We start from the raw sequence: 54,162 nt of genomic DNA, 5'->3' as shown, positions 1-54,162 counted from the left end.
TGGCGGCCGCCAATGCGACCGGCACCAGCGGGCCGTAGGCCACGATGGTTGCATCCGTACCTTCACGAACAACGTGCGCTTTGAAGGGATCCTCGGAGAGACCGGCATTATCCACGTCCACTTCACCCTTGAGCCAGTATCGGCGCTTGGGTTCGAAGAAGATGACGGGGTCCTGGCACTCGATGGCCTTTTGGATCATCCAATAGGCGTCATGGGCGTTGGACGGCGAAATGATGCGCAGACCCGCAGTGTGGGCGAACAGCGCTTCAGGTGACTCGGAGTGATGCTCGATAGAGCCGATGCCGCCGCCGTACGGAATGCGGATGACCACCGGAACGGTCAACTTGCCGAGGCTGCGGGCATGGATCTTGGCCAGTTGGGTGGTGATCTGGTTGAAGGCCGGGTAAACGAAGCCGTCGAATTGGATCTCGCACACCGGCGAGTATCCGCGCAGCGCCAAGCCAATGGCTGTGCCGACGATGCCCGATTCAGCCAACGGGGTGTCAACGACGCGATCGTCGCCGAACTCTTTGATCAAGCCATCGGTGACACGGTAAACACCGCCCAGGTGTCCGATGTCCTCGCCCATCAGCAAGGACTTGGGGTTGTTCGTCAGCGATGCCCGGAGACCCTCATTGATGGCCTTCGCAATGGTCATTGTTGCCATCAGTTAGCTGCCTCCTGGTCGCTTTCGAAGCCGGCCGAGTATTCCTCGAACCACGCAAGTTCTTCCGCAATCAGCGGGTGTTGTTCGGCGTACACACTGGCGAAAGCGTCGCGGATATCCGGGACCTCGAGGCCATGTGTTGTGCTGCGGACGTACTTGGCGAGTTCATCGCCGTCGGCCTTCACTTGGTCGAAGAACGCCTCGTCCGCTAGGCCTTCGGTACGCAGGTACTTCTCCAAGCGGTCCAGCGGATCCTTTTCGCGCCAGGCAGCTTCTTCCGCGGATTCCCGGTACTTCGTGGGGTCATCGGCAGTGGTGTGTGCACCTACCCGGTAGGTGTAGGCCTCAATGAGCACAGGGCCCCGGCCCTCGCGGGCGTGTTCGAGTGCCCACTCCGTAACGGCGTGGACTGCTATGGCATCATTGCCGTCCACCCGGATACCCGGGAAACCGTAGCCCTTGGCACGGTTGGCCAACGGAACCTTGGTCTGGACCTCGGTGGGCACCGAAATGGCCCAGTGGTTGTTCTGGCAAAAGAACACAACCGGAGCGTTGTACGACGCAGCGAAGACCATGGACTCATGGACGTCACCTTCGGAGCTGGCACCGTCGCCGAAGTACGCGATCACCGCGGCCTTGGGGTCTGTGGAATCAGCGGCGGCGAGCTTCTGGTCCCTCTGGATACCCATGGCATAGCCAACGGCATGGAGAGTCTGGGCTGCGAGTACCAAGGTGTAAAGGTGGAAGTTGTTCTCCCGCGGGTCCCAGCCACCGTTGGAGACACCACGGAACTGCTTGAGCAGCTCGGCAAGGTCCACGTTGCGGACCAGAGCGACGCCGTGTTCGCGGTAGGTGGGGAAAATGTAGTCCTGGGACTGGCTGGCGTGGGCCGAACCGATCTGCGCGGCCTCCTGCCCGGTCAGTGGCACCCACAAGGCAAGCTCGCCTTGGCGTTGCAGTGCCGTGGCTTCCTGGTCAAAGCGCCGGATCCTGGCCATGTCGGTGTAGAAAACACGGAGCTTCTCCGGATCAATCCGCTTGGCGTAGTCCGAGAAGACAGGATCGGAACCCAGTGTCCCGTCAGGTCCGAGCAACTGCACCATTTCTACTGGTTCGCCTGGCGCGGCTGCTGCCGCGGTGGTTGCCGCGAGAGTTTCTTCCGTCCCGGGGGGCAGTTGTGTCGAGCCCATTCCGTCTCCTTGCTTGCCGTGGCGGGGCGCCGGGCAATGTCTGTCGCTGGGATATATGCCTGTTCCGGAATGCATTCCGGAACAGGCATATATTTTGGCTTTCGTCCCTTACTTTATCGGCAGTAAGTTGCGTTGGCGCATTTGTTAACCGCTAGGAACCTTGCGGAGCCTTTGTATAACCTGCACAGAGATCCAGGAACCGGGTGTTGGCTTCCACCTCGCCGATACTTACCCGGACACCCTCGTTTCCAAAGGCACGGACTGACAAGGCCTGTTCTGCCGCCAAGGCAGCAAACTCCGCGCTGTGCTCCCCGAGATTCAACCAAACGAAGTTGCCTTGAGCCTCCGGAACAAACCAGCCCAACGCTCTCAGGCCGGCCGTCACGCGGTCCCGTTCATCGACCAAGCTTTGTACCCTTTCCACAACCTGATCGAAATTCTCGATGGAGGTGACCGCAGCACGTTCCGCAATTTGGGAAACGGCAAAGGGAGTGGCCGTCACGCGGAGGTGCCGGGTCAGCAAGGGACCGGAGACACTGTAGCCAACGCGCAGACCAGCCAGGCCGTGCGCTTTGGAGAAGGTCCTCAGCACTACCACGTTGGGGTATTTGCGGTAGAGCTTGATGCCATCCACAGCGTCGGCGTCCCGAACGAACTCCTGGTACGCCTCATCGATGACCACCACTACGTTGGGCGGCACTGCTTGGATGAAGCGTTCCGTTTCCTCGGCCGTGAGGATCGGTCCGGTGGGGTTGTTCGGCGTGCACAGGAGGATCACCTTGGTGCGCACGGTGACTGCAGCAGCCATAGTTTCGAGATCGTGACGCCCATCGTGCAGCAAAGGGATTTGCACACTGGCTGCCCCAGCGAGTCCCACGCAGATGGGGTACGCCTCGAAGGAACGCCAGGCGTAGATCACCTCGTCCTGCTTGCCGTCATCATTCTGCCCGGCGAACGTCGCCAGGATCTGGTTCAGCGCCCCAAGGCTCCCGGCTCCGGTGACGACATCGTCAGCAGGAACATCCAGGAAGCCAGCCAACGCGTTGCGAAGTTTTGTAGCCAATGGGTCCGGGTACCGATTGATGTCGGACTGGTCTGCGATTGCCTGCAACACTGCGGGAATCGGAGGCAAGGGGTTTTCGTTGGACGACAATTTGTAGCTTGTGAGGCCCTCAATCGCGGCCGGGGGTTTACCGGCCGCATATTTGGGGAGCCTGTCCACGACCGGACGGGGGATGACGCCCTCCGGTACGTTGTCAGTAGTAGTCATGGTTTCAAGCCTACTTGCCCATCCGCGGCTGACACCGAGCTCTTTAACAGGCGTGTGTGAAAGCATGGGCCCATGGGTTCATTCATCATTCGTGTCCTTATCAACGGGCTTGCCCTGTGGGTTGCAACCTGGCTGCTGCACGGCATGGATATTTCCACCAGCGCCACCCAGTCAGCCGCAGCCAACGCCGGACTCACCCAGGGCGCGGACACCGCCGGCATTATTCTGGCGTACCTGTTCATCGGCCTGATCTTCGGAGTGGTCAATGCCTTCGTCCGTCCCTTGGTTAGGCTGTTGTCCCTTCCTGTGACCATCCTGACGCTTGGCCTGTTCACCATAGTGATCAACGCAGCCATGCTGTACCTGACTGCATGGCTGAGCACGTTCACACCTGTGCACCTCACTATTGATTCCTTCTTCTGGACAGCAATCCTGGCCTCGATCATCATCAGCATCATTTCCATGGTGGCGGGCCTGATTCCAGGTGCCCGCAAGCGGTAGCAGTCACCTTGCGCCGGCCGACGACCTGGACTCCGGAAGATTTGGAATCCGAAGCGTTTCCCGACGGTCCGGCAACGGATCACGCTTCAGTTTGAACCTGGTCACTTTGGCCGCGCCGCCAGCACCTACTATTCCTGTAAATGCCATTGTCGAAGCCGCCAGAGATGGATCGCGGCTCGCAACGACCAGCTCGGCTCCTCTCGCATAGTTCTCCTGACCGTGTCCTGGCCCGATACCGGGGTCTTCCCCTTCTGGAGTTTTGACTTCATCGGTCAGCGTGACGGTGACCCTGTCTTTTGTATCCGGGTTCATCCGGCCGTCCGTGCCAGGGACCCAGTCCTGAACGTGTTCCAGATGGAGTGAGCTGATGCCGGGCTCAGGAGTGATGTCTCCAACAGGGGCTCCCGCTGTCAGCACATACTTGAGGTCGAATTCACTGAGAAAAGCTTTGTTCCGGCTCAGGTTCATGGCGTGAATACCGCCTTGGCTGTGTCCCACAGCCACCACTTGGTCACCCGCTTCGGCACCCGCCTCACGGAGTGCTTGGCCAACGGCCGGCACAACTTCTTCGGAGTCGTAGCCCACAGCCTCGCCAATTCCTTGGACGTCTAAGGGATTGGTACCGGGTGAATCAAGCTGGGTTCCCGGGATGAGCACCATCCATGAAGCGGAGCCGTTGGTTTCAAAGCCAATGACCTCAATCTCGCCGTCGTTAAGGGAGTGAAGCTTCTCGAGGCGCCGGAGACTTTCTGCCATAGTCGGCTGCAAATCCTCGGCGCTTTCATCCATCTTTTCGATGCTCACCGGGCGGGGCTGATAGACGGCCACTGGTGGCGAATCAAGAAGGTGGTGCACCACGTCTCCCACCCCATAGCCGTCGGGGATGCTGCGGTTGTAGTTCTCCTCCGTAAGGTCCCGCCCCAGCGCGAAAATGCCATGTGCGCCGGAGAGCACATATTGATCGAGGCCCAATGCGTGCGGTCTGGAATTCCTGGCCTCGGCTTCCACATAATCTCTGTGGCTGGCTCGCACGCCGGAGCTGACCCCCACCAATTCCTGGCGCACCCGGCCCACTTCCTTCCGACCCTCGGCAACAGCGTTGAGGGCGCTGCAGCCTGTGTCATAGGAGTCGTAGAGGAACGGCTCCAAGGCGTCCTGAATGCGACGGGTCTCTTCCTCTATGCCAAGAAGTTGCCGGACCAAATCATCAAGCTGACCGGCACCTCGAAGCAGTTCTTCGAGCTGAAAGGAGATCCCTCCCACGCCGCCCCGGATGGATAGGGATCCGTCCTGAGCCGGGGGCAGCGGCAGAGGTGCTGCCCCGGCTCCCACTGGAGCTGAATCAGCCATCATGGACCTCTCTCGCCCGAAACGGAGACGTTCTGGGAGTGACGGAGCACCAAAGCAACGGCGGCTTCCACGACCTCACGCGCACGCATCAGCGCTGAAGCGTGCAGGGCAAGGGTTGTCCGGTAGGCGCGCCCCGCGGGAGAAAGCCAATCCTCCACCTGCGCTCTCCGTAGGGACGCAAGGATAGCGTCCACTTGGTCCACGCACGATTGCATTCGCCACGCCAGCCTCTGGACTTCGTGACTTCGGGAAGCACACTCCAGTGGATCAAAAGTGGGCGGGTTGGGTGCAGGCATCAAGCCGACGCTCATTGTCTGTGTTCTCCATTGGTTGTTCTGCTGATGGGTAGGCTAGACGCTACGGAGCAGAAGAACCCAAAGGAAGCGCGGCCGTCGGCTATGTGGATAACCCGTTAGCCCGTCCACATAGCCTCGTCATCGACTCCATGGGCCCGCGCGGAACATGAAAGAATAGACCTCATGGCTGAATCCCTCCGCGTGTCCCTCGCTTCCGAACCCCTCGCCCTTGGCCCCCTTGACGGCCGCTACCGTGCCGCCGTCGCGCCCCTCGTGGACTACCTGTCCGAGGCCGCACTTAACCGCGATCGCGTTCACGTTGAAGTTGAGTGGCTCATCCACCTGACCAGCCAGTCCGTTTTGCCAGGAGCGGGCCCGCTGTCCGACGAACAGGTGGCCCAGCTGCGCGCCATCGTTACCGAATTCGATGCCGCGTCCGTTAGCGAACTAGCCGAAATCGAAGCCGTCACCGTCCACGACGTCAAAGCTGTTGAGTACTACATCGGCCGCCGGCTGCCTGCCATCGGCATTGAGAACCTCACGGCTCTGGTCCACTTCGGTTGCACGTCCGAGGACATCAACAACCTCTCCTACGCCGTGGGTATCAAGGGCGCAGTGGAAGATGTGTGGCTGCCCAACGCCGCCGCCCTCGTGAAGCAGATCGAAGCCATGGCCGCAGCAAACCGCTCCGTGCCCATGCTGTCCCGTACGCACGGCCAGCCCGCTACGCCCACCACACTGGGCAAGGAACTAGCTGTTATCGCGCACCGCTTGAACCGCCAGTTGGCGCGCATCGCCAAGACTGAATACCTCGGCAAGATCAACGGTGCCACCGGAACGTACGCAGCCCACGTGGCTTCAGTCCCGAGTGCCGACTGGGAAGCAGTCGCCAAGACCTTCGTGGAAGGCCTGGGTCTCACGTGGAACCCGCTCACCACGCAGATCGAGAGCCACGACTGGCAGGCCGAGCTGTACGCGGACATCGCACGCTTCAACCGCATCCTGCACAACGTCTGCACTGACATCTGGAGCTACATCTCCATCGGTTACTTCCGCCAGATTCCGGTTGCCGGGGCCACGGGTTCCTCCACCATGCCGCACAAGGTCAACCCGATCCGCTTCGAGAACGCCGAGGCCAACCTGGAGATCTCCAACGGCCTCCTGGACACGCTGGGTGCCACCTTGGTCACCTCCCGCTGGCAGCGCGACCTCACGGACTCCTCCTCCCAGCGAAACATCGGGGTCGCCTTCGGCCACTCGCTGCTCGCTATCTCCAACGTAGCCAAGGGATTGAAAGCCCTCGACGTCGCGGAGGAAGTCCTCGCGGGCGACCTCAACACCAACTGGGAAGTCCTTGGCGAAGCCATACAGATGGTCATGCGTGCCGAGGCAATTGCCGGTGTCGAAGGCATGGAAAACCCCTACGAGCGACTCAAGGACCTCACCCGCGGCCAGCGCGTGGACGGCGCCCGCATGCAGGAATTCGTACAGGGCCTTGGCCTCTCCGCAGACGCCGAAGCCCGCCTGCTCGCACTGACCCCGGGCAAGTACACGGGTATCGCGGACAAACTGGTGGACCACCTGCAGTAGGGATCACCTGCAGTACTACTGAACGCTCAACGACGGCGGGCCAGGGCTGGGTGCCCCGGTCCGCCGTCGGGGTTAATCCGTAGTCGGCGTTTAGGCTGGTGAACAGAAGCGCGTTCCTTCCCGGTTGCTATTGCCAGCAGGTCAACGGGGCCCGTGAGACACGGCGTACCGGGCTGTTCCGGTGCTGAGTCGGCTGGTTGGCTGGGAGTAACCGGGCAGGAGCGCGGCAGGCCAGTAAGACCGAAACGGTTACGACGTTAGGAGCGGAGCACTCATGAAGCTCCTGTTGATTAGGCACGGACAGACGCCCGGCAATGTGGCTGGCCAGTTGGACACCGCGTTCCCGGGCCCGGGACTGACTGAACTCGGTGAACGCCAGGCGGCCGCCCTTCCGGAGGCGTTGGCCGACGAGGCAATCGAAGCCCTGTACACCTCAACCCTGCTGCGCACCCATCGGACCGTAGCTCCTCTGGCGCGGGCCACAGGATTGGAGCCGACAATCCTTGAGGGTGTCCATGAGATCGAGGCCGGTGCACTGGAGAAGAAAACTGACCATGAATCCCACCGCCGCTACATGGGCACGGTCTTCGCTTGGACAGACGGAGACTTGGATGTGCGCATGCCGGGAGCGTTCAGCGGGCACGACTTCTTCGCCAGGTTCGATGCTTCCGTTGACAAAGTCGCAGCAGCGGGTCATTCGACGGCGGCAATCGTCAGCCATGGTGCCGCGATCCGCTGCTGGGCCGGGCGCAGGGCAACGGACATCGATACCGTGTTCGCCGAAACGCATCAACTCCCGAACACCGGGATCGTGGCACTGGAAGGGGACCCCGAAGGCGGATGGCGGGTGCTGCACTGGGACCAGATCCCTGTCGGAGGCATGGCGTTGGCAGACCGAACCGCCGAGGACCCCACGGGCGAGGCACTCCAACCCTGATCCCCGCGAGCCTGCTTCGGCACGTCGCGAGGCCGGGCCCGCAATTCTCCCGACGCTTACGCGCAGGAAACACCACGGTAACCACAGCTCCCTAGGCTTAAGACGCATAGACACCTCCGACGAAACCCGGCGAATTGAGGCACAAATGCAGACGAACCCACGGCTCAACATTCGGCAGGTCACGTGGGCCAACCCCGTGGGCGCAGACCTCCGCGCCGCACAGCAGGCAGAACTGGATTCACGCTTCGGAAGCACGGACCATGAGCCCGGCCCTCCACCGTCGGAAGCCGACACTGCGGTCTTCGTGGTGGCTTACGAGAAATGCTCAGGACAGCCGCTGGGATGTGGCGGGCTCCGCATGCTGGATGAGAACACGGCCGAAATCAAAAGGCTGTACGTGGTCCCCTATGCCCGGGGATCGGGAGTGGCGAGCTCCATCCTGGCAGCGCTCGAGGCCCAGGCTCATTCCCACGGGTTCACTGTGATTGCAGCGGAGGCCGGATCGGCACAGTCAGATGGCCGGAGCTTCTACGAAAGTGCCGGTTTTGCTCCCGTGCCGAACTTCGGCCCGTACATAGGTATCAACGAATCGTATTGCTACTCCAAGCGGCTCGATTCACACAGTGCTTCGCACACGGCAATGGCCTAGCGGAGGGGACTGGTCTGGCGCGGCGCCGCAACATCAAGCGAAGGTTGCCCCAGTTCGATAATCTCGGATTATGGAAAAAGCAGACATCACCTTTCGCACCCGTAAATGGGTGCGGCCCGAGGACCTTAACGCCAACGGCACACTCTTTGGTGGAAGCCTGCTGAAGTGGATCGATGAAGAGGCCGCGATCTACGCCATCCTCCAATTGGGCAACGGCCGCGCCGTGACCAAGTACATTTCCGAGATCAACTTTGTGAGCTCCGCAGTCCAGGGCGACTTGGTGGAGATGGGGCTTACCGCGAAGCGCTTCGGTCGCACGTCCCTGACCATGCGCGCCGAGGTCCGCAATATGATCACACGGGAGGCGATCCTGACCATCGAGGAAATCGTCTTCGTGAACCTCGGGCCCGATGGCCGCCCGCAACCGCACGGCTACACGGAGATCACGTATGACCGCGACCGCATCCCCACGCACCACCTAACCGAAACGCTCGACGAAGACTGAACCACCCGGCGTCGGGCGCTTTATCACTGCAGGTACCGGAACACAGTCCATGTGCGGGAATTCAGGCGGCAGTCGGGGGTGTGCCGCGCACTGAATGTCGCCTTCCGGCCGGCCCCTGCCGAGCGAAACATTGCCTTGCCCCCACATGCCAGGCAGACCAACTGCTGCCGCCGTGGCTCCTGCCAGTATTCGTCGTGGTTATCAAAGTCCTCGGCATCCCAGTCTTTCCGGTCGGCGAGGCACAGTGCCCTTCTCATCGGCTGTGGCTTTCGAGTAGTAAACAGCACTTATACGGGTGCTGGCGGCCGCGATCAACGCGGCCGCCAGCCTATATATCCGGTGACGGGAGTGTGTGTCACCGGAACTTTTGGGGCGCCTGAACCGAAGGCGTTAGCGCCGGTCGAACGTCAGCCCACCGGGCACTTGGAACGTCGGCATAAGTTCGAGCATGCCCACATTCACGTGCCGCGGCGTTTCGATGGCGTAGTCCAAGGCGTTGACGATGTCGTCCGTGGTCAGCGACTCGTAGCCCTCGTAGTAGGTCTGCCAGGCCTCTTGCATGGCCTCGGGCGTGCCGCCCATGTTGCGGCCGAAGATCTCGGTTTCCACACGGCCCGGGCAGATCTCGGTGACGCGGATGCGCTTGCCCACGGTGTCGTTGCGGAGCTGGCGGGAGATCTGGTGCACGGCGGCCTTGGTGGCGTGGTAGACCGTGTGGCCGTAGAAGTTGTAGGTGCCGGCGATCGAGCTGATGTTGATGACGTGGCCGAGGTCGCGTTCCACCATGCCTGGCAGCACCAGGCGCGTGAGCTGCAGCAGGCCGCGAAGGTTTACGTCCACCAGTTCGTCGATGTCGGCTTCGGAGGAATCCAGGATGTTGCCCGGGCGGGAGACGCCGGCGCAGTTCACCAGAACGTCCACCTGGAGGTCATTTACGACGGCGGCCAGCGCGGCCGTGTCCGTCAGGTCCACTACGTGCGGGATGGCTCCGGTGCGGTCGGCCAGCTCGGCGAGGCGTTCCTCGTTGCGGGCCACGGCGTGAACCGTCAGTCCGCGCTTGGAGAGGCGCTCGGCGATGGCTGCACCCATGCCGGTTGATGCTCCGGTGACGAGGGCGGTGGTGTAATCGGAAAAGGTCATTGGGTCCTCCAAAAGGTGGGGATCGGTGGGGCTCAGTGCGCCGGACCCGGAAGCCCGGCGCACTGGCCGCAGGTATGCCGCAGTGGGTGGGGGTTAGGCGTCGCGCAGTGGTTCGTGCGCGCGGTCCTTGACCGTGCTGACAGCGATCAGTGTGCCGAGGGCGGTGACCACTGCGTAGAACGCGGGCATGTAGATGTTGCCGGTGCTGCCGATCAGCCAGGTCATGAGCAGCGGTGCGGTGCCGCCGAACAGGGCCGAGGAGATGTTGTAGCCGAGGCCGTATGCGGAGTAGCGGACGCGGGTGGGGAACAGTTCGACGATCAGGATGTGGATGACCGCTGTGTGGCCGGCGAAGACGATTGCCATGATGCAGGCGCCGAGGATGGCCAGGCCCATTTCGCCGGTGGCGATGAGGGCGTAGGACGGGATGCCTAGGACTGCCATGGCGATCGCGGAACCGGCAATGACCTTCTTGCGGCCAACACGGTCGGACAGGGCGCCCATGAACGGGATGGCGATGCAGATGACAACCAGGCTGCAGGCCGTCACCAGGAGGGCTTCGCCGATGGTGAAGTTCAGCTGCTTGCCCTTAAGGAACGTGGGCATGTAGGAGAAGAGGACGTAGTAGCCGGAGCCATTCATCAGCGGGATGAAGAGAGCCAGGAGCATGGCGCGGCGGTGTTCCTTGGACTGGAAGGCTTCCTTGAGCGGGTTCTTGGAGAGACCGCCCTCTTCCTTCAGCTTCTCGAAGTTGGGGGTGTCGCTGATGGCCTTGCGGATGTACCAACCGATGATGCCCATGGGGATGGCCACCAGGAACGGGATACGCCATGCGAAGGAGCCGAAGCCGCCGCCGTCGATAGCTGCTTGGGTGAGCCAGGGCGACATGGAGAAGGCTACCAAGGTACCCGTGAGCAGTGCTGCGAAGGAGGCGATCTGCGCGTAGGAGGTGATGATGCCGCGCTTGCCTTCCGGGGCGTGCTCAGCAAGGAAGGTCATGGCGCCGGCAGCCTCGCCGCCAACGGAGAAGCCCTGGAGGAGCCGCATGAGGACCAGGAGGATCGGAGCCGCGATGCCGATGGCTGCATAAGGGGGCAGCAGACCGATACCGGCGGTGGCAACACTGATCAGGAGGATGACGAAGACCAGGAGCTTTTGCCTGCCGATCCGGTCCCCGAGGTAGCCACAAACCACCGCACCGAGCGGGCGGACAAAAAACGAAACCGCGTATCCGGCGAACACGAAGAGCAAGGCGTTGTCCGGATTGCCCGGGGCCAGGAAGACGAGAGCCAGCGTTCCCGCCATGAAGGCGAAAATGCCGTTGTCGTACAGTTCCACGAAGATGCCAACACAACCTGCGGTGACAACCTTGCGGGTTTGGCGGCTCGTGAGCCGCTCATGCTGCACTGGTGCAGCGTTGGTGCTTGCGGTCATGACTTTTCCTTACTGAGATGAGCGTAGCAACGCCTACTGGTATGACGACAGGGTTTTAGCTGCATGCCGCAACTGGTAGGTCCTGCCACTGGGGACGGCATCCGATACCAAGGAGTCCGAAGACGGCGTTGACGGATTCGCGGAGGGTCTCAAGTTGGGCCCGCGACCGCCTATGGGCGGCAGTTGCTTCTGCCACTGTGGTTTTCCGAAAACGGACCTTGTCCCCTGGCCTTGCTTGGGCCAGGACATCCAGTCCGGTGCTGGTGACCACTGCAAGGACCGGGTACCCGGCCGTGACGCCGCGTCCCCGGTGCAGTACCAGCAGTTCTTCCCTTGAGGGAACCTCGACGGCGCCCACTGGCACGCCGCGGGAAAGGACCTCATCGCTTGAGGTTCTTTCCGGAAGTTCTCCGCCGAGCCGCAGGCCAATGTGGTTGCTACGGCCGCTTACGACATACTCCGAGGTGAAGAGCAATTCACCGGATTCGCCAAACTCTGCGACGTCCGGGCCGTCGGTCACATCGACCGAAAGGTCTGATCCCATGCTTGGGCGTTCAAGGCCCAGCCGGAAGAGGGGAAGGTCGAAGTACGGCTGGCGTACAGGACTTACGCTGCGCCGGCTAAGGAGCGTGGTTCCTTCCTGAAGCTGAAGTCCGAAGCCCACCACGGTGTCCGGGGCTGCACTGCCAAGCAGTGTCCCTGCCTCGATGGAGCCGTGGATGGCCAGGTAGGCACGGAGCCCACGGTGGATTCCCCGGATGGACACGGATTCGCCTGCCCTGACAGATACGGGTTCCCACTGGCTGCAGGGGCGTCCACCGACTGTCAGCGTGAGCGGAGCACCAGTAACGGCGATCAGGACGTCGCTGTTCGCTTTCATCCGGAAGTCGAGGGCCGTGATCTCCAGGAGGGGATGGTTGTCCAGATTTCCGGCCAAAATGTTTGCAGCGCGGGCCGAGTATTGGTCCAGGGCACCGTTGACTGGAAGTCCAAAGCGGGGTCCGCGGAACCTGCCGAGGTCCGTGACAACCGAGTTGCCGGGCTGCTGGATCAGGATCTCGCCGCTCACGGCAGGGGCTCCAATTCCATGGGTTCCAGTTCCATGCCCACGAACTCGTGGAAGTCTTCGGAGCGGATCTGCCGGAACCGCAGGATGTCGCCCGGCTTGTAGGGGACCAACGGTTCGCGGCGGATATTGAGGACTGACAGCGGCGTCTGACCGATCACGCACCACCCTCCGGGAGCGGCTGCCGGCGCGATGACTGCCTGGCGTCCGGCTACTGCCACCGCACCCGCAGGCACACTGAGCCGGGGATCCTTGAGGCGGGGTACAGGCTTGGGGAACGCGGGACCGTCCATCATGGGCGAACCCGCGGGGGCACCCAGACAGCGCACGGTGTAGGTCTTTTCGGTGTGGAGGCGGATGACTTCTTCGAGGTCAATCCCCTGATGCTGTGCAACGCGTTCCAGGTCGGGACCGTAGTCGCCCCCATAAACCACCGGAACGTCGAATTCCCGAGGCGCCTGCGTAACATCGCCGGCGTGGCCGAGTTCCAGAAGCCCGAGCTTGACGAAGGCGCGCACTTGACGGGCCGAAACCAGGATGGGATCGAACTCCACCAGCACGGAGTCATACGTAGGAACCGCGCCCTGGAGACCCTCGGCACCGCAGCTTTCCAGCCAGTCAGCCAATCGGTGGACTGTTAGCCAGTTGTCTTCACGGGCTTCAGAAATGGCGACGACGCGAAGCGCGGAGTCTCCGGATTCGTGGACTTCGGTGGGAGCCACTGCCAGGACCGACATGTCAGGCCGCCTTCCTCTTGGCATCCATGACCTCAGCCAGCGGGGCGATGCGGACGCCAGCGGAGATGAGTTCCGAACGGATCTGCCGAGCCAGCTCAACAGCACCGGGGTTGTCCCCGTGGAGGAGCAGCGTATCGACGTCGATATTAATGTCGTCGCCGGTGGCGCAACGGATCTTTCCGTCAACCACCATGCGCAGCGTGCGGTCCACGATCTCTGTTGGATCGTGCAGCACGGCGCCGGACTGGCTGCGGGGAAGCAGCGTGCCGTCTTCCTGGTACGCCCTGTCCACGATGCCGACGATTGCGACATCCAGCCCTGCTTTCCGAGCGGCGGTGGCGAGTTCGCCGTCCTGGGCAACAACAATGAGTTCGTTGTCGACGCGGGCTGCGGCGTCAGCCACAGCCTGGGCGTAGTCGGCGCGGACAGCCACGAGGTTGCCGAGCCGTCCGTGCGGCGCGAGGTGCGTGACCTTAGTGCCGTGGAAAGCGGCGAAGCCGTTCAGTGCACCCAGCTGGTAAAGCACGTCGTTCTGTACCTCGCTGGCAGAGAGGCCCATGTCGCGCCGCCCAAACCCACGCAAGTCGGGGAAGCTCGGGTGCGCTCCGATGCCCACGCCGCGGCGAACGCATTCTGCAACGGTGGCCGCCATGATGTCCGGATCACCGGCGTGGAACCCACATGCGATATTGGCGCTTGAGACGATCTCCAGGAGCTCGGAATCGTCGCCAATGGTGTAGGCGCCAAATCCCTCTCCGAGATCCGCTACAAGATCAATTGTGGACGTCACGTGGTTCTCTTTCCGTGGTTTAGCATTCGGGGCTGGAAATGCAACAAATAGTCCGCAGGAGGATTAGTTGAATTCCCGGAGAATGGCAGTCGCTTCTGGAAACCAAAGCGTTGCCTGAAGTTCTTTCTAGAAGTCTCGCACCGGTCAACCACGTTGCACAAAGACCTAATAGCTATCCCGTGATAGCTCTCCGTTATGACCTGCACCACCCTGTACTGTGGCTTGGGTCCCAGTGGTGCCCGGATAGAATTTCCCTTACGCACGCCACCCGGGGACGTGGCCCTCCAGGAAGGCAGACCCATGGATACGCGCAAACTCTCATACTTCGTGCAGATCGTTGACTCAGGCAGCATCACCAAGGCTGCGGCCGCGCTGCACGTGGCCCAGCCCGCCCTCAGCCAGCAGGTGTCAGCACTGGAGAACGACCTCAAGCAGCGCCTCCTGATCCGCAGCAAGCAGGGCGTTGAGCCGACAGCGGCCGGGCACACCCTCTACCGCCACGCGCAATCGATCCTGCGGCTGGTGGAACAAGCCCGGCAGGACGTGGCCACCTCCGGAGCTGCTCCCTCCGGCCGGGTCTCCATTGCGATCGCGCCCTACAGCATGGCTTCAAGCCTGACGCCCCAGATCATCAGGGAAGTAGGGCGCCGCTACCCGGATATCGTGGTGCACCTGACAGAGATTTTTGGTGGCGTGTTGAGCGAGGCCATCAAGAACGGCCGCCTCGATATGGCGCTCATCTACGAGCCTGGAAAGATCCGCGGCGTTCAGTTCACCACCATGATCGTGGAGGATCTCCATCTTGCGGTTCACCCTGACGTGGACATCGAGCACGGCAAGGACACGATTACGCTCGCGGAAGCGAGCACAGTGGGCCTGTTCCTTCCGGAAAAGAACCACACACTGCGACAGCTCATCGAGAAGGGCTTGGCGGACCAAAATCTGCCGCTCCGGCTGGTGGGCGAAGTGGAATCGGTGCCTTCGCTGACCCGGCTCATCCGCGCCAACCTGGGTGGCACCGTCCTGCCGAAGTCGGCCGCAGATGCCCTCTTCCCCGACCAGGACTTCAAAGTGTTGCGGATCGTTGAGCCTGGGCTCCAGAGCAAGATCGCACTCTGCACCCCTGACCACGAGCCACTGTCAGAGGCCGCGTCGGCCGTGCTCATGGTCGTCAAGGAGATGCTGCACCAACAGCTGATCAGCAAATACGGGACGGACCCCGTGCAACTGCCGGCCCATCCATAACAATCCCTTATCCGGACAGACAGCTTTGGTCTTATTCACAACCGATTTAATTTCCTAATATCGAATTATCAAGAAATTCGAAAGCAGCTCACGGATTCCGCGGGCACGTTCAAAGGAAACAACGGTGAAAAAGATCAGCACGGCCGGATGGGTTTCAAATCCAACCCGCGGAACGATCAGCGCACGAACCGGATTTCACTGCCCACGGAATGGCTTTTGGCGTCCGATAGGCGGCATAGGCGAACCCCTGTTTGTTTTCGAGGGGAGCCTCATGCCCGCCCACGCCGGCAGCAGCATCGAATGGCATCTGGTGGACACGCGTCCGGGGCACTCTGGACTCGACTGACCGGTCCCGGAACCGGGCGGCCCGCGCAACCCGGCCACACGCCGTCGTACTTCACCCCCTCAGCTGCACCATCCAAGGCGTCCTGCCACCGCAGGGCGCCTTTTCTGTGCCTGGATACTACCTGGATGCGGCCGGTCTGCCGTCAAAACAGCACACCAGTCAAAACAGCACACCAAAGGGGCCGGCCTCAGCGTCTTTCAAAGACGTGCCACCGGCCCCCGGAACAGCGATCAGTCTTCGACCAGGAGGCCTTTCTCCTTGAGCTTCTCCGTCAGCCCGCAGAGCTCAATGGTGTTTCCGCCGTCGTGGTAGAGCTTGATGAGTTCGCGCTCGTGGTCGTCGCGAGCCTGGGACAGTGCGATGACTTCCTCGGCCTCCTCGCGGCGGACCACCACCACGCCGTCAGCGTCACCACGGAGGATATCGCCCGGGTAAATGATTTCGTCACCGAAAACGATCGGGTGGTTGATCGGACCGAGGGTTTCCTTGACTGTGCCCTTGATGCTGACGCTGCCGGAGAAGACGGGCAGTCCCAGCTCAATCAGGTCCTGGGTGTCGCGCACGCCTGAATCGGTGACCATGGCGGCGATGCCCTTGGCCTTCATGGCATTGCCCAAGACGTCGCCGAACGTGCCGGCTTCGGCCATCTCCTGCGCTCCGACCAGGACGACGTCGCCTGCCTGGGCGTAGTGGATGGCCACCTGGAGCATGAGGTTGTCCTGCGGTGCGCAGGCGACCGTGACGGCAGGGCCGCAGAAGGACATGGAGCGGTCGATCGGCTTGATCCTGGAGCTCAGGGCGCCGCGGCGGCCCTGTGCTTCGTGGATGGTTGCGGAAGAGAAGGCCGCGAGGCGGCTGACGACGTCAGCCTCGGGGCGCTCGAACTTGGTCTTGACGTGGATCATTTTCGGGTTCCTTCAGTTTTTGGGGAGGCTAGTTGAGTGCGTTGACGGCATCGCTGATGGAGTCCACGCCGGCGTTGATGGTCTCCAGCGAGGTGGCGAAGGAGATCCGGAAGTACGGGCCCAGGCCGTAGGCCGAACCCTGGATGACGGCCACGCGGGCAGCGTCCAACAGGTAAAGGGTGAAATCTTGGTCGTTCTCGATGACCTTGCCGTCGGGCGCGGTCTTGCCGATCACGCCACTGCAGTTCACGTAGGCGTAAAAGGCGCCTTCCGCTGGCGCGACGGTCAGACCGTTGATGGCGTTGAGGCCCTCGACGGCGGCGTCCCGGCGCTTGCGGTACACCTCCACGCTGTCGCGGACGAAGGACTGGTCGCCGTTCAGCGCCGCCACTGCGGCGGCTTGGCTGATGGACGACGGGCACGACGACGTCTGGGACTGCAGCTTGTTCATGGCCGCAATCAGGGGCGCGGGTCCCACGCCGTATCCGAGCCGCCAACCGGTCATCGCGTACGCCTTGGACACGCCGTTGACCAGCAAGATGCGGTCTTTGAGCGCCGGGGCAGCAGTGACCAAGCTGGTGACGCGGCCGTCTCCGAAGTGGATCTCATCGTAGATCTCGTCGGTGAGGATAAAGACGTGCGGGTGCTCCTCAAGGACCGCGCCCAGTGCCTGCAGTTCCTCCCTGGTGTACACAGCGCCGGTCGGGTTGGAAGGGGCGTTAAGGATGAGCCATTTTGTGTTGGGGGTGATGGCCCTTTCCAGGGCGTCCGGGGTGAGTTTGAAGCCTGTGTCTTCGCCGCACGGGACGATCACCGGGGTGCCATCGTTGGCAAGGACCATCTCCGGGTAGGAAACCCAGTAAGGCGCGGGGACAATCACCTCATCGCCCTCGTTGAGCGACGCCATCAGGGCTACGTACAGAACCTGTTTGGCTCCGCCGCCAATGGTCAGTTGGTTCCGCTCGTAGTGGTGTCCCGTGTGGCTTTCGATCTTGCGAAGGATCGCGGTCTGGAGCTCCGGCGTACCGGTCACCGAGGTGTACTTGGTCTCTCCATCTCTGATGGCAGCGACTGCTGCTTCTTTGATGTGGTCCGGGGTGTCGAAGTCCGGCTCGCCGACGGTCAGGTCGATGATCGGGATGCCTTCAGCTTTAAGTTCGCGGACGCGGGCGGCCGCGGCGACGCTCGCTGAGGACTTGATGCGGGTGACCCTCGACGCCGGCAGGTAGTCGGACATGTCTCCTCCAGGAAAGTGGGACTCAGGACGCGCGGATTCGCGTATCCCCTTTTTCGAGACTAGGGATTCGCACGCCCTGTGGATAAGACCTAATGTGCGTGGATCTATAAGGGGCTCTTATGACGCGGATCTCTTTGTGGGGTTCCGGAACCCATTCGGCGCACAGAATGCGTATGGACGCACTCTGGGGCACATCTTCCATGCACTTTGCTTATGGGTTCACGCGGTATTGGTATTTCCTTGGACCGGTGAACACTGCCTAGATTCGAGGGATCAGAAGTGCTGTTCCGAAACTGAAAGGGAGCCAATGACAGCCCAAACCAGCTCAGCCCCCGCTGTTTCAGGCCAAGCCCGATCGGCCACCGGACGATATACCTACCGGGCGAAGGCCCCACGTCCGCAGCCCACGGATCACACGGATCACGCCAAGCTGGCGCATGCCCTCGGCGTGCATCGGCAACTGCTGTCCCACGCAACGAGCGCCATCCGTACCCTGACCGCTGCCAGAAACGAGCTGATGGCGCAGGCGATTGAGGATGGGCTCACCATCGCCACTGTTTCAGCGGCCACCGGGGAGAACATGAAGGCGGTCAGGACCATCGCTTTGGCTTATGACGATCTCCACCCGAGCGGGCTCCCCCGCAACGTCCATTTGTCAGCAATGAAGCAGAAGAGCGACGAACTCAGGGCCGCCGAACGTCATCGGGCCCAGATCACCGAACGACGCGAAGCCCTGATTGTGATGGCCCTCCGCAACAAGGTCTGCGATGACCTGGAGCTTGCCTCGCTGACCGGACTCACTCCGGACCACATCCGCCGGTCAACGCGGGGAATCGCCCGTCCTGCCTAGCTTTCGCAACGCACCCTGTGCGTTCCCTCCCGGTTGGCTCGCCCGGCACTGCGGGTCACATCAGCCAAGGACCCGAACGACGCGGGATCACGCGAGCCGTGCACAACCATCCGGCGTGCGCCTCCGGGCAACTGGGAAGGAAGGACCGCCCGATCGTTGAACCCCGGAGCCACGGAGGGTAGAACGGATAAATGAGCAACGACGTGAACTCTTGGATGGATCAGTACATACGCGCGTGGACCTCGAACAACCCTGAGGACATCAAGGCCCTCTTTACCGAAGATGCCGTCTATTCCGACAGGCCGAACACTGAAAAACAATGGAACGGCCACGAGGAGATCGTCAAAGCGTGGGCTGATGCTGGGGACAAACCCGAGGACTGGACCTTCGAGTGGACGCTCCTTGGCCGGGACGGTGACACCGCTTTTGTGCAGGGCCTGACCACGTACCTCAACGGGGAGCCCACCTATGACAACCTCTGGGTGATCCGTTTCGCCGAGGACGGCCGAGCCCGCGAATTCACCGAATGGTACATGGCCCGCAAGCACACCCCGCCCGCACCCAACTGAGTCAGTAGCTTTCGCGCTCAACCGTTTCAGCTACGGGAATGAACTTGTCGGCAAAGCCCTCGGAAGCCCGGGCGAGCACAGCAACGTCCGCGCCGACCAAGACAAAGGAGGCACCGGCGTCGAGATAGGCGCGGGCTGTCGCCTCGTTGAAGGCATTCACGCCGGCAGGCTTGCCCGCTGCTTTGGCGGCGGCGAGGCAGTGCTCGACGACGGCCCTGACCAAAGGATTTTCCTGCTGTCCCAGCAGCCCCATGGAGGCGGCGAGGTCCGAGGGGCCAAGGAAGATTCCGTCAACACCATCGACGGCCAGAATCTCCTCGACAGCCGATGCCGCAGCCTCCGATTCAATTTGGACCGTGAGGCTGATGGACTCGGAGGCATTGGCCAAGTAGTCCGGGACGCGGTTCCAACGCGACGCGCGGGCCAAAGCCGAACCAACTCCCCGGACCCCGAGTGGCGGGTACCTTACCGCAGCAACGGCGGTGGCTGCCTCGAAGGCTGAGTTCACCATGGGGATCAGCAGGTTCTGCACACCGAGGTCCAGGTATTGCTTGATGACCACGGTGTCATTGACCGGCGGCCGGACCATGACTTTCAACGGGTATCCACTCACGGCATGAAGCTGCGCCACGATGGATTCCAAGCCGTTGGGGCTGTGCTCTGCGTCAATCAGCAGCCAGTCCAGCCCTGAGCCCGCACAGATTTCTGCCACCAGGGGACTACCGGAACAAACCCACATTCCAGCCAACGGACGGCCGGCCTCGGAGAGGGCCGAATAGAAGGTGGGGCTCAGCTGAAGTGACATGTCACAACTCCCAACGGTCCGTAGTCCGCGTGCACGGTATCACCTTTGTACACCCATAGGGGGCGTGTAAACGAGCCTGCCAGGATGATATCTCCGGCTTTCATTGAGTCTCCGTGAGCAGCGATCTTGTTGGCCAGCCAATGGACTCCGTTGGCTGGGTGATCGAGCACTCCGGCGGCCACCCCGGTCTCCTCCACGGTCTGGTTTTTGTACAGAATCGCAGAGACCCAGCGGAGGTCGACGGAGTCCGGCCGCACCGGGCGGCCGCCCACCACCATGGCGCCCATCGCGGCGTTGTCCGAGATGGTGTCCACGATGGTCCGGCCCTCCATTTCGATCCTGGAGTCCAGGATCTCGAGGGCCGGAACAACGTAGTCGGTCGCGTTGAGCACGTCGAAGATGGTGCAGCCCGGGCCCTTCAAGGCGGACTTCAGCACGAAGGCCAACTCCACTTCGACCCGCGGGTGCGTGTACTGGTCCCACGCGACCGAGCACCCGGTCTCCAGGACCATGTCATCGAAAATGGCGCCGTAATCCGGTTCCGTAATGCCCGTGGCGGCCTGCATGGCCTTGGACGTGAGGCCGATCTTGCGCCCCACCAACGTGCGCCCGGCTTCCTCGTTCCGCCGCATCCACAACTGCTGCACGGCGTAGGAATCCTCCACCGTCATGTCGGGGTAGCGGGCGGTGAGGCGCGGGACCGGTTTGCGGTTCCGGCCGGCTTCGAGGAGCTCGTCGGCAATGGCTTCGATCGTCTTCGCGTCCAACATGGTTTAGACCTGCGCCCCCAGCTTGAACCCCTCGGCAGCTTCGCCGGATGCACCCTCGGGACGGGTGTAAGAGAAGCCATCGGCGCCGACCGTGACTGCCATCTCGGACTTGTCCTCGCGTTCAATGATGGGCTGCGGGTTGCCGTCCAAGTCCAGGACCAGGGAGGCCTCGGTGTACCAGGAGGGGACTACGGGGTTGCCCCACCAGTCGCGGCGCTGGTTGTCGTGGACGTCCCAGGTGACGGTGGGGTTGTCGGGGTCGCCGGTGTAGTAGTCCTGGGTGTAGATCTCCACGCGGTGGCCGTCCGGGTCCAGGATGTAGAGGTAGAACGCGTTGGACACACCGTGGCGTCCGGGGCCGCGTTCGATGCGGTCGGAGATGCGGAGGGCGCCCATCTTGTCGCAGATCTGGATGATGTTGTGCTTCTCGTGCGTGGAGAACGCGATGTGGTGCAGGCGGGGACCGTTGCCGCCGGTCAGGGCGGTGTCGTGCACGGTCTGCTTGCGGTGCATCCACGCGGCGTACGTGACGCCGTCAGAATCCTTGATGTCCTCGGAGACGCGGAAGCCGAGGTCCTCCAGGTACTTGCGTCCGCGCGGGACGTCCGGGGTGACCTGGTTGAAGTGGTCCAGGCGGACCAGTTCGCCGGCGGAGTAGAGGTCGTAGCGCTGGGTGAGGCGTTCCACGTGCTCCACGTCGTAGAAGAACTCGTACGGGAAGCCTAGCGGGTCTTCCACACGGACGGAGTCGCCAACACCCTTGGTGAATCCTTCCTTGCGGCGCTCCACCCGGCAGCCCAGTTCGCGGTAATAGGCCTCGGCTGCGTCCACCTCGGCCGGGGATTTCACCCGGTAGGCGAATGCTGCAGCGGCAGCAACGGGGCCCTTGCGGAGGACCAGGTTGTGGTGGATGAACTCCTCGAAGGAGCGCAGGTAGATGGTGTTCTCGTCTTCTTCGGTGACGTGCAGTCCCAGGAGGTCCACGTAGAACGCGCGGGACTTCTCAAGGTCCGTGACCACGAGTTCCAGGTAGGCGCAGCGGACGATGTCCGGAGCAGGAACCGTAGGAGTTGGGATCGGGCCGGTGAAAGGGTTGCTCATGATGGTCTCTCTTCGTTGAAAGGGGTAGGTGGGGAGCTTAGGCGCCGAATTTGGGCGTGTGGACTGAGCCGAGCGTGATGTGCACGGCCTGCTGGTCGGTGTAGAAGTCGATGGAGCGGTAGCCGCCCTCGTGGCCCAGGCCGGAAGCTTTGACGCCGCCGAAAGGGGTGCGGAGGTCGCGGACGTTGTGGCTGTTGAGCCACACCATGCCGGCCTCCACGTTCTGGGAGAAGTTGTGGGCCCGTGTCAGGTTCTGGGTCCAGATGTAGGCCGCCAGGCCGTACTTGGTGTTGTTCGCCAAGGCGAGGGCTTCGTCGTCGTTCTCGAAAGGCGTGATGGCCACGACGGGACCGAAGATTTCCTCCTGGAAGATCCGGGCATCAGGCGCGACGTCGGCAAACACCGTAGGTGCGATGTAGTTACCTTCGGGCAGGTGGTCGGGTCGGCCGCCGCCGGCCAGGAGGCGACCCTCGGACTTGCCGATCTCTACGTACGACGCCACCTTTTGGTAGTGCTCGGGGTGGACCAGCGCGCCCACTTGGGTCTTGGGATCGTGGGGATCGCCCACCACGATGTTCTTGGCCCGGGCGGCGTACTTTTCGCAGAATTCGTCGTAGATTGCCCGTTCCACCAGGATGCGGGAGCCGGCCGTGCAGCGTTCGCCGTTGAGGGAGAACACGCCGAACAGCGCCGAATCAATGGCTGCGTCCAGGTCGGCATCGGCGAACACGACGCACGGGGACTTGCCGCCGAGCTCCATGGACAGGCCCTTGAGGTTGGCGGCTGCGTTGCGGAAGATCGTCTGGCCCGTGGTGGTCTCGCCGGTGAAGGAGATCAGCGGAACGTCCGGGTGCTTCACCAAAGCGTCGCCGGCTTCTTCGCCCAAGCCGTTGACCAGGTTGAACACACCGTCGGGGAGGCCGGCGTCCTTGAAAATCTGGGCCCAGAGCGAGGCGGAAAGCGGTGTGAACTCGGCCGGTTTGAGGACCACGGTGTTGCCGGTGGCCAGAGCCGGGGCGAGCTTCCAGGACTCCAGCATGAACGGGGTGTTCCACGGCGTGATCAGGCCCGCAACGCCGATCGGCTTGCGGTTCACGTAGTTGATCTGCGAACCGGGGACCTTCATGGCGTCATCGAACTGGGCCACGATCAGGTCCGCGAAGAAACGGAAGTTCTCGGCAGCGCGCAGCGCCTGGCCCTTGGCCTGGGTGATCGGCAGGCCGGTATCGAACGTTTCCAGCTCGGCGAGGCGGGCTTCCTGTGCCTCCACCGCATCAGCGATCTTGTTCAACACCCGGGCACGCTCACGCGGCTTCATCTTCGGCCACGGACCGTTGACGAACGCTTCGCGGGCAGCGGCGACAGCAAGATCAATGTCTTCCTTCTGGCCGGCCGCAGCAGTGGCGTAGTTGCCGTTGGATACAGGGTCCAGGACATCAAACGTCTTGCCGGACAGGGAGTCAACGAACTCGCCGTTGATGAAGTGCTGGATGTGGGACGGCAGGTTTTCGGGGATGTAATGCTTGGCGGTCTCTACTGAGGTCGTCATCGTTGAAGTCCTAACTAGTGATCAGGGTTTGCTTGGGCGAGGTAGGCGTCCAGGGTGGCGGCGCGGTGTTGGCGGGCCGCTTTCTCGATGGTGTCGGCGTCTGCTGCGTTCTCGATGAGCCGCAGCAGTGCCTCATGTTCGCGCACCGATTCCTGGGCTCGGCCGGGGACAAAACGGAACGTCGACGAGCGTAGCGACGCCAGCCGGTTCCACCCCCGATGCACGAGGTCCAGAATGTGCGGGTTGGGGCAGTGTTCAAAAAGGACGCTGTGGAAGTCCTGGTTCAGCGCGGTGAAGCGGACGGGATCGAAGTGCTCCAGGCACTCACGCATTTCCTCATTCACGGCACGGGCGCGGGCAATGGCAACCGAATCGATCAGCGGTGCGGACAACGCGGTGGCCGCGCCCTCCACGATGCTTAGGGTCTGCATCGTGTACAGGTACTCGGTGGGGTCGATGCCGGACACTGTAGCGCCCACATTCCGCTCGAACTTCACCAGCCCTTCGGCCTCCAGCCGGCGGATCGCTTCCCGGACAGGGACCACACTGAAGCCCAGGTCTTCGGCGATTTTGGCGAGCACCAGCCGGTAACCCGGCGTGTACGTCCCCTCCACGATCCGCGCCTTCACGGCGGCGTAGGCTTGCTGGGACTTGCTTTGGGCGGCGGCGCTTTCGACGGCGGTTTCAGTCACTGTGGGCTCCTTGCCGGCTTTGCCACTCCTGGAAGCGTGCCTGCCATTCCTTATTCATCGGATACAGCCCATCTACGCTGTTGCCTTCCTGGACCATCTGGAAAATGAACGTCTCTTCCTTTTCCTGCTGGATGCAGTCGTCCACCAGTTCTTCGGCGATAGCCGGCGGGATCACCAGGATGCCGTCCGAGTCGGCCACGATGATGTCCCCGGGCTGCACGGTGGCTCCGCCGCAGGCGATGGTGATGTCCGTGTCCCACGGAATGTGCCGGCGTCCCAGGACTGCAGGGTGCGGGTTGGCGAAGTAGGTGGGCATTTCCAGGTCGGCCACGGCCGAGTAGTCGCGGACGCCGCCGTCGGTAATGATTGCAGCGGCCCCACGGACCTGGGCACGCAACGCGAGGATGTCACCGACCGTGCCGGTACCCTTCTCCCCGCGGGCTTCCATCACCAGGATTTCGCCTTCGTTCACGGAGTCGATGGCCCGCTTCTGGGCGTTGAATCCGCCGCCGTGGGTCTTGAACAGGTCCTCGCGGTTGGGAACGTAACGCAGGGTCCGGGCCAGGCCCACCACCTTGCGGTCCGGGCGCGTGGCCTGCAGGCCGTCGATGCTCACGTTGTTCAGTCCGCGCTTGCGGAGCTGGGAGGAAAGGGTTGCGGTAGCGACGGATTCCAGCTTCGCCTTGAGCTCCGGAGTCAGCACCGAAGCGGCGACGGCGGCCGGGACTGGCAGGCCCGCCGCTTCGCGCGATCCGTACGCCTCCTCCCGCTGGGTGTCATCAGTCTTGGGCCGGGCACCAAAGTCCGCGAACGGCGTCGTACCTTCCGTTACTTTGGTGGCCAGGCGGCGGCTGCTGAAGTCACCGCCGGTGACCTCAATTTCGACGACGTCACCCGGCTTGGCCACGGAGGCGCCGGCGGGGGTGCCGGTGAGGATGATGTCGCCCTCTTCGAGCGTGAGCAGCTGGGAAAGGTCCGCGACGAGCTGCGCGAACGGGAAGAGGAGGTCCTCGGTGGTGTCGTCCTGGACGAGGTTCCCGTTGTGCCACGTCCGGATTCTCAACTGCGTGGGGTCAACGGCGTCGGCCGGAATCAGTGCGGGACCAACGGGAGTGAAGCCGTCGCCACCCTTGGACCGAACGTTGGAGCCCTTGTCCGCGTACCGGAGATCGTAGACGCCGAGGTCGTTGGACGCGGTGACCCATTCGACGTGGCTCCATGCATCGTCCAATCCGACGCGACGGGCGGACTTGCCGATGACCAAGGCGATCTCACCCTCGTACCCGAGCAGTTCACAACCGGCTGGGCGCTCAACGGTGCCGGGGGCGTCCGCGGATCCAAGTGCCAGCGAAGACGACGGCTTCAGAAAGTACGACGGCTGCTCGGGAGTGCGCCCACGCTGGGCCGCGCGGCTGGGGTAGTTGATGTGGACGGCAATAACTTTGCGCGTCCGGGCCAGCATGTCCTGGCTGACTTCCTGGGTCCGGAACTCCAGTGTCACGGCGCCTCCTCCTGATCAAACATTTATCAAGTACGAAATCGTATACGATAACTATGGACCGGGAACGTGATCCGCGTCAACCCCCTCATCAAACCCAACTGACTCGCAATAGTGGTTGTCATGAGCGCCCAAAACAACCACTATTGCGAGTTAGTTGGGTACTCAGGAGGGGCGGGCGTGGCTTTGGGCGATGAGCAGGAGCAAGGGGAGCCGTTGAGGTTCGCCGATGGCCCGGAATGGGAACACTGGCTCTCCGAGAACCATGCCACCCGGACCGAAGCCTGGCTGGTCATCGGGAAGAAGAACTCGGGCGCTGGCCTCATTGAGATCCAAGACGCCCTGGACGGAGCCCTCTGTTTCGGCTGGATCGATGGCCAACGCAAGGGCTACGACGAGAAGACTTTCCTGCAGAGGTACTCCCGCCGCCGGGCTCGAAGTTCGTGGTCCCAAGTGAATGTAGGCAAAGTGGAGACGCTGATAGATGCAGGCCGCATGCGTCCGGCCGGATATGTGGAAATAGACGCAGCCAAAGCCGATGGCCGTTGGGAAGCGGCCTACGTTTCCCAAGCCAACGCCGAGGTGCCGGAAGATCTGGAAGCTGCACTGGCACGCGACCCCGCGGCCCGCGAGGCTTTCCAGCGTCTCGGCAAGACCAGGCGTTACCTCGTCATCCTCCAGGTACTTAAAGCCCGCACTCCCGAGTCGCGCGCCAACGTCCTGTTCAAGGCAATGGAGAAGTTGGCGAAGGGAAACTAGCCACTCTTACAAACTGTCGGTGGGCTCCCGTAGGGTACCGGCATGGACATCATCCTTGTACCCGGTTTCTGGTTGGACGCGTCGTCATGGGAGGAGGTGACGCCGCCCCTGAAAGCAGCTGGCCACAGGGTTCATCCGCTGACGCTGCCAGGGCTGGAGTCTGTGGATGCACCACGTGCAGGTATCGGCCTCCGTACCCACATCGACGCCGTAGTGGCGAAGGTAGATTCCCTGGACGGCAAGGTGGTCCTGGTGGGCCACTCAGGTGGCGGCGCCATCATCCATGGCGTGGCCGATGCCCGCCCTGACCGAGTGGCGCGCGCCGTTTACGTTGACAGCGGACCGCTCGGTGAGGGCGGGGTCATCAATGATGAACTGCCCGACGACGGCGACGACCTCCCGCTGCCGCCTTGGGAACTGTTCGAAGACGAAGACCTGGTTGACCTGACGGATGAACTGAAGGAAGCCTTCCGTGCGCGGGCCATCCCGGAGCCTAAAGGCGTTGCCGTCGAGCAGCAACACCTGGGCGACGTCCGGCGCTACGACGTGCCGGCCACGATTATCGCCTGCCAGTTCCCCTCGTCGCTCCTCAAGGAATGGATGGATGCCGGACACCCGTTCACGGCGGAACTCGCCAGGATCCGGGACGTGGACTATATCGATCTCCCCACGGGACACTGGCCGCAATTCACCAAACCCAAGCAACTGGGTGAGGCGATTTTGACCGCGGTGGAACGCGTCAGCTAGCTACTTAGTGGCGGGGCGGCGTATTAGTCGCCGGTCCTTCCGGCGCGGCGCCGCCCTCGTCAGTCCAGTCGCTTCCCGTGGTGTCATCCAAGGCAGGATCGGACACAACATCCGACTTGATGGTGGGCACGGTGGTGACGGTTGGCTTGGTAACGGCGGGCTTGCTGTCGGAAGAGGAACCGGGATGTTCGCTGCCCTTCGGGGACGTGATGCCCGGGAACATGGTCTCGGCCTTTTCCATCAGCTTCTTGCCGGCCTCATACAGGTTGTCCAAAATGTCCGGCACCGACTCTTGGACGGCTTCCGTGGCCTGGTGGACGTTCTCTTGAACCTCAGGGTTCTTCCAAAGCTTCTCAGTGCCTCCCCGCACGCGGCGATACACCTCCGGCCAGGATTTGGATCCCCACACGTAACCGACAGCCACGCCAACGGCGAACAATGCTTTGCCTTTCACAGCAATCACTCCTTCCGAGGTGTTTGTCCTTCGACAGTAGTCCCGCTGGCCGTACCATGTCACCTGCGCCTTGACCGCGAACCAGTTAATCCGGATTTGCCGAAATAAAACTACCAACTAAACTCTTATGCCAACCAACGGATAACCGCAGGAAGTAACCGCATCACAACCCGAGGAGTGAAAACCATGGGACTGGGCGACAAGATTAAGAACGCTACTGAAGAAGCAGTTGGCAAGGTCAAGGAAAAGACCGGCGAAACCACCGGCGACAGGGACCTGCAGGCCGAGGGCCTTGGCGAGCAATCGAGGGCAAACCTCAAGCAGTCCGGGGAGAAGATCAACGACGCCGCCAAGGGAGTCGCGGACTCTTTCAAGGGTCACTAGACCGCGAATCCGCGGCATTCCGGGGCTGCAAGCAAGGACGGACTAATAGTCAGGTTACTTGCTACTAGCCCCGGGAGCCGCTAGCGTTGCTTGTGTAGTACCGAGTCTGACCCAATCAGCAGGAGTGCTTTATTGGCTATATTTCATAAATTCATCGGGGTTGCATAAATAGTTCCACTCCCCCACATTCCATAGGGCCTCCAGGGCCCCATTACGGTGCCTACACCTTGGAACAGGCACCCGGTGAACTTACTCGCTTCATCACGTTCATGGAATTTCCATCAACAAGAAAGTAGGAGCAAAAATGGGTTTCTTTGGTTTTCTTCTGCTCGGTCTTTTGGCCGGCGCTATCGCAAAGCTTATTCTTCCCGGCCGCCAGGGTGGCGGCTGGCTGATCACCCTCCTCTTGGGCGTCGTCGGCGCTCTTCTGGGCGGTTGGATCGGTGGCCTCATCTTCGGCACCGGCCTCCAGGAATTCTTCTCCCTCACCACGTGGCTCCTGGCCATCGGCGGCTCAATCATCGTGCTGCTGATTTACGGCCTGGTCACCGGCCGCAAGGCACACCATGGCTAACAACCAGAACCGCGACGCCAACGGCGAGGAACTCGACGGCCAGTACACCGAAGGTGATTACGGAGACGCAGGGGCGTCACCGGAAACCCTGAAGGATGACGCCGGCGGTGACTACACGGAGGGTGACTACGCAGAAAAGACAGTGCCCTCGGCGGATGCCGAGCTCGACGAAAAGAACACGGAAGACACCCCACGGGATCGTCCGTTCTCATCCGAACCGGATGACGAAGCGTCGGGCACCAGCCGCCCGTAACATCTAAATACAGCCAAGAACCCGGAGGACTGCAACCGCAGCCTCCGGGTTCTTGCGTTGTCCGGGGCCTGATACTTTCGGGCATGGATTGTTGGGGCATTGGAGTGGAGGTCCGCGTAGCGTCGGTGAAAAGAATGGAGACAGGATGCAGGGCTGGAACCGGGCCATTGAACTCATCGAGCAGGATCTCACCGCGGAGATCGAAGTGGCAGATTTGGCGCGTGCCGCTTTAACCTCCGAATACCACTTCCGGCGGATGTTTTCCTCCCTGGCAGGCCTACCGATCTCCGAGTACATCCGCAGGCGGCGCCTGACAGCGGCCACTGCGGAAATCCTGGAGGGCAGGGCTGTGCTGGACGTTGCCTTTCGCTACGGGTACGGATCGGCGGAAGCATTCACCCGCGCGTTCAAGGCCATGCACGGGCTCAACCCATCCCAAGCCCGATTGCCGGGAGCGGTTCTCCATTCCCAGCCTCAACTGAGGTTCCACGTCCGAGTCGAAGGAAATACCGACATGAAGCACCGCATAGAAGACAAACCTGCTTTCCGCCTTATCGGACTGAAAGCCCGTGTTCCGCTGGTCCACGAAGGACCCAATCACGCCATCATCGAGTTTCAACGGGGCCTGGACCCCGCCGTCACCGCACGCATGCTCGAGTTGGCGGATGCGGATCCGGCCGGGCCCTTGTCAGTCACTGACAACATGGAAGAACAGCGCACCGAGGGAAGCGAACTGGATTACTGGCACGCAGTGGCTTCTACCAAGCCTGCCCCTCCGGGCTTCGATTCCCTTGAGGTCCCGGCAGGGCTGTGGGTGGTCTTTGAAACCGAGGGAAAGTTCCCGGAAGTCCTGCAGGGTATGTGGGCAGACGCCGCCACGGAATGGTTTCCGGCCAACCCCTACAGGTGGGCGCCGGGACCGGAAATGCTCAGTGTTCAGGTGGAACCAGGCCGGACGCATGGCCGCGGCCAATTGTGGATCCCTATTGAAAGGGAAGATCTACCCTGACGGAGCTGATTCGAGGAGCTGGTAGATCTCGGCCAGGGGCAGCACGTTCTGCCGGTACTCACGAATAAGAACCCGCAGCACTGACTCGGCAGCCTCTGCATCCTCCGTTCCAATGGCCTCGGCTGCGTAAACCGCCTTGATGTTGTGCGCAAAGGCATCGGCGGCCGTTTGGGCAATGCAGTTATGGGCAGAAATGCCGGCGAGAATGACCGTGTCGACGCCCCAATTCCTCAGGCGCATCGCAAGATCAGTTCCAAAAAAGGCACTGTCCCGGGTCTTGATCAACCGTGGAAGATCGGCAGTGAGCAGCCCGGGAACAAACTCGGCCTGCTCACTGCCCCTGAAGATGAAGCCCTGATCATCCTCAAGCATGTTGAGGCTCCACGTGGATTTATCCCGTTCGTGAACGGTTTCCACCAGGAGGACTTTGGACCCGGCTTGGAGCGCGGCGTTGGTCAGCGAATTACAGGCAGCAACAATTTCCTGCCGACGCCCCTTCAAAGAAGGGTCTTCGAAGTAGGCGTTCTGCATGTCGATCACCAACACAGCGATCATTGGCTGTCCCCCTACTTAAAACTCAACCTCATTGAAACGCCCCGCCGCAGCTCAGAGTCCCTTGCCACCCGTGACGGGAAGGACGGCGCCTGACATGTAGGATCCTTCGTCGGATGCCAGCAGCACGTAGGCAGGTGCCAGCTCAGCCGGCTGGCCGGCCCGGCCCAGCGGGGTGTCCTGCCCGAAGGTGGGGAGCTTGTCCGGCCATTCGGTGGCAGGAATCAACGGGGTCCAGATAGGGCCCGGCGCCACTGCGTTGACGCGAATGCCCTTGGGACCGAGTTCCTCGGCCATGGCCTTGGTGAAAGCCACTTGGGCTGCCTTGGTCATGGCGTAGTCGATCAATTGCGCGGAAGGATTGAATGCCTGGATGGATGCCGTGACAATGATCGAGGCACCCGGACGGAGATGTGGAATGGCTGCCTGCGCGGTCCATATGAGGGAATACAGATTGGTCTTGAAGACCCTGTCGAACTCCTCAGTGGGGATGGTCTCCAAGCCTTCGCGGTTCTTCTGGTAGGCCGCGTTCAACACCACCACGTTGAGCCCACCAAGCTCCTGCACGGTTCGTTCCACAATCTCAGCCGCAAAGCCCTCATCCCGCGCATCCCCGGGCAACAGCAGGACCTGCGCTCCGCACTCACGGATCCATTCCGCCGTCGACTGTGCGTCTTCCTCTTCCTCCGGCAGGTAGCTGATAGCCACGTTGGCACCCTCTCGCGCGTAGGCGATGGCTACCGCGGCGCCGATGCCGGAGTCGCCTCCGGTGATGAGGGCGGTCTTGCCCTGAAGGCGCCCGTGCCCCACGTAGCTCTTCTCGCCATGGTCCGGTTGCGGATCCAGCGGCTTGGTGAGGCCCGGCTGTTCCTGTTCCTGCTGGGGGAATTTGCCCGAGTGGTACCCGCTGCGGGGATCCGATGGCGCGGAGGTGAGGCGGTTCCCGTCGGTTCGCTGCTTGTCTGTCTGGTTCGGATCACCTTGAGTCATGGTTCTGCCCCTTTTTCAGATTTCACTGCATGGTACTGATTCTCTACACGGTACTTTTTGCCCTGTACCCCGCTTCCCAAGCTCCTAAACGCCGTCAGAACTAGGTCCGCAGAGTCCTCGCTTTGACCATGAGGAACAACCCATAGGAGATGAGCCCGAGTGCCACAGCAGCCAGCAAATACGGACCATAAGGCTGCTCCCTCAGGGCTTTCAAACCGCCGTCAAGCCCGGTTGATTGCTCGGGCTGGGCGCGAACCGCGGCAATGACCACCAGCAATCCAACGAGGAACAGGGCGATCCCCTTGGCGATGTAGCCCACCACGCCGACCCAGAGTTGGAACTTGTGCACGGCCTGGCTGGACGACAGAGAGAGGTCCTTCGTGAACGTCTGCCGGAAGCCCCTCACCGCAAAAACGATGCCGGTGATCGCTACTCCGGCGCCGATGGCGACCAGCAGGAATACGCCGAACGGCGCCTTCATGAGAGTGACAGTGAAGTCGCTGCTGGATTCACGGCTGTTCTGGCCCTGTCCTACGACGAAGGACATGATGGTGGCAGCCAAAGCAGCGAACACAAGGGCCTGCCCCAAGGCCGAGAGCCTCTTGGTCAGTTTGTTGTCCGAGGCGTTCCGGTAGCCCAGGATGGCATTTCCCAATTGCCATAAGGCCAACGCCGCACAGGCTGCGAAGCAGGCCCAGAGCAGGAAGGGGCCGGCTGGCTTGTTGGCCAATTCGGTCACCGCACCACTGACATCGGCCTCACCGCCGCGGCCCACCGCGAGTTGGACTGCGATGACGCCGATCAGCACGTGCAGCAGCCCGCTCACGGCGTAACCGGCCCGGGCAACAGCTGCGAAAGTTCGCGAATTCGCGGCTTCCTCGGCCACATCAGCGGCCTTCCTCATCTCTTCCTTGATGGCAAGCCTCCTTATTTTCGCGTTGGACTCCATCGTCCCTTAAACGACGTCGGGCAGGCACCCCTTGGTGCCTGCCCGACTCAAAGGGTGCCCGCCCGACTCAAAACTTGAAGGGACTTAGAATCCGACGACCGACTGTGGCCAGATGCTCCGGAGACCCGCGCCCAGGGGATTGAACGGCTCGCGGACGATCACCACGGCACGGGCCTGGCCTGGAAGTTCCCCTGACTGGTTGGCAGCCTCCGCTGCGCCTGCATGGGCATCGGACTTTACGTGGGTAGCGCCGGTGTTCATGGACTTGGCGGTGATCTGCTCGGTCATTTCGGTGGTCCTTCCTGGAAGTTCCCGTCAGCTCCATTGGCTGATGTTTCAACCATCGGACGGGCTCCTCAAGAAGGACGCCGGGTCATCTCAAGATTTCCTCAAGATTCCGAGCGGGCGTCAGAAAGCGAGCAGCACCTCCAAAAGCGGCCCGGATTCCAAGGCGAGGCACGCGCTCACGCGGGTGCCGTCGTCGAGCAGTTCGATGGAAGGCCCGACGGCGGGCGGAACCCAAGCCGGCGGCTCACCGCCGAGGTACACCAGCGAAGCGAAGCAGCTGCGTTCCCCGGACAGCGTGCCCTCCAGGTAGCCGCAGGCTGCCTGCTGACCAAGGGGTGAAACGCCTTCCGCCCGGTAGACGCCGCTGCCGGAGTACCCGTGCAGCGGCCACATGGCTGTGTGAAGCCCACCGGCCGTGAGCACGCCGTGGTGTTCCTCTACAAGGAGTGCATCGGCCAGCGCGTAACCGCCATCGCGGACGGCGGTTACGCGCTGGCCGGAGCCAGCCTGCGCCACCACAACGTGTACCCGAAGCTCATACCCGCATGCTGCGGCGGTTCCCGTCGCCACCCGCCAGGGCGACTTGGCGGGATCATCGTTGTCACTCCACACGGGGGCGTGCCAGCTGGCCCCTTGCCGGTGCCGTGCCCCGAGCCGGTGGATTCTTGCCCTGCGGCTGGGCGTTGCGGAGCCGTTGAGAATCGCGAAGTGGTTATCCACAGGATGCCCGGTAAACAGGGGCGCTGTGTGGCTCGAATACGCGAGTCGGCGGTAGAGGGGATCGTCCGGGCCCGGTGCGTAGTATTTGTCGCTGCCGTGGTTGAGCAGCCGGGCGATGCCGTCCGAGGCGGTGGAGTGAAGCAGGTAGTTGGGTGCCTCAGCGTACTGGAGGCCATCGCTGACTTCCACAGGTGACTCCTCCTCCACAGCAGTCCACACAGGATGCTCCGCGGGCAAAAGGAGGCCGACGAACGCCTTGGATGTCCAGTATGGCGATGCGGGACCCGAGTATTCCTGCGTCATTGGTTCAAAAGCGCCGAGCCAGCCGAGGGACGGCAGGCCGCCGTCGTAAGCGCCGCCGTCGAGGAAGTACTTCGCTGCGCCGCTGGCGGTCCGGCGGGTCTGCCCGGGGTTGAGCGGCGTCGCGGCGATCGCCTCGCCCAAGAACAAAGGCGCGACGGCGGCGTAGCGGTAGATGAGCGAGCGGCCTTGGAAAACAGGGGCACCGTTCGAGCCAAAGAACCGGACATGGTCCTCAAGGAATGCAGCAAGCCGGGTCCGGTAGACCTCCAGCCGGTCATCAGCCCCGGGGTGCCTGCCGGAGGCGAACTCCGCCCACAGGATCGGGTACAGATGCATAGCCCAACCGCAGTAATAGTCGAAGAAATCGCCGGTGCCATCGTTATCCCCGTCCCTGTACCACCCGCCGCCCACGTACCAGTCTTCAAGCCGCTGCAGACCGTGCTCAATCTGCTCCGCGTTGTGCTCAAACCCTGCACCGGCCAGGAATTCGGCGATCATCACCTGGAAGAGCACCCAGTTGTTGTCCACGCAAGTGCTCCGCGAGGAACCCTGCAACCATGCGGCAACCTGCTCTTGCTGCGCAGCGGAAAGCGTGTCCCACAGCCATGGCTTGGTGAGCTGGAGACCCAGGACGATGGACGCCGCTTCCACCATCGGCTGAGAACGGTCGGTAATCGGCAACCACGCTTCCGAGCTGTCGGTCCGCGTTCCTTCCAAGAGCCCCTGCCGGTAAAGGTCCACATGGCTGTGGGGATCTCGGCCGTGCTCACCCGCAACCCGGAACGCCATCATCAGGAAGGTCCGGGCAAAGCCCTCCATGCCATCGGATAAAACCCCCGACGACGACGGACGGCCGCCCAGCCGGATCAGCGCCTTTCGTGGGGAAAAGAAGGGGCGCACCGCGAGCAACTGCTGATCGGCGAAGGCAACCCAGTGCTCCCGTGTCCACCCGGTCATGGGGCTGAGCTCAAAATCCGGGGCGGGCATGGTGAAGGCGGTTGCCATGAGTCTCCTGCGGGGGCACGTAGTAATAGCCCCTCAACCGTAGGCGCCGCATCGATAGACCGGGGCGAGGTGAACAGAAATGAACCCTTACCGGGCTACTCCAGGAGCCGCTCTATGGCGTCGAAGCTCAGCCCGGATGCGATCGCGAGGTCGGGAAGGCCTGCTCCTGCTGCCGTCGCGCTTCGCACGGCGCGCACCAGGCCATCTTCTGCCTGGTCCATTTCCCATCGGAGCCCCTCAGCCCGGGCCGCCGCCGTCCACACGTCATCCAGCAGACTGATTCTTTTCGAGGACGTGGGGGCGGAGAACTAGTTATATGCCCATCTAACTAAATATGCCAGCTCATGCCTTGCGGAAAAGTGACACACATCACGTGAATGTGTGCGTGAGAATACCCGGTCCACCACGTCTTATTCATGACGGCGCACAAGAACGCCGCAACCCACGGACAGGAGCTATCGCCATGACGATCCAAACGCACACCCCCGCAGACGTACCGGCCAAGAACACGCAGACTCCCTCACCAGCCCTTTTGGGCGCACCTTCACCCAACAAGGGCAAGGACGGACGCGGCGCCACCACCGTTGCCGACGGCGTAGTAGCAAAGATCGCCGGAATCGCCATCCAGGAAATCCCCGGCGTGCATGCCCTCGGCGGCGGTGCTGCCCGCGCACTCGGCAACCTCCGGGAAAAAGTCGGCCAAAAGGACCTTACCCAGGGTGTCAGCGTAGAGGTCGGCCAAACCCAGGTGGCTGTTGACGTAACCCTGGTAGTTGAATACCCCCACCCCCTCCAGGAAGTGGCCGACAACGCCCGTGACGCCGTTTATACAGCGATCGAGGACCTGGTTGGCATGGAAGTCACCGAGGTCAACGTCACCATCACGGACATCCACGTACCGTCCGAGGACGCAGGCGCTGATGACGCCGAGCGCGAGCCGAGGGTGGCATGAGCCCCACCATCGCAGGTTTGGCGATCGGCGCCGCCCTGGCGCTCGCCGGACTGGCGTTCGGCTTTTGGGGCCTCCTACTGACGGCCTTGTTCATGGGAATCGGGGCTGTGTTGGGCCGTTCCGCCGAGGGAAACCTTGACCTTCACGGGGTGCTGGATGCCCTGCGGGGTAAGCGCTCCTCCTCATGAGCGGGACCATTTCCGGCCTACCGGTCCATGCCACTGCCGGAGCCCGGCTGGGCCACAACCGCATCACCCACACTGCGATTCGAACCACCCTGGAGGCGCTCACCGCCCGCGCCTTTCGGGTGGACAGGAGCAACGTGTCGGCAGAGTTGAAGGACGACGCCGGAAAGCTCGGGGTCAGCGTCTCGGTCAAGTTGGCACTCCCGCCGCTCCTGGAGCCGCGGATCGGTTCAGGCACGGTCTTTGACATGGCACAGTCTGCCCGCGCTGACGTTGTGTCCCGCGGTGTGGAACTGACCGGATTGGAAATCGGCCGGGTAGACATCCGCCTCGTCGGCGGCCACCAGGAACAGCAAAGGAAAAGGAGAGTGGCATGAGCAAGGATCCAGCAGTCCGGCGTCTGGTCCGCAGGGAAACGCACTCTTCCAGGGCGGTCCCGTCCATAGTGGCTGCTTCGATCCTGCTTGTTGCCTGCCTTTGGCTGACACTCGAATTCATCCTATGGCTGCTCAAGGACCAGCCCTTGCTGGCCAGCCCTGCCCAGCTCTTCCGGTGGCTTATGGAACTTCCCCGCACCACGATCCCGCTGGGCATGACAGGAGCCGGCGCCGGACTTGTACTCGTGGGGCTGGTGCTTCTCGGACTCGCTCTGGGGAAGGGACGCAAACGTCGCCGGGCTTTTGGCAGCGACCGCGCGGCAGTAGTGGTGGACGACGAAGTACTCGCGGCAGCCCTCTCCGGCAAGGTAAGGCTGGCTGCCGGTCTTTCGCCTGGACAGGCGACCACCACCGTCAGCGCGCGCTCCGTCCTCATCCGGGTACGTCCGACGTCGGGCCATCCGCTGGTGGGCGAGGACATCCGGGCAGTTGCCGACAGCGAACTGGCCTCCTACGGACTGGGACGCAAAGTAAAGACCAACGTCCAGATACTGCACGAAGGAGCGGTCGGGCAATGAGGAACACCAATCGGGCACTCAACCGCAGCCTTCTCTCCCTCTTGGGCATCGTCCTGCTGGGCGCCGGCGCCGCACTCATCGCGGCCGGAACCCTCCCCGGCGCGGCAGAGCTGTGGGCCACCACAGCATCTTCGATACGGGACAACGCACGCAATCTGACAAGCACCGCGACGCTGCCGGAACCCGTCCGAAGCTGGTGGATGGTGGCGGGTGTAGCCGTGCTGCTGGCAGGTGCCGGACTCGGTGCAGCATGGTTGGCCTCCCAAGGGGGCGGCCGGACACCGCGTCTGGCCGAGCATTCAGATGGCATGGCCGGCCGCACCGTGATAGATGCCGGGCTGGTCTCCGCCGCCGTCCGTGAAGCCCTTGCCGGTCACCCCGACGTGCTGGCGACTTCAGTCTCCGCATGGGAATCACCGCGAGGCACGGCACTCCGGCTCCGCTTGGAAGCACGCAAAGGAGCGTCCCCCAAGGACCTCACGGACACGGCAGAACAGCTACTCCAACAACTGGATGCCTGGCTGGGACGTCCAATGCCCGTCCTCGTCCGAATTACCAGCGGCACCCGCACACAAGTGTCCGGAACAAGACGCGCCCGGTAATCACAGCTCCAAGGCTTTCCAGTAAGTCACGCAGGGCACCACAGTGCAGCGCACCGAAAAGAAAAGGGAACACCATGGGAATCAGCGACAAGATCAACAACGCAGCCGCCGACATCAGCGACAAGATCAACAATGCAGCCGCCGACATCAGCGAGAACTTCAAGGACGGCTTGACCAAAAAGTAGGCCGGCGTCCGGGACGGTTCCGTCGCGAGACGGAACCGTCCTTCGTCATCAGGGGATCAAAGTGCCGGACTCACCGCACTGGAAAGGCAGAACGTGACTGGTTCACCCCCGGCGCAGCACAACGTGGCGCAGCAGCACCTGGACCTCGTACCGGATGCGCTGCTGGCCGGCCGCGCAGCAGATGGTGATACTGCCGCCTTCGAAGCACTCGCCCGACGCTACGGCCCCTTGATGCGGGCAACGGCGCGCCGCCTGACCGGCACAATGGCTGACGCCGATGACGTGGTCCAGGAAACGCTGATGCAGGCTTGGAAACAGCTGGACAGCCTCCGGGAACCCGCTGCCGTCAAGGGCTGGTTTCTTCGCATCGTGGCTACCCGCAGCATCGACCATCTGCGGAAGCGCCGCAACCATGAGGCTTTGGATGACATGGAAAACCGCAACGGCGCCCCTGGCGGACCAAGAACGCAGGATCCGGAAAGCAGCGCCGTCAACGCTTCGCGGGTGGCCGCATTAAAGTCGGCGCTCGCGCAGCTTCCCGAGGAACAACGGCGGTGTTGGGTACTGAAGGAATTCAATGAGATGAGCTACGAGGAGATTGCGCTGACATTGAATATCAGCCCGACCAGCGTCCGCGGCCGTCTGGCCCGGGCACGGATTGCCCTTGCACGCACAATGGAGGAGTGGCGATGAAAATCCCCGGCGACACCCTGGAGTGCGGGCACAGTCTCGCGGAACTGAGCACCTACTTGGACACGGGAGAGATTGAGGATCCCACCCATGTGGAGGATTGCCCCGAGTGCCAGTCGGGATTGGCCGCACTGCGGAGACTCTCCGAACTTGGCAGCGAATTGCTGACATCCGATGTTGCCGATGCCGGATCCGGCAACGACGACTGGATGCAGTCCATCCTGGACAACCTTCGCTTGGAACTTCGGCCGGGACGCATCATACCCCTCCGTCCCGGAAACCCCATGGACTCCCTCGGGGAGACGGAAGGCTCAGTGTCGGCCCTGATCCGTTCAGTGGCCGACGCCCTCCCCGGAACAGCCGTTGGCAGGTGCCGCCTGAACGGCGATGTCACAGTGCCAGGTGCCGGCATCACCGTGGAGGTGGACCTGGCGGTGGTCTTCGGACATTCCATCGAAGAGCGCGCCGCAACCCTGCGCGACGAGCTGGCTGAGGTCCTGGCCGTCCAGACGGAACTGAATATCCAATCGATTAACATCACCGTAACTGACGTGCTGGAGCCACCCGCCCCTGCCCGGCACACCACACCCACCACGGAGGAACAGCCATGACGGAGCCTGCGGAAACTGCCAACCACTCCCACGCCGTCATCTCAGCTGACGTGGCCAAGGAACTGCTCGGCATTGTCCAGGCGGTGGCAGGAGTGGTGTCGGTCTACCCAGCCCAGCCCCTGTGGCAGTCCATTGCCGGGGCAGCGGTGGCGGCAATCACGGGAGAGGCTCTTCCGCTGATCGGCGTAACGGTCAGCCCGGACGGCGTGGCAGTCAAGGCCAGGATCGGCGTGGGCACCGTCCGTCCCGCGCCGGAAGTAGCCCGCGAAGCAGCCGCTGCCGTCCGTCAGCATCTGCACCCCGCGTCAGCCGCCGTCGAGATCCTGGTGGTCAGAATAGGTCCGTAGTCATCTGGGCATCGGCAAGTTCTGGTTCATAATGAACAAACTGAACACAAGTGAACTTGATAGGTGGAACCTGCATGCTTGCCGAGGATCGTCAACAGCTCATCCTCCGAGAACTGGCCCTCCACGGCTCCCTGAATGCCGGCGAATTTGCGGCCAAGCTTGGAACATCGGGGATGACAGTGCGGCGCGATTTGGCGGTGCTTGCGGAGCAGGGGCTGCTGGAGCGGGTCCACGGCGGTGCCATCGCAGTCGGGGGAAAGCCCACGGCCAGTCCAAGCGCTCAGCCGTCAACGTCGTGGCGTCCGGGCGGAAGGCGGCCCTTGGCGACGATCGGCATGATCGTACCGTCGGCGTCGTACTATTTCCCGGGCGTGATCCGCGGTGCCGAAGCGGCCGCGCAGGAATCCGGGGTGCGGTTGGTGCTGGGGGTTTCCAACTATTCGGGCGCCGAAGAGCGGCGGCAGTTGCGCAGACTCTACGAACACGGTGTGGACGGCATCCTGGTCACGCCAAGTGAGCAGTCGTTGGCCGGCACTGAGACCTTGGATCTGCTCGCGGAGGCTGAGGTTCCCGTGGTGGTGGTGGAGCGTTCAATCGACGACGCCCTGGACCACGGCCGGCTCGAATCGGTGCGGAGCGACCATGTCCGCGGCTCGGAGATCGCAGTCAACCACCTGCTGGGGCTTGGGCATCGGAAGATCGCGATTTGCCTTCGCGAGAACAGCCCCACCGCGCCGCAGCTGATCGATGGCTTCCATGTGGCAATGCAGCGGGCCGGGCATGCGCGCGACGATTCGATGGTCCGCGCCATGTCCCGCGCCCAAAACGATCCGCAGGCCCACCGTGAGCTGGTGGACGGGATCCTGAACTGGTGTGCCGATTACGAGGTGACTGCCGTGGTTGTTCATACCGACGAGGACGCGCTCCAGTTTGTGAGCGCTTGCCTGGAACGCCAGATACGCGTCCCGGAGGACTTTGCGATCGTCTCCTACGACGACGAGATCGCAGCCCTTGGCGCTGTCCCGCTCACCGCTGTGGCACCACCGAAGTACGACGTCGGCCACCAGGCTTTGGTGATGTGCCTCAACCGGATCGGCGGCAAGCGTGGAAGCACGTCCGCGTTGCAGCGCGTGAATCTCTCCCCGGCGCTGGTGGTGCGGGACTCGACGCAACCGTAGCGCTGCCCTCGCAGCCTGTTTACTTCTGTTCACTTCATTGATGATGTTCACTTTTGTGGATTTCATAGTGCCTAGTCAAAGGTGCCCCCCCCCCCCCCCCCAGGGCACGCCACGACTTCGCATCGTGAACTTCAAAGGAGAACAGAATGAAGCGTCGCCAGCTTCTGCTTGGAGCAGTCAGCCTCATGGCCAGTGCTGCCCTCGTCACCGGCTGTGGGAGTACCCCGGCAGCCACGCCAACCCCCACTCTCACCGAAGACCCCAGCGGCACCATCACTTTCTGGTCCTCCATGGCCGGGATGGACAAGGTGGCCGAGGCGTTCAACGCCAGCCAGAGCAAGATCAAGGTCAACTTCGAGACCATCCCCAACGGCGGGGCCGGCGGGTACGCCAAGCTCTCCACCGCGATCACAGCAGGCAACGGCCCGGACGTTGCCACCATCGAATACCCGCAGCTGCCGCAGTTCGTCAGCAACGGCCAACTGCAGCCGCTGGACGGATACATCAACAAAGCCGAAACCGTGGACAAGCTCACGGATGAGACCAAGGCATTGGTGCAGTTCGGCGATCAGACCTACGCCCTTCCCTACGATGCCGCCCCCATGATCATGTGGTACCGCAAGGACATGCTGGACAAGGCCGGTGTCTCCACGCCCAAGACCTGGCAGGAATTTGAAGAAGCGGGCAAGAAGATCAAGGCGGTTGCCCCGGAAGCACACCTCGCCAGCTTCAACCCTAACGAGGCCGCGCTGACTGCGGCTCTCTCCTGGCAGGCCGGTGCCAAGTGGTTCGGCACAGAAGGTGATAGCTGGAAGATCGGCGTCAACGACCAAGCAACCAAGAAGGTGGGCACCTACTGGCAGAAGCTGATCGACCAGAAGATCGTCAAGGTTCAGCAGTCCTTCAGCGACGAGTGGTCCGCAGATCTGGCGAGTGGCGCCGTCGTGGGTGTCCTGGGTGCCAACTGGAGCGCAACCGGCATCCAGAAGCGTACGGAAGCAAGCGGCCAGAAGGGGCAGTGGATCGCTGCCGAGGTGCCCAACTGGGGCTCACCCGCGGACGCGTTCTACGGCGGTTCCAGCTTCAACATCACCAAGAGCAGTAAGAACCCGGCAGCCGCCGCCAAGTTCATCGAGTTCCTGGCCACCAGCAAGGACGCCATCACCGCCCGCGGAAACACCGGCTCCGCCTACCTCGCTTTCCCCGGCCTGACCCCGGTTGCGCAGGAGGCATTCGACGCCAGCTACTTCGGCAACGACATCTACTCCGTCTTCGACAAGGCCTACGCCTCGATCACGCCGGGATGGCAGTGGGGTCCCAATTGGGACATCACCAACACCGCTCTCAAGGACGCCTACGGCACGCTGACCAGCGGCGGCAAGGTGCTGGACGCCGTTGACACGGCCCAGGGCGCCACGGTGGCCGGACTCAAGCAGAACGGCCTCTCCGTCAAGGAGTAGGCCCGCACGGAAGGACGGCCCGTATCCACGGGCCGTCCTTCCAGCGAGGAGATTAATCATGGCTACCCCAGCACCCACCAAGCAGTCCACCACAGTGGAATCAAACCCCCGGGCACACTCCAAACCCCGCGCAATGTCCGGAACCGGGGGCCGCACGGCTGCACTGTTCCTGACCCCGTTCTTCATTATTTTCGCCCTCGCAATGGTTGCGCCGGTCATCTACGCCGTTGTGCTGAGCTTCTTCGCACAGCAAAAGTCCGGATTGGGCTTTGGCGAGGCAAAGACCGCTTTCGTTGGCTTGGAGAACTACCTGCAGGTCCTGCAGTCCGAGAGTTTCGTGGGCGGCATCGGACGCCTCGCGTTGTACTGCCTGCTCTACATCCCCTGCATGGTGGGCGGTGCCCTGGCCTTCGCGCTCCTGCTGGATGCCGCCGTGGCCCGTGCACGCAAGCTCTTCCAGCTTCTGGTCTTCCTCCCCCATGCGGTTCCGGGCGTCATTGCCGCACTCATCTGGGCGTACCTTTACACCCCTGGCGTCAGCCCGATCGTCTCGGCATTGGAAACCGGCGGGATCTCCCTGAACTTCCTGGACAATCAACTGATCCTGCCGTCAATCGTGAACATCGCTGTGTGGGAGTGGACGGGCTACAACGTGATTGTGCTCTTCACCGCCCTCCAAGCCGTTCCCCGGGAAATTTTGGAAGCCGCACGCGTGGACGGTGCCGGTGAAGTCCGGGCGGCCATCAGCATCAAGCTGCCCCTGATCCTTCCGGCGTTGAGCGTCATCATGCTCTTCACCGTGATTGGCACGCTCCAGCTGTTCACCGAGCCCTCCATCATTTCCAAGGCCACGGCCTCCGTCACCAGCACCTGGGTGCCGAACATGTGGGCCTACGACGCCGCGTTCAACCGGCACAACCTCAACCAGGCCGCGGCTGCCTCCATCATCATCGCGCTCATGGCCGCCGTGCTGTCCTGGGCCGTAACCCGCTTCAGCTCAAGGATGAACAAAGCATGAGCACCTCAACGTTGTCGCGCCCCAGGGCCTCAACTCCCGCCGGGCCGCCGAAGAGGCGTCGGGTTGCCCGCAACGGCGGCTTCGCCAGTTCGTTTACCGTGAACGCCCTGCTGATACTGGGCTGCGCCTACATGGTCCTTCCAGTGGTGTGGCTGTTCTTCGCCTCCACCAAGAACACTGCGGACCTCTATGGAACGGCCGCCTACGCTTTCGGTGAGCCGGCGTTCATGGACAACATCAGTGCTGTCCTGAATCAAGACGGCGGACTGTTCCTCCGGTGGATGGCCAACTCCATGTTCTATGCGGCGTTCGGGGCGATCTTTGGCGGCCTGATCTCGGTCATGGCCGGCTACGCGTTCGATAAGTTCCAGTTCCGCGGGAAGGACTCTTTCTTCGGCATAGTCCTGGTGGGCGTCCTGATTCCCAACACCGCAACTGTGCTCCCGATGTACCTCCTGGCCTCCGTCTTCGGCATCACCAACACCATCTGGGCCATCCTCATCCCAGTGCTGTGCAACCCGTTCGGTGTGTACCTGGCCAGGGTCTACTCCGCCGCTTACGTTCCGGCAGAAACGCTGGAAGCAGCCCGCGTTGACGGTGCCGGCCCCATCCGTTCCTTCTTCTCCTTGGGTCTGCCCATGATGATGCCCGGCTACATCACCATTGCCCTGTTCCAATTCGTGGGTGTGTGGAACAACTTCATGCTCCCGCTGGTCATGCTCCAGGATCAGCAATTGTTGCCTGTCAGCGTCGGCATCTCCATCTGGCAGGGCTACTCCATCCCCCAGCCCGAGTTCACGCCCATGGTCATCACTGGCTCGTTGCTTTCGATCATCCCGCTGTTGGTGGCCTTCATCATGCTGCAGCGCTTCTGGAAGTCCGGACTAACCGCAGGAAGTGTTAAGTGAGCTTGAATGTTGTCTTGGCCATGCCGTCCCATACCGCGCGGGCGGTGTTTCCGCCCAGGAGCCTGGAGCCGTTGGAGCCCGGCCTAAATCTGCTAAGCCGGGAGCCGATCCAGGACTTCACTACACCGGAAGGCCGTTCGTTGCTCTCAGAGGCGGACATTCTCATCACCGGTTGGGGCTGTCCGATGATCGACCACGACGTCCTCGATGCCGCACCCCGCCTCCGTTACGTCCTTCACGCCGCGGGCAGCGTGAAGCACCACATCGGTGACGCCTGCTGGGAACGCGGCATCCACATCAGCTCAGCCGCGGACGCCAACGCCATCCCGGTGGCCGAGTACACCGTTGCCATGATCGTCCTGGCCAACAAGCGCATTCTTCAGATCGCGCGCGCCCTGCACACCACCAGGACGGATGTCCTTGCGGAGCAGCTTTTTCCGGACATGGGCAACTACCGGAAGCGCGTCGGCATTATTGGTGCGTCAAAGATCGGCCGGCATGTCATCCGCCTGCTTGCCCCCTACGACCTGGACGTAGTGGTTGCCGACCCCTACCTGTCCCCCGCTGAAGCGGCCGGTCTCGGCGTCGGGCTTGTCAGCCTTGACGATCTTGTGGCGGGCTGTGACGTGGTCAGTCTCCACGCGCCGTCGTTGCCCTCCACAAAGAACCTCATCGACGCCGGGCAGATCGAGCGGATGCGGCCCGGCGCCACCTTCATCAACACTTCCCGCGGCGAGTTGGTGGACCAGGATGCGCTGCTCGCCCGAGTAGAAAATGGCGATCTTTACGCCGTCCTGGACGTGACCACGCCGTGGGTGCTGCCTGCCGAGTCCCGCCTGTACACGCACCCCAACGTGCTGCTCACTCCCCACGTGGCGGGGTCGTTGGGCAACGAACTCGAGCGCATGGCGGCGAGCGCGGTGGACGAGGCCTTGCGGTTGTCCCGCGGGGAGGAGTTGCGGTTTCGGGTGAAGGAAGAGGACCTGGCGTTTACGGCTTAGGCGGTCTGGCAGCATGTGGACATAACGCACGACGGCGACCTCCCGCCGTCGCGCGTTTGCCGCTTTTTCGCTTGTGGCCGGCTTAGCGTGCGTCCTTCTTGGCTAGGCGTTGGGCGCCTTGCGAGAGGCTGGAAGCGGACAGGAGCGCCTCGGACTCGGTTGCCACCCGGCGCTGCCGGGTGGCAACCGGAGGGGGTTTTGTTCTCCTCACCGCCGGCGTGGTCACTACGGAGATCCTCCACGGCCCGTTTGACGATCCTTGACCTGCCGATCATCGCTTTGCTGATCCGGTTCCAGGAGCCAGGCCATTGCCTCCGCTTCGGACGTAAAGAAACGGGTGGGGCAGGGTGCCGGTTGGGCGGCCAATTGGTAATCGACAAGGATGCGGTCAACGGCGTTTTCACCCAGCAACGCGATTCTGGAAGCCGCACAGGGTTCGATGAAAACGTCACGTGCCGCGCGGCTCAGGTGGCTGGCGTTAGCCATCCTGACCAGTAAGGGATAACGATTGCCGGCAGCGACTTGGTTGACCGCGTCCACGGCTGCACGGGCATTGCCCGCTTCGATTCTGGCCCCAGCGTCCCACGCCAACAACAAGACGTTGTCCGGCTCGAGACGGAGGGTGTAATCCACGTCTTCTGCCTCAGCCATAGAACTGCTCCATCTCTGCAGCATTGCAGGATTGCCCGCGTTCCACGGACTGACTCCACCCTGCACCACGCTCAATGACGCCGTCTCATCCGAAACGAGTGATTTTTGGCGTAAATCGAGCGTGGCGTCCGGGCAGCCTCTGGGAAGGAGCGATCCGGGCAGCCCTGCCACGGGCAGGAGCGGCCCTTTACGCAGCGTCCTGATCAGGTGCGGATTGTCGTCACTCCCTTAGTGGGACGGCGACTCCGCACCTTCACTTTCGGTTTCTTCCGCGCCGGCCTGCGTGTACGAGGCAGACACGCGACGGTAGACCGGTGTCAGGAATGCGATCAGTGCCACCACAATCATGATGAGTCCGGCCACCAGGAACACCAACGCTATGCCGCGGGAGATTCCCTCACCCAACAGGGGTTCAAGTTGGGCTGCCCCTTCTGTGGAGCGGGCGTAGGGGATGATCCAGAATTGGGCGATCGGGGCAATAAGGAACGCGGTGATGGGCGCTGCGGCCGATTCGAACGCCATGGCGAAGCCGAACACCCGGCCTTGCCGAGGAAGTGGCACCACTTTTTGGATGACTGTTTGCTCGGCGGCCTCCACTACGGGAACCAGTGCCAGGTAGAGCCAAATGCCCACAATGTAGAGCCAGGCCCATTCCCGCAGTGTGAACACCGCGCCGAGGAGCCCCATCAGGGCCACCGCGATCAGCATGGTCCGCAAAGGGTTGGAGCCGAGCCCGAACTTTCCGATCAGTGCGCCGCCCACAATGAATCCGGTGGCACCCACCGCAAAGACAGTTCCCCAGATTTCCACCGAGAACATCTCCAGGCCGTAGGGGTCCATTAACGCCATGTAGACGCCGCCAATGAAGTTGTTGAACGTGGAGAAGAGGATCAGCGCGAACAACCCGGATATTGCCATGACGGCTGCCCAAGACCCACGCAGGTCGAATCCGCCTTGCGCGTCGGAGGCAGCTGCCCGCACTTCCTCCGGCAAACGCAGTGTGAGCAGGTGTAAGAACGCCAACGCAGTGAGGACCAAGGCGACCACTACAGTCCAGCCCATGCCCAGCAACCCCACAGACAACCCGGACAGCACCGAGGTGACGATGAACGTGAGCCCCTGCACCATGCCCACGAGTCCGTTGGCGTTGGCTCGTCGATCAGGTTCCACCAGGATGGTGACCGTAGTGGAAAGGACAATATTGCGCATGTTCTCCACCACCGCGCCGATCAGGATGATCATGGTGAAGATCCAGAACCACGGCTGCGTCAGGTCGAGTAGCGCCTGCTCAGGTGTCAAGAGAAACATGATGCCGGAAAGGACGAACATCACCAGGGTGAAAATCGAGGCGAAACGCATCACCGCCAGTTTGCGATAGCGGTCCACGAGAGTGCCAAAGCTGATGCTGGAGAGGGCGATCAGCAACATGTAGGCGCCACCGATCACGCCTGTGGCAATGACATTGCGCGTTTCCAAGTACACCCAGAACGTCAAGGCGTACCAAAGGTAGCTGGTGGTGATGTTGGCGAGGGCGGTGTTCACCAGGATCCCGGTGAACGTACGGGACCTTTGCGCGGGAGTTCGTTGAGATAGATCGATAGTGTCAGTAGACGCGGCCGGGGCCGGTTCCTGCTCGGTCATGCGTCCCAGTAAACCACTGCATCCAAGCTCCCGGTAGTATCGGCAGGGAATCCTAGAGACGCTTGGGGGAAATGTTTTATGACGCGTGCACAAGGGCAGCTCGCCTTTACCGACGACGTTAGCCGGGACCTGGAATTACAGGAATATGGCTTGGACCCTGCAGTGGATTCGACTATTCTTCCCAATGCCGCCGTGATGAGCGCTCTGCAGAACCTCGTGCGGCTGGCCACGGAGCTGTGTGGCGCTCCTTTCGGCGTGGTCAATATCATCAGCGCGGAGTACCAGCACCAGATCGGTGCCTGGGGTGTGGACCCCGGCGTTTGCTCGCGCGAGGATTCTATGTGCGCCAAGGTCTTCCTCTCCCGCGAGAGGACCGTAGTGGAAGATGCCTCCAAAGATCCCCGTTTTGCGGACAATCCCTTTGTCACAGGGGAGATTGGCAATGTTCGCTTTTATGCGTCCGTCCCGCTGCAGACAGAATCAGGCTTCGTCCCGGGAACGTTGTGCGTATTCTCGGACAAGACCAAAGAACTGCGCCCCGAACAAATCAGCATGCTGGAGGTCTTGGCAAAACAGGTAGTGGAGCTGCTGGAACTCCAGCATCGAACGGTCCAACTCGACCGAACGTATGCCGAGCTCAAAGACAGCAATGCGAAACTTGCCGCATTCGCCGGACGCGTCAGCCACGATCTCCGCGTTCCCCTCACCACCATCCTCGGCTACGTGGAACTAGTGGAGGACGACCCCGATGTGGAGCCTGCCAGCACCGCGGCCAAGTACCTGGACCGCATCGGCTCCAGCGGTCGGCGGATGCTGGGCATGCTTGAAGATGTTCTGAGCTATTCCCGGGTGGGCGGCGCAATTCAGCCGGCCAACGTTTCACTCCGCCAGGTCACCGAAGAAGTTGTCCGCGATTTGGGCATCGAAAACGACGGCATCGTGGACGTTGAAGATCTGACGCTCCATGCAGACAGCGGCCAGCTCCGGACGCTGTTGCAGAACCTGCTTTCCAACGCCATGAACTACCGCAGCCCCGATCGCGATCTCCGCGTCCGGATCGGCGGGGTTGCCAACTATCATGGCGCCACGATCTTTGTGGCAGACAACGGCAAGGGCATCAAACCCGAGGACCGTGCCAAAGTACTGGAACCCTTGGTGCGTCTGCGGCGGCAGGGTGACGGCCCGGGCTCCGGGCTGGGCCTGGCCACCTGCAGCAGCATCGCCAAAGCCCACGGAGGCGAGCTCTCCTTGGCTGAAACCCCCAACGGCGGAACCACCGTGACAGTCAGCTTTCCAGCCGGTCTTTAGCCGCTCCGGGGTGTCTCCAGGTACTTGGGCTTTGCACCTGCCATCATTCGAGGCATGACCACCTGGTACGCCCGGTAGGAAAGCATGAAGCGGCCCGCCCCAGTCCGCTTACTGTTCACGATCCCGCTCGTAGTCATCGTGCTCTTCATGGCCGCCTGCGTGCCCATGCCCATCCAAGCGGCGCCCACCGCACCAATCGCTGTAATCGGGACGGCTCCGTCCAAGGTCGGCCCGGGGAGTCCGTCCATCGTGGACATGACAACGCGCACGGCTGGGGCTTCCCCCACGGTCGCGACGTGGCAATACATCAGCGGTGCCGAGGCCTTCAACAGCAAACTCGACGCCAGGCTGCTCAGCATCTTCGATGCCCGAGGCGGCGGACGCCATGAACCCGCGGCACTGCCGGCCACCCCCGGCGCCCTCCTGGCCGACGGGGTCTCGGTCATCCATGGAATTGTGCTGGCCACCGGGAGCGTTGTGGGGTCCAGGTTCATGCAAACAACCATGAACGGAGGCGTCCGCACCGCCCGCATCGACGAAATCACCTACGAGGACCTCGGCACCGGCGTTGTCAGTGGCAGTGCCACCCTGATCCACCCCGCCATGACCGGCACCTTGCGGACAATACTTGGCGAAGCAATCGGCCACCCGCCCCCTACCCAGCCTCCAGCAGCAGTTTCCGATGCTGAGCTGCTCACCGCCGTCGCCTTTACCTCCAGCGGGGATCTCAGCGTCACCGTTCACCGGGACCCCGGAACAGGCGCCGATCTGCCCGACACCGTCACAGTGGTCTTGAATGCGGACGCCACGGACGATGTCATTTCGCCTGCTGGCCAAGCCCTTCGCACCGCCGTCATCGCCGATGCACCGTTCAACGCCCCTTCGCCCGCCCCGGGCGGCCTGGCCCACATCAACTGCGACCTCGTGGCCTGCGCTGCACTCACTTACGACGACGGGCCCAACGCGCAAACCACCCGGCTCTTGGGGATCCTCGAAAAGCACAAAGTGTTTGCCACGTTCTTCCAGCAGGGTGGCTACGTCCGGGCAAATCCGGGAGTCGCGAAAGCCGTGGCAGCAGCGGGCCACACCATCGCAAACCACACCATGAGCCACCCGTATCTGACCAAATTGGCGCCGGCCAGCATCCAGGGCGAGGTAAGAGGGGCTCAGGACGCCATTGAAAAAGCAACAGGAGTGGTGCCGGCTTACATGCGGCCGCCCTACGGAGCGAGCAACACGACGGTTGCGGCTTCCGTGGGGCTCCCGCAGATTATCTGGGATGTCGACTCCCTGGATTGGCAGTCAAAGAACAAGGCGGTTTTCCTCCCCAGGATCATGGGCCTGGTCAAGCCGGGATCGGTCATCCTCCTGCACGACGTCCACGCGTCCACCGTGGACGGCCAGGACCAACTCATCACCCAGCTCAAAGGCAAGGGCTTCTACTTGGTCACCCTCCCACAGCTTTTCGCCGGGATCGAACTGAAGGCGGGCGCCTCCTACAAGTGCCGCGGTGCCGCACCGGGGTGCGTTGCCGGACGCTGAACTTCCGGACCTTGGCGCACGACGGCGGCAGGTGGCCGTGGTGCGTTAATTCACGCCGGCGGGGCTACTTGCCCTCTCCGTTTCCCTTGGCTTTCTCAGGCTTGTTCTCGCTCTTGCCGCCGCTCTTGTCCTTGGCAAGGTCCTGGCCGGGCACCACAGCGGGGGCAGGCGCCGGGACTGGTGCCTGCACTGGTGCCTGTGCAGGGGCCTGCGCCGGCTCCTGCAGATTGACCGCCTCAGCGGGCTGGGCGTCGGCGGGGACAGCGTCGACGGGCGCCGGCGCGAGAGATACAGCGGGCACCACCGGCGCAGTGGGCTGCGGTTCGGCCTGGGAAATGCCGGTGTCTGCAGGCTGGGAGGGATCCGCCGTGTTGCCTGTAGGAGTAAGCCCCTGGGAGAGGATCAGCAAAGCGAGCGGTATGGTGACCGCCGCTGCGGCCACGCTCCTGACGGTCTTAGGCCGGCGTTTACTGAAGCCCCTGAGACTGGTAACAGTGGCTTGCCGCTTGGTTGGCGTGCGGAGTGGTGGCCGGGACGGAACGGAAGGAAGCAGCGCGGTCCTTCGCCCCGACTGGATCCCTTCTTCGGCGAGCGCCTGTTCAACGTGCTGCGCTGTGGGGCGCTTTTCGGGGTCCATGTCCGTCATGGCTTCGAGGAGCTCACGCAGCGGGCCGGGCAGTTCCACGGGGACCTGCGGCGCCCGGTGGAGGCGGGCTGATGCCGTTTCAATAGGTGTCCCGGGGTACTCAGCCCGCCCGGTGAGGCATTCGAGGAGTACCAGGCCCAGCGAGTAGATGTCGCTTGCGGGGGTCAGCGAAAGACCCTGTGCCTGCTCCGGGCTGAGGTATTGGGCGGTGCCAACGGTGAAGCCTGTTGCGGTGAGGCGGTTGTCGTTCATCACCAGCGCGACGCCAAAGTCCGCCAACTTCACTGTTTGCGCCAACCCGTCGTCGTCGGAGACCAGGATGTTGGCAGGCTTGATATCCCGGTGGATGACGCCGTGTTCGTGGACCTGGGACAACGCTCCGGCAATCCGGATGCCAATGCGGGCAGTCTCCGGAACGGTGAGTGGCCCGTCGGACAGCACGGCTCGCAGGTCGCGGCCCTCAGCGAGTTCCATCACCAGAAAGGCGCGTTCTTCGTCGTTCCGGGTATCGACGCCAGCATCGAAGGCTGCGACGAGTCCGGGATGGTCAAACCCTGCCAGAAGCCGCATTTCGTTTTCCTGCCGGCCGCGGAAGGAGTCATCTCCGGAGCCCGGGAGGAATATCTTGATGGCCACTTCGCGGCCCAGCAGCAGGTCCGTTGCCCGGTAGACAGTGGACATGGCGCCCCTGCCCAGCACGGGTCCCAGCTGGTAGCGCCCGTCAAGTGTGTCGTCGATGGAATCGGGGACGCGGGAGTCCACGGCCTCTTCATTGTTGCCCACGAATGGTCACGCCCTTCAGGCCCACTTGGGTGCCCCGGACCAACCCGCCGTCCGACGCACCAAGCAATGCCGTCAATCAAACTCACGATGGCCGCGGGGCCGACTGCTTCAGCCCCTTACGGCCCAGGCAAACAGCCCAAGCAGCATCATCCGGTTACACCAGATAAGTCATCAGGATACTGATTAACCAGCAGGGAGGGCAATGTGGAGTACCGGCGAACGCCGGAATCAGGCGCTGCGAACCCGATCCACGGCCCTGCGAAGTACCCCGGATTGAACACCCAACGACCATTCAGCCACGTCAGTGACGAACCGGGTAAATGCCTCGTAATCAAAGGACGCTGGATTGTTGACATAAGAGCCCACGCCGTCGATGGCCACCCAGATCCGGATGCATGCAGAGAACGGGTCATCCACCGCGAAGTCACCGGAGGTAACACCATCCTCAATGAGTGCTGTCAGCCGCGACCTATCCAGGTATTCCTGCGCCAGCAGCGCCTCGGACAAGGCCGGAATGAAGCGGGACAGGTGCCGGGCATTGAGCCACAGCCTGGTGAGCTCGAAGGCGCCATTTCCCTCTATGCGTCCGATGAGGTGGGCCATTCGCTCCAGGGGAGTCCCGCCGTCGGGGAACAACTCTTCCCGCTCCTCCGAAACGGCGAGGACGAAGGCCGCGATCACCAGGTCCTCGGCGGCCGGGTAGTAGTGGCTGATCAGCCCGGGGCGCACACCCAGCCGGTCAGCTACGGCGCGGAGGGTGATCCGCTCCAGCCCCTCATTCAGGGCGATCGAAGCAGCTTCGGCCAGAATTTCGGCGCGGCGCTCGTCAGGTAATTTTCGAACACGTTGGGACGTGGGGCTTGACACCATGCCCATCAGTCTATTGGATTAGTGACCAATAGCACGTTGGTCATGCGACCAATAGCGTCCCTGGGCCGGTATCCCAGCGTTGCGAACCGGTCCTTGCCCGAGAGGAACAGCGTTGTCCCAGCACCATATGACCGATGCGGTCAGCTACCCCGAACCCCTTGCCCACCCCGAAAAACGCGGCATTGAACTCATCGAATCGTCCGAACGCCATGGCCGTGCCCGGGACCTCTTCCCGGTGTGGGCCGCCCCAAACGTCAGCGTCCTCAACTTCACGGTGGGCGCCACGCTCATCCTGCTGGGCATGGAGCTCTGGCAGGCTTTCCTGGTCATCATCGCGGGCAGCCTCCCGTGGATCCTCACCGGCATCGTGGCCACCAGCGGCCCGGCAGCAGGCACCTCCGGCTCCGTCATCACAAGGGCCATATACGGAATCCGCGGGAACAGGGTGGTTGTCGCCTTCTTTGGCTGGTTCATTTCCGCCGTTTTCCTGGCGCTCAACTGGCTCGCGTCCTCGTTCATGGGCGCTGAGCTCCTGGCGCAGATTGGCTTCACCGATCCCGTCCTTGTGCCGGTGCTCGTCACCATTATTGTTGCCGCCATCACCGTGCTGGTGGCTGTGTTCGGCCACAGCCTGATCCTGCGCAGCTACCCCGTGGTTGCCTCGGTGTTGCTTGCCATCTTCCTGCTGGTGACGGCCTTCGTCCTGCCGCACGTGCAGTGGGGATACACGGCTCCTGCACCGTTGGAGGGTCTGCCGCTATGGTCTGCGATGACCATCGGATTCGCCATCCTCGCTTCCTCTCCCCTGTCCTACTCAAATAGCCCGGACCTGGCGCGATACCTCCCCACATCCACCAAGCCTTCGCACATCATCGCGGCCACAGCGCTCGGTGGCGCCCTGCCAGCCATCTTCTTCACATCAGTGGGCGCATTGCTCGCAACAGGGATTGACGCCGCAGCGATGGATCTTGGCATCGAATCGGCGCTTCTGGCCCTGCTCCCGGCCTGGCTCGGGCCCATCTTCGTGGTGGGCGTCATCATCAACACCATCGCGCTCAACGGCATGACCACCTACACGGCGAGCATGGCGTTCCAGTCCATCGGCGTCCCCATCCGTCGCATCCCCTCGGCGGTGGTAGTTGGAGCGATCGGCACAGCGCTGACCATCTACCTCGTCATGTCCACCAGCCTGCTGGACGCCGTGAACCTCATGCTGCAGCTCTTGGTCCTCATCTCCGGACCCACCATGACAGTCTTCGCCACCGACGTCATCCTCCGACGCAACCGCTACAGCGGCGATGACCTCTTTGACGAGCAGCCCGGCAGCCGCTTCTGGTACTCCGGCGGCTGGCACGTCCCCGGCTTGCTCGCCATCGGCCTTGGCGCAGCCGTGGCCTCCCTGTTCCTCACCAGCTCTGTGTGGACCGGCCCTATCGCCGCGGCTATGGGCTTCCTGGACCTCTCGGTGCCGGTGTCCATGGTGGTGACAGCCGGGGTCTACATCGCCCTGACGCGCCTCGCCGCGAAACGCCGCCCCACCGCAATCCCCTCCATCGAAGGAGCCCCCGCATGACCACCACCGGAGCCCATCCCCCGCGTTACGTTGGCGCCGCCGGCCAACCCACCGTGGACTCTTGGCAGGAAGGTCCGCATAACCGGTGGACCTTCGCCCACCTTGGTGAAATGCTGCCGACGGCGTCAGTCACCCGCCACTTCCCGGCCGCCCCGGCAGCGGCTACTGAGCGGCTGGATGCCCTTGCCGTTCCAGGCCTGAGCCAACGGCTGGAGGAGAGCTACACCGACGCATTCCTGGTCCTGCACCGCAACAATGTCATTGCGGAGTACTACCGCCCTGGCTTCGCCCCCGATGACCTGCACCTGGTCATGAGCATTTCGAAGTCGATGTGCGGCCTGGTGGTCGGGGCCTTGGTGGATTCCGGAGACATCGTCACG

The 54,162-nt window shown here is 62.6% G+C and carries 59 protein-coding genes (2 of these 59 cut by a window edge); 31 read left to right on the top strand and 28 right to left on the bottom strand.

Annotated features, from left to right (window positions below; genetic code table 11):
* The 3 genes from J3A64_RS19840 to J3A64_RS19830 all read right to left on the bottom strand — a co-directional run.
* A protein-coding gene (locus J3A64_RS19840) for an alpha-ketoacid dehydrogenase subunit beta (protein WP_011776494.1) crosses the window boundary here: on the bottom strand, positions 1 to 667 show its 5' portion. Its footprint begins 314 nt before the window's first position; 667 of the gene's 981 nt are visible here — the first part of the coding sequence; its start codon is at positions 665 to 667; its stop codon lies beyond the left edge, outside the window.
* Complete coding sequence (gene pdhA / locus J3A64_RS19835) at positions 667 to 1,857, bottom strand: pyruvate dehydrogenase (acetyl-transferring) E1 component subunit alpha (protein WP_011776495.1); 1,191 nt, start codon at positions 1,855 to 1,857, stop codon at positions 667 to 669. The genes J3A64_RS19840 and pdhA overlap by 1 nt, the downstream gene beginning before the upstream one ends.
* Before the next feature lie 151 nt (positions 1,858 to 2,008).
* The gene (locus J3A64_RS19830; protein ID WP_011776496.1) at positions 2,009 to 3,193 is read right to left on the bottom strand and encodes a histidinol-phosphate transaminase; all 1,185 of its coding nucleotides are present in this window, start codon (positions 3,191 to 3,193) and stop codon (positions 2,009 to 2,011) included.
* A gap of 6 nt (positions 3,194 to 3,199) precedes the next feature.
* Between J3A64_RS19830 and J3A64_RS19825 the strand changes: the two genes are divergently transcribed.
* Positions 3,200 to 3,628 (top strand): phage holin family protein, encoded by a 429-nt coding sequence (locus J3A64_RS19825; RefSeq protein WP_014923114.1) that lies wholly within the window; start codon positions 3,200 to 3,202, stop codon positions 3,626 to 3,628.
* Between the two features lie 3 nt (positions 3,629 to 3,631).
* Here J3A64_RS19825 and J3A64_RS19820 read toward each other — a convergent pair whose 3' ends face one another.
* The gene (locus J3A64_RS19820) at positions 3,632 to 4,978 is read right to left on the bottom strand and encodes a hypothetical protein (protein ID WP_286176414.1); all 1,347 of its coding nucleotides are present in this window, start codon (positions 4,976 to 4,978) and stop codon (positions 3,632 to 3,634) included.
* A gap of 479 nt (positions 4,979 to 5,457) precedes the next feature.
* On the opposite strand from J3A64_RS19820, the gene purB reads away from it, so the two are divergent.
* From purB to J3A64_RS19800, 4 genes are all read left to right on the top strand, one after another.
* On the top strand, positions 5,458 to 6,864 hold the full coding sequence (gene purB / locus J3A64_RS19815) for an adenylosuccinate lyase (RefSeq protein WP_210065518.1): 1,407 nt from the start codon (positions 5,458 to 5,460) through the stop codon (positions 6,862 to 6,864).
* Between the two features lie 274 nt (positions 6,865 to 7,138).
* Positions 7,139 to 7,801, top strand: a complete 663-nt coding sequence (locus J3A64_RS19810) for a histidine phosphatase family protein (protein ID WP_011776500.1) — start codon at positions 7,139 to 7,141, stop codon at positions 7,799 to 7,801.
* A 145-nt stretch (positions 7,802 to 7,946) separates the two neighbouring features.
* Positions 7,947 to 8,450 carry a GNAT family N-acetyltransferase gene (locus J3A64_RS19805; protein WP_014923117.1) on the top strand — a complete coding sequence of 168 codons (504 nt, stop codon included), beginning with the start codon at positions 7,947 to 7,949 and terminating at the stop codon, positions 8,448 to 8,450.
* A gap of 70 nt (positions 8,451 to 8,520) precedes the next feature.
* The gene (locus J3A64_RS19800) at positions 8,521 to 8,955 is read left to right on the top strand and encodes an acyl-CoA thioesterase (RefSeq protein ID WP_011776502.1); all 435 of its coding nucleotides are present in this window, start codon (positions 8,521 to 8,523) and stop codon (positions 8,953 to 8,955) included.
* Positions 8,956 to 9,345: 390 nt separating this feature from the next.
* Here the strand turns inward: J3A64_RS19800 and J3A64_RS19795 are convergent, their stop codons facing one another.
* The 5 genes from J3A64_RS19795 to J3A64_RS19775 form a co-directional block, all read right to left on the bottom strand.
* Positions 9,346 to 10,095, bottom strand: coding sequence for an SDR family oxidoreductase (locus tag J3A64_RS19795; RefSeq protein ID WP_043806417.1), 750 nt, complete (start codon positions 10,093 to 10,095; stop codon positions 9,346 to 9,348).
* 93 nt (positions 10,096 to 10,188) lie between these two features.
* Positions 10,189 to 11,529 (bottom strand): MFS transporter, encoded by a 1,341-nt coding sequence (locus tag J3A64_RS19790; RefSeq protein ID WP_144652305.1) that lies wholly within the window; start codon positions 11,527 to 11,529, stop codon positions 10,189 to 10,191.
* A 55-nt stretch (positions 11,530 to 11,584) separates the two neighbouring features.
* Positions 11,585 to 12,598, bottom strand: coding sequence for a biotin-dependent carboxyltransferase family protein (locus J3A64_RS19785; RefSeq protein WP_011776504.1), 1,014 nt, complete (start codon positions 12,596 to 12,598; stop codon positions 11,585 to 11,587).
* Positions 12,595 to 13,332, bottom strand: coding sequence for an allophanate hydrolase subunit 1 (locus tag J3A64_RS19780; RefSeq protein WP_011776505.1), 738 nt, complete (start codon positions 13,330 to 13,332; stop codon positions 12,595 to 12,597). The genes J3A64_RS19785 and J3A64_RS19780 overlap by 4 nt, the downstream gene beginning before the upstream one ends.
* Position 13,333: 1 nt before the next feature.
* The gene (locus J3A64_RS19775; protein ID WP_011776506.1) at positions 13,334 to 14,122 is read right to left on the bottom strand and encodes a LamB/YcsF family protein; all 789 of its coding nucleotides are present in this window, start codon (positions 14,120 to 14,122) and stop codon (positions 13,334 to 13,336) included.
* Between the two features lie 300 nt (positions 14,123 to 14,422).
* On the opposite strand from J3A64_RS19775, the gene J3A64_RS19770 reads away from it, so the two are divergent.
* Positions 14,423 to 15,367: a LysR substrate-binding domain-containing protein gene (locus tag J3A64_RS19770; RefSeq protein ID WP_210065516.1), complete on the top strand. Its 945-nt coding sequence runs from the start codon at positions 14,423 to 14,425 to the stop codon at positions 15,365 to 15,367.
* Between the two features lie 576 nt (positions 15,368 to 15,943).
* Here J3A64_RS19770 and J3A64_RS19765 read toward each other — a convergent pair.
* Together J3A64_RS19765 and J3A64_RS19760 are read right to left on the bottom strand one after the other, a co-directional pair.
* The gene (locus tag J3A64_RS19765) at positions 15,944 to 16,618 is read right to left on the bottom strand and encodes a 4-carboxy-4-hydroxy-2-oxoadipate aldolase/oxaloacetate decarboxylase (RefSeq protein ID WP_011776509.1); all 675 of its coding nucleotides are present in this window, start codon (positions 16,616 to 16,618) and stop codon (positions 15,944 to 15,946) included.
* Positions 16,619 to 16,646: 28 nt separating this feature from the next.
* Entirely contained in the window at positions 16,647 to 17,855 is a 1,209-nt protein-coding gene (locus J3A64_RS19760; protein WP_210065514.1) for an aspartate transaminase, read from the bottom strand.
* A gap of 307 nt (positions 17,856 to 18,162) precedes the next feature.
* On the opposite strand from J3A64_RS19760, the gene J3A64_RS23815 reads away from it, so the two are divergent.
* Complete coding sequence (locus J3A64_RS23815) at positions 18,163 to 18,705, top strand: hypothetical protein (protein WP_286176412.1); 543 nt, start codon at positions 18,163 to 18,165, stop codon at positions 18,703 to 18,705.
* Between the two features lie 191 nt (positions 18,706 to 18,896).
* Positions 18,897 to 19,274: a nuclear transport factor 2 family protein gene (locus J3A64_RS19750; protein ID WP_210065511.1), complete on the top strand. Its 378-nt coding sequence runs from the start codon at positions 18,897 to 18,899 to the stop codon at positions 19,272 to 19,274.
* A 1-nt stretch (position 19,275) separates the two neighbouring features.
* On the opposite strand, the gene J3A64_RS19745 is transcribed toward J3A64_RS19750, so the two are convergent.
* Genes J3A64_RS19745 through J3A64_RS19720 form a run of 6 tightly spaced genes read right to left on the bottom strand, consistent with a single transcriptional unit; the run spans position 19,276 to position 25,653 of the window.
* A complete protein-coding gene (locus tag J3A64_RS19745; RefSeq protein ID WP_011776513.1) occupies positions 19,276 to 20,079 on the bottom strand; it encodes an HpcH/HpaI aldolase/citrate lyase family protein in 804 nt (267 codons plus the stop codon).
* Complete coding sequence (hpaH, locus tag J3A64_RS19740; RefSeq protein WP_014923128.1) at positions 20,064 to 20,849, bottom strand: 2-oxo-hept-4-ene-1,7-dioate hydratase; 786 nt, start codon at positions 20,847 to 20,849, stop codon at positions 20,064 to 20,066. The genes J3A64_RS19745 and hpaH overlap by 16 nt, the downstream gene beginning before the upstream one ends.
* A gap of 3 nt (positions 20,850 to 20,852) precedes the next feature.
* Positions 20,853 to 21,950, bottom strand: coding sequence for a 3,4-dihydroxyphenylacetate 2,3-dioxygenase (gene hpaD, locus J3A64_RS19735; protein WP_014923129.1), 1,098 nt, complete (start codon positions 21,948 to 21,950; stop codon positions 20,853 to 20,855).
* 37 nt (positions 21,951 to 21,987) lie between these two features.
* Positions 21,988 to 23,499, bottom strand: a complete 1,512-nt coding sequence (hpaE, locus tag J3A64_RS19730; protein WP_210065509.1) for a 5-carboxymethyl-2-hydroxymuconate semialdehyde dehydrogenase — start codon at positions 23,497 to 23,499, stop codon at positions 21,988 to 21,990.
* 14 nt (positions 23,500 to 23,513) lie between these two features.
* A complete protein-coding gene (locus J3A64_RS19725) occupies positions 23,514 to 24,191 on the bottom strand; it encodes a GntR family transcriptional regulator (protein ID WP_011776516.1) in 678 nt (225 codons plus the stop codon).
* Positions 24,184 to 25,653, bottom strand: a complete 1,470-nt coding sequence (locus J3A64_RS19720; protein ID WP_374100566.1) for a fumarylacetoacetate hydrolase family protein — start codon at positions 25,651 to 25,653, stop codon at positions 24,184 to 24,186. Before J3A64_RS19720 ends, J3A64_RS19725 begins: the two co-directional genes overlap by 8 nt.
* Positions 25,654 to 25,812: 159 nt before the next feature.
* On the opposite strand from J3A64_RS19720, the gene J3A64_RS19715 reads away from it, so the two are divergent.
* Complete coding sequence (locus J3A64_RS19715; protein ID WP_286176411.1) at positions 25,813 to 26,448, top strand: YdeI family protein; 636 nt, start codon at positions 25,813 to 25,815, stop codon at positions 26,446 to 26,448.
* A gap of 42 nt (positions 26,449 to 26,490) precedes the next feature.
* Positions 26,491 to 27,195 (top strand): alpha/beta fold hydrolase, encoded by a 705-nt coding sequence (locus tag J3A64_RS19710; protein ID WP_014923133.1) that lies wholly within the window; start codon positions 26,491 to 26,493, stop codon positions 27,193 to 27,195.
* A 4-nt stretch (positions 27,196 to 27,199) separates the two neighbouring features.
* Here J3A64_RS19710 and J3A64_RS19705 read toward each other — a convergent pair whose 3' ends face one another.
* A complete protein-coding gene (locus J3A64_RS19705; protein ID WP_043470813.1) occupies positions 27,200 to 27,649 on the bottom strand; it encodes a hypothetical protein in 450 nt (149 codons plus the stop codon).
* Between the two features lie 186 nt (positions 27,650 to 27,835).
* On the opposite strand from J3A64_RS19705, the gene J3A64_RS19700 reads away from it, so the two are divergent.
* The 4 genes from J3A64_RS19700 to J3A64_RS19685 all read left to right on the top strand — a co-directional run bounded on the left by J3A64_RS19700 (position 27,836) and on the right by J3A64_RS19685 (position 29,869).
* Positions 27,836 to 28,033, top strand: a complete 198-nt coding sequence (locus J3A64_RS19700) for a CsbD family protein (protein ID WP_043470816.1) — start codon at positions 27,836 to 27,838, stop codon at positions 28,031 to 28,033.
* 304 nt (positions 28,034 to 28,337) lie between these two features.
* Positions 28,338 to 28,607, top strand: coding sequence for a GlsB/YeaQ/YmgE family stress response membrane protein (locus J3A64_RS19695; protein WP_011776522.1), 270 nt, complete (start codon positions 28,338 to 28,340; stop codon positions 28,605 to 28,607).
* Positions 28,600 to 28,860 carry a hypothetical protein gene (locus J3A64_RS19690; RefSeq protein WP_014923136.1) on the top strand — a complete coding sequence of 87 codons (261 nt, stop codon included), beginning with the start codon at positions 28,600 to 28,602 and terminating at the stop codon, positions 28,858 to 28,860. The genes J3A64_RS19695 and J3A64_RS19690 overlap by 8 nt, the downstream gene beginning before the upstream one ends.
* 145 nt (positions 28,861 to 29,005) lie before the next feature.
* Positions 29,006 to 29,869 carry a helix-turn-helix domain-containing protein gene (locus tag J3A64_RS19685; protein WP_011776524.1) on the top strand — a complete coding sequence of 288 codons (864 nt, stop codon included), beginning with the start codon at positions 29,006 to 29,008 and terminating at the stop codon, positions 29,867 to 29,869.
* Here J3A64_RS19685 and J3A64_RS19680 read toward each other — a convergent pair.
* The 6 genes from J3A64_RS19680 to J3A64_RS23810 form a co-directional block, all read right to left on the bottom strand.
* The gene (locus J3A64_RS19680) at positions 29,861 to 30,424 is read right to left on the bottom strand and encodes a cysteine hydrolase family protein (RefSeq protein ID WP_011776525.1); all 564 of its coding nucleotides are present in this window, start codon (positions 30,422 to 30,424) and stop codon (positions 29,861 to 29,863) included. The two genes, J3A64_RS19685 and J3A64_RS19680, sit on opposite strands and share 9 nt — an antisense overlap.
* Positions 30,425 to 30,475: 51 nt before the next feature.
* Positions 30,476 to 31,411, bottom strand: coding sequence for an SDR family oxidoreductase (locus tag J3A64_RS19675; RefSeq protein ID WP_014923139.1), 936 nt, complete (start codon positions 31,409 to 31,411; stop codon positions 30,476 to 30,478).
* Positions 31,412 to 31,511: 100 nt separating this feature from the next.
* Positions 31,512 to 32,360 (bottom strand): DUF1206 domain-containing protein, encoded by an 849-nt coding sequence (locus J3A64_RS19670; RefSeq protein WP_210065505.1) that lies wholly within the window; start codon positions 32,358 to 32,360, stop codon positions 31,512 to 31,514.
* Between the two features lie 84 nt (positions 32,361 to 32,444).
* Complete coding sequence (locus J3A64_RS19665; RefSeq protein WP_210065503.1) at positions 32,445 to 32,648, bottom strand: hypothetical protein; 204 nt, start codon at positions 32,646 to 32,648, stop codon at positions 32,445 to 32,447.
* A 120-nt stretch (positions 32,649 to 32,768) separates the two neighbouring features.
* On the bottom strand, positions 32,769 to 34,676 hold the full coding sequence (locus J3A64_RS19660; protein ID WP_210065501.1) for a DUF2264 domain-containing protein: 1,908 nt from the start codon (positions 34,674 to 34,676) through the stop codon (positions 32,769 to 32,771).
* Positions 34,677 to 34,771: 95 nt separating this feature from the next.
* Positions 34,772 to 34,897 carry a hypothetical protein gene (locus tag J3A64_RS23810; protein WP_286176410.1) on the bottom strand — a complete coding sequence of 42 codons (126 nt, stop codon included), beginning with the start codon at positions 34,895 to 34,897 and terminating at the stop codon, positions 34,772 to 34,774.
* Positions 34,898 to 35,139: 242 nt separating this feature from the next.
* On the opposite strand from J3A64_RS23810, the gene J3A64_RS19655 reads away from it, so the two are divergent.
* The 13 genes from J3A64_RS19655 (at position 35,140) to J3A64_RS19595 (ending at position 44,768) form a co-directional block, all read left to right on the top strand.
* Positions 35,140 to 35,628, top strand: a complete 489-nt coding sequence (locus J3A64_RS19655; protein WP_210065499.1) for an Asp23/Gls24 family envelope stress response protein — start codon at positions 35,140 to 35,142, stop codon at positions 35,626 to 35,628.
* Entirely contained in the window at positions 35,625 to 35,816 is a 192-nt protein-coding gene (locus J3A64_RS19650; protein ID WP_210065497.1) for a DUF2273 domain-containing protein, read from the top strand. Before J3A64_RS19655 ends, J3A64_RS19650 begins: the two co-directional genes overlap by 4 nt.
* Positions 35,813 to 36,190, top strand: coding sequence for a hypothetical protein (locus J3A64_RS19645; protein ID WP_011776533.1), 378 nt, complete (start codon positions 35,813 to 35,815; stop codon positions 36,188 to 36,190). The genes J3A64_RS19650 and J3A64_RS19645 overlap by 4 nt, the downstream gene beginning before the upstream one ends.
* Positions 36,187 to 36,768: a hypothetical protein gene (locus J3A64_RS19640; protein ID WP_210065495.1), complete on the top strand. Its 582-nt coding sequence runs from the start codon at positions 36,187 to 36,189 to the stop codon at positions 36,766 to 36,768. The genes J3A64_RS19645 and J3A64_RS19640 overlap by 4 nt, the downstream gene beginning before the upstream one ends.
* On the top strand, positions 36,765 to 37,370 hold the full coding sequence (locus tag J3A64_RS19635; RefSeq protein ID WP_011776535.1) for a hypothetical protein: 606 nt from the start codon (positions 36,765 to 36,767) through the stop codon (positions 37,368 to 37,370). The genes J3A64_RS19640 and J3A64_RS19635 overlap by 4 nt, the downstream gene beginning before the upstream one ends.
* A 278-nt stretch (positions 37,371 to 37,648) precedes the next feature.
* Positions 37,649 to 38,248 (top strand): RNA polymerase sigma factor, encoded by a 600-nt coding sequence (locus tag J3A64_RS19630; RefSeq protein ID WP_210065492.1) that lies wholly within the window; start codon positions 37,649 to 37,651, stop codon positions 38,246 to 38,248.
* On the top strand, positions 38,245 to 38,856 hold the full coding sequence (locus J3A64_RS19625; RefSeq protein ID WP_210065490.1) for an Asp23/Gls24 family envelope stress response protein: 612 nt from the start codon (positions 38,245 to 38,247) through the stop codon (positions 38,854 to 38,856). The genes J3A64_RS19630 and J3A64_RS19625 overlap by 4 nt, the downstream gene beginning before the upstream one ends.
* Positions 38,853 to 39,203, top strand: coding sequence for a hypothetical protein (locus tag J3A64_RS19620; protein WP_210065488.1), 351 nt, complete (start codon positions 38,853 to 38,855; stop codon positions 39,201 to 39,203). Before J3A64_RS19625 ends, J3A64_RS19620 begins: the two co-directional genes overlap by 4 nt.
* Before the next feature lie 74 nt (positions 39,204 to 39,277).
* Positions 39,278 to 40,381 carry a substrate-binding domain-containing protein gene (locus J3A64_RS19615; RefSeq protein ID WP_011776540.1) on the top strand — a complete coding sequence of 368 codons (1,104 nt, stop codon included), beginning with the start codon at positions 39,278 to 39,280 and terminating at the stop codon, positions 40,379 to 40,381.
* 146 nt (positions 40,382 to 40,527) lie between these two features.
* The gene (locus J3A64_RS19610) at positions 40,528 to 41,841 is read left to right on the top strand and encodes a sugar ABC transporter substrate-binding protein (protein WP_011776541.1); all 1,314 of its coding nucleotides are present in this window, start codon (positions 40,528 to 40,530) and stop codon (positions 41,839 to 41,841) included.
* A 58-nt stretch (positions 41,842 to 41,899) separates the two neighbouring features.
* Entirely contained in the window at positions 41,900 to 42,859 is a 960-nt protein-coding gene (locus tag J3A64_RS19605) for a carbohydrate ABC transporter permease (RefSeq protein ID WP_210065486.1), read from the top strand.
* A complete protein-coding gene (locus tag J3A64_RS19600) occupies positions 42,856 to 43,767 on the top strand; it encodes a carbohydrate ABC transporter permease (protein WP_011776543.1) in 912 nt (303 codons plus the stop codon). The genes J3A64_RS19605 and J3A64_RS19600 overlap by 4 nt, the downstream gene beginning before the upstream one ends.
* A complete protein-coding gene (locus J3A64_RS19595; RefSeq protein WP_210065484.1) occupies positions 43,764 to 44,768 on the top strand; it encodes a hydroxyacid dehydrogenase in 1,005 nt (334 codons plus the stop codon). The genes J3A64_RS19600 and J3A64_RS19595 overlap by 4 nt, the downstream gene beginning before the upstream one ends.
* A 225-nt stretch (positions 44,769 to 44,993) precedes the next feature.
* Here J3A64_RS19595 and J3A64_RS19590 read toward each other — a convergent pair whose 3' ends face one another.
* Positions 44,994 to 45,419 carry an STAS/SEC14 domain-containing protein gene (locus tag J3A64_RS19590; protein ID WP_286139880.1) on the bottom strand — a complete coding sequence of 142 codons (426 nt, stop codon included), beginning with the start codon at positions 45,417 to 45,419 and terminating at the stop codon, positions 44,994 to 44,996.
* A 228-nt stretch (positions 45,420 to 45,647) separates the two neighbouring features.
* Positions 45,648 to 47,060 carry an MFS transporter gene (locus tag J3A64_RS19585; RefSeq protein WP_210065480.1) on the bottom strand — a complete coding sequence of 471 codons (1,413 nt, stop codon included), beginning with the start codon at positions 47,058 to 47,060 and terminating at the stop codon, positions 45,648 to 45,650.
* A gap of 78 nt (positions 47,061 to 47,138) precedes the next feature.
* On the opposite strand from J3A64_RS19585, the gene J3A64_RS19580 reads away from it, so the two are divergent.
* Together J3A64_RS19580 and J3A64_RS19575 are read left to right on the top strand one after the other, a co-directional pair.
* Positions 47,139 to 48,368: a GAF domain-containing sensor histidine kinase gene (locus tag J3A64_RS19580; protein WP_210065478.1), complete on the top strand. Its 1,230-nt coding sequence runs from the start codon at positions 47,139 to 47,141 to the stop codon at positions 48,366 to 48,368.
* Positions 48,369 to 48,452: 84 nt separating this feature from the next.
* Positions 48,453 to 49,910: a polysaccharide deacetylase family protein gene (locus tag J3A64_RS19575; protein ID WP_286176408.1), complete on the top strand. Its 1,458-nt coding sequence runs from the start codon at positions 48,453 to 48,455 to the stop codon at positions 49,908 to 49,910.
* A gap of 64 nt (positions 49,911 to 49,974) precedes the next feature.
* On the opposite strand, the gene J3A64_RS19570 is transcribed toward J3A64_RS19575, so the two are convergent.
* Positions 49,975 to 51,339 carry a serine/threonine-protein kinase gene (locus J3A64_RS19570; protein ID WP_210065476.1) on the bottom strand — a complete coding sequence of 455 codons (1,365 nt, stop codon included), beginning with the start codon at positions 51,337 to 51,339 and terminating at the stop codon, positions 49,975 to 49,977.
* Between the two features lie 228 nt (positions 51,340 to 51,567).
* Positions 51,568 to 52,209: a TetR family transcriptional regulator gene (locus tag J3A64_RS19565; RefSeq protein WP_043806680.1), complete on the bottom strand. Its 642-nt coding sequence runs from the start codon at positions 52,207 to 52,209 to the stop codon at positions 51,568 to 51,570.
* A 127-nt stretch (positions 52,210 to 52,336) separates the two neighbouring features.
* Between J3A64_RS19565 and J3A64_RS19560 the strand changes: the two genes are divergently transcribed.
* A complete protein-coding gene (locus J3A64_RS19560; protein WP_210066256.1) occupies positions 52,337 to 53,782 on the top strand; it encodes a cytosine permease in 1,446 nt (481 codons plus the stop codon).
* Positions 53,779 to 54,162, top strand: the start of a protein-coding gene (locus J3A64_RS19555; RefSeq protein ID WP_014923156.1) for a serine hydrolase. Its footprint extends 840 nt past the window's final position; the window shows 384 of its 1,224 coding nt (coding positions 1-384); the start codon lies at positions 53,779 to 53,781; the stop codon falls past the right edge of the window. Before J3A64_RS19560 ends, J3A64_RS19555 begins: the two co-directional genes overlap by 4 nt.

Origin of the sequence: Pseudarthrobacter sp. PvP004 (assembly GCF_017876035.1) — a bacterium.
Taxonomy (GTDB): domain Bacteria; phylum Actinomycetota; class Actinomycetes; order Actinomycetales; family Micrococcaceae; genus Arthrobacter; species Arthrobacter aurescens_A.
The sequence above is the reverse complement of the archived record's forward strand: the minus strand, read 5'-3'. Positions and strand labels throughout refer to the sequence as shown.

Excerpts from the sequence above, each read along its gene's own strand:
- pdhA (WP_011776495.1), bottom strand. The coding sequence starts at position 1,857 with ATGGGCTCGACACAACTGCCCCCCGGGACGGAAGAAACTCTCGCGGCA.
- J3A64_RS19830 (WP_011776496.1), bottom strand. The coding sequence starts at position 3,193 with ATGCTTTCACACACGCCTGTTAAAGAGCTCGGTGTCAGCCGCGGATGG.
- J3A64_RS19825 (WP_014923114.1), top strand. The coding sequence starts at position 3,200 with ATGGGTTCATTCATCATTCGTGTCCTTATCAACGGGCTTGCCCTGTGG.
- J3A64_RS19820 (WP_286176414.1), bottom strand. The coding sequence starts at position 4,978 with ATGGCTGATTCAGCTCCAGTGGGAGCCGGGGCAGCACCTCTGCCGCTG.
- purB (WP_210065518.1), top strand. The coding sequence starts at position 5,458 with ATGGCTGAATCCCTCCGCGTGTCCCTCGCTTCCGAACCCCTCGCCCTT.
- J3A64_RS19810 (WP_011776500.1), top strand. The coding sequence starts at position 7,139 with ATGAAGCTCCTGTTGATTAGGCACGGACAGACGCCCGGCAATGTGGCT.
- J3A64_RS19805 (WP_014923117.1), top strand. The coding sequence starts at position 7,947 with ATGCAGACGAACCCACGGCTCAACATTCGGCAGGTCACGTGGGCCAAC.
- J3A64_RS19800 (WP_011776502.1), top strand. The coding sequence starts at position 8,521 with ATGGAAAAAGCAGACATCACCTTTCGCACCCGTAAATGGGTGCGGCCC.
- J3A64_RS19795 (WP_043806417.1), bottom strand. The coding sequence starts at position 10,095 with ATGACCTTTTCCGATTACACCACCGCCCTCGTCACCGGAGCATCAACC.
- J3A64_RS19790 (WP_144652305.1), bottom strand. The coding sequence starts at position 11,529 with ATGACCGCAAGCACCAACGCTGCACCAGTGCAGCATGAGCGGCTCACG.
- J3A64_RS19780 (WP_011776505.1), bottom strand. The coding sequence starts at position 13,332 with ATGTCGGTCCTGGCAGTGGCTCCCACCGAAGTCCACGAATCCGGAGAC.
- J3A64_RS19770 (WP_210065516.1), top strand. The coding sequence starts at position 14,423 with ATGGATACGCGCAAACTCTCATACTTCGTGCAGATCGTTGACTCAGGC.
- J3A64_RS19765 (WP_011776509.1), bottom strand. The coding sequence starts at position 16,618 with ATGATCCACGTCAAGACCAAGTTCGAGCGCCCCGAGGCTGACGTCGTC.
- J3A64_RS19760 (WP_210065514.1), bottom strand. The coding sequence starts at position 17,855 with ATGTCCGACTACCTGCCGGCGTCGAGGGTCACCCGCATCAAGTCCTCA.
- J3A64_RS23815 (WP_286176412.1), top strand. The coding sequence starts at position 18,163 with ATGACAGCCCAAACCAGCTCAGCCCCCGCTGTTTCAGGCCAAGCCCGA.
- J3A64_RS19750 (WP_210065511.1), top strand. The coding sequence starts at position 18,897 with ATGAGCAACGACGTGAACTCTTGGATGGATCAGTACATACGCGCGTGG.
- J3A64_RS19745 (WP_011776513.1), bottom strand. The coding sequence starts at position 20,079 with ATGTCACTTCAGCTGAGCCCCACCTTCTATTCGGCCCTCTCCGAGGCC.
- hpaH (WP_014923128.1), bottom strand. The coding sequence starts at position 20,849 with ATGTTGGACGCGAAGACGATCGAAGCCATTGCCGACGAGCTCCTCGAA.
- hpaD (WP_014923129.1), bottom strand. The coding sequence starts at position 21,950 with ATGAGCAACCCTTTCACCGGCCCGATCCCAACTCCTACGGTTCCTGCT.
- hpaE (WP_210065509.1), bottom strand. The coding sequence starts at position 23,499 with ATGACGACCTCAGTAGAGACCGCCAAGCATTACATCCCCGAAAACCTG.
- J3A64_RS19720 (WP_374100566.1), bottom strand. The coding sequence starts at position 25,653 with ATGCTGGCCCGGACGCGCAAAGTTATTGCCGTCCACATCAACTACCCC.
- J3A64_RS19715 (WP_286176411.1), top strand. The coding sequence starts at position 25,813 with ATGAGCGCCCAAAACAACCACTATTGCGAGTTAGTTGGGTACTCAGGA.
- J3A64_RS19710 (WP_014923133.1), top strand. The coding sequence starts at position 26,491 with ATGGACATCATCCTTGTACCCGGTTTCTGGTTGGACGCGTCGTCATGG.
- J3A64_RS19700 (WP_043470816.1), top strand. The coding sequence starts at position 27,836 with ATGGGACTGGGCGACAAGATTAAGAACGCTACTGAAGAAGCAGTTGGC.
- J3A64_RS19695 (WP_011776522.1), top strand. The coding sequence starts at position 28,338 with ATGGGTTTCTTTGGTTTTCTTCTGCTCGGTCTTTTGGCCGGCGCTATC.
- J3A64_RS19690 (WP_014923136.1), top strand. The coding sequence starts at position 28,600 with ATGGCTAACAACCAGAACCGCGACGCCAACGGCGAGGAACTCGACGGC.
- J3A64_RS19685 (WP_011776524.1), top strand. The coding sequence starts at position 29,006 with ATGCAGGGCTGGAACCGGGCCATTGAACTCATCGAGCAGGATCTCACC.
- J3A64_RS19680 (WP_011776525.1), bottom strand. The coding sequence starts at position 30,424 with ATGATCGCTGTGTTGGTGATCGACATGCAGAACGCCTACTTCGAAGAC.
- J3A64_RS19675 (WP_014923139.1), bottom strand. The coding sequence starts at position 31,411 with ATGACTCAAGGTGATCCGAACCAGACAGACAAGCAGCGAACCGACGGG.
- J3A64_RS19670 (WP_210065505.1), bottom strand. The coding sequence starts at position 32,360 with ATGGAGTCCAACGCGAAAATAAGGAGGCTTGCCATCAAGGAAGAGATG.
- J3A64_RS19665 (WP_210065503.1), bottom strand. The coding sequence starts at position 32,648 with ATGACCGAGCAGATCACCGCCAAGTCCATGAACACCGGCGCTACCCAC.
- J3A64_RS19660 (WP_210065501.1), bottom strand. The coding sequence starts at position 34,676 with ATGGCAACCGCCTTCACCATGCCCGCCCCGGATTTTGAGCTCAGCCCC.
- J3A64_RS23810 (WP_286176410.1), bottom strand. The coding sequence starts at position 34,897 with ATGGACCAGGCAGAAGATGGCCTGGTGCGCGCCGTGCGAAGCGCGACG.
- J3A64_RS19655 (WP_210065499.1), top strand. The coding sequence starts at position 35,140 with ATGACGATCCAAACGCACACCCCCGCAGACGTACCGGCCAAGAACACG.
- J3A64_RS19650 (WP_210065497.1), top strand. The coding sequence starts at position 35,625 with ATGAGCCCCACCATCGCAGGTTTGGCGATCGGCGCCGCCCTGGCGCTC.
- J3A64_RS19645 (WP_011776533.1), top strand. The coding sequence starts at position 35,813 with ATGAGCGGGACCATTTCCGGCCTACCGGTCCATGCCACTGCCGGAGCC.
- J3A64_RS19640 (WP_210065495.1), top strand. The coding sequence starts at position 36,187 with ATGAGCAAGGATCCAGCAGTCCGGCGTCTGGTCCGCAGGGAAACGCAC.
- J3A64_RS19635 (WP_011776535.1), top strand. The coding sequence starts at position 36,765 with ATGAGGAACACCAATCGGGCACTCAACCGCAGCCTTCTCTCCCTCTTG.
- J3A64_RS19625 (WP_210065490.1), top strand. The coding sequence starts at position 38,245 with ATGAAAATCCCCGGCGACACCCTGGAGTGCGGGCACAGTCTCGCGGAA.
- J3A64_RS19620 (WP_210065488.1), top strand. The coding sequence starts at position 38,853 with ATGACGGAGCCTGCGGAAACTGCCAACCACTCCCACGCCGTCATCTCA.
- J3A64_RS19615 (WP_011776540.1), top strand. The coding sequence starts at position 39,278 with ATGCTTGCCGAGGATCGTCAACAGCTCATCCTCCGAGAACTGGCCCTC.
- J3A64_RS19610 (WP_011776541.1), top strand. The coding sequence starts at position 40,528 with ATGAAGCGTCGCCAGCTTCTGCTTGGAGCAGTCAGCCTCATGGCCAGT.
- J3A64_RS19605 (WP_210065486.1), top strand. The coding sequence starts at position 41,900 with ATGGCTACCCCAGCACCCACCAAGCAGTCCACCACAGTGGAATCAAAC.
- J3A64_RS19600 (WP_011776543.1), top strand. The coding sequence starts at position 42,856 with ATGAGCACCTCAACGTTGTCGCGCCCCAGGGCCTCAACTCCCGCCGGG.
- J3A64_RS19590 (WP_286139880.1), bottom strand. The coding sequence starts at position 45,419 with ATGGCTGAGGCAGAAGACGTGGATTACACCCTCCGTCTCGAGCCGGAC.
- J3A64_RS19585 (WP_210065480.1), bottom strand. The coding sequence starts at position 47,060 with ATGACCGAGCAGGAACCGGCCCCGGCCGCGTCTACTGACACTATCGAT.
- J3A64_RS19580 (WP_210065478.1), top strand. The coding sequence starts at position 47,139 with ATGACGCGTGCACAAGGGCAGCTCGCCTTTACCGACGACGTTAGCCGG.
- J3A64_RS19575 (WP_286176408.1), top strand. The coding sequence starts at position 48,453 with ATGAAGCGGCCCGCCCCAGTCCGCTTACTGTTCACGATCCCGCTCGTA.
- J3A64_RS19565 (WP_043806680.1), bottom strand. The coding sequence starts at position 52,209 with ATGGTGTCAAGCCCCACGTCCCAACGTGTTCGAAAATTACCTGACGAG.
- J3A64_RS19560 (WP_210066256.1), top strand. The coding sequence starts at position 52,337 with ATGACCGATGCGGTCAGCTACCCCGAACCCCTTGCCCACCCCGAAAAA.